Annotated in this window: 60 protein-coding genes and 1 tRNA gene (2 of these 61 running past the window's edge); 25 read left to right on the top strand and 36 right to left on the bottom strand. The window is 67.0% G+C overall.

Annotated features, from left to right (window positions below):
- Window positions 1-381 carry the beginning of an aminotransferase gene (locus tag CAP40_RS13435; protein ID WP_086129995.1) on the bottom strand. Its footprint begins 780 nt before the window's first position, so only the first 381 of its 1,161 coding nucleotides appear in the window; it begins with the start codon at window positions 379-381; its stop codon lies beyond the left edge, outside the window.
- Window positions 382-466: 85 nt separating this feature from the next.
- On the opposite strand from CAP40_RS13435, the gene CAP40_RS13430 reads away from it, so the two are divergent.
- Entirely contained in the window at window positions 467-697 is a 231-nt protein-coding gene (locus tag CAP40_RS13430; RefSeq protein ID WP_086129994.1) for a hypothetical protein, read from the top strand.
- 245 nt (window positions 698-942) lie between these two features.
- On the opposite strand, the gene CAP40_RS13425 is transcribed toward CAP40_RS13430, so the two are convergent.
- From CAP40_RS13425 to CAP40_RS13415, 3 genes are all read right to left on the bottom strand, one after another.
- A complete protein-coding gene (locus tag CAP40_RS13425; RefSeq protein ID WP_086129993.1) occupies window positions 943-1,431 on the bottom strand; it encodes a hypothetical protein in 489 nt (162 codons plus the stop codon).
- Window positions 1,432-1,506: 75 nt separating this feature from the next.
- The gene (locus CAP40_RS13420; protein WP_086129992.1) at window positions 1,507-2,415 is read right to left on the bottom strand and encodes an NPP1 family protein; all 909 of its coding nucleotides are present in this window, start codon (window positions 2,413-2,415) and stop codon (window positions 1,507-1,509) included.
- Between the two features lie 483 nt (window positions 2,416-2,898).
- Window positions 2,899-2,975 (bottom strand) — tRNA-Arg (locus CAP40_RS13415).
- Window positions 2,976-3,034: 59 nt separating this feature from the next.
- Here CAP40_RS13415 and CAP40_RS13410 point away from each other — a divergent pair.
- The 3 genes from CAP40_RS13410 (at window position 3,035) to CAP40_RS13400 (ending at window position 6,140) form a co-directional block, all read left to right on the top strand.
- Window positions 3,035-3,784, top strand: a complete 750-nt coding sequence (locus CAP40_RS13410) for a queuosine precursor transporter (RefSeq protein ID WP_086129991.1) — start codon at window positions 3,035-3,037, stop codon at window positions 3,782-3,784.
- A gap of 36 nt (window positions 3,785-3,820) precedes the next feature.
- The gene (locus tag CAP40_RS13405) at window positions 3,821-4,651 is read left to right on the top strand and encodes an alpha/beta hydrolase (protein ID WP_086129990.1); all 831 of its coding nucleotides are present in this window, start codon (window positions 3,821-3,823) and stop codon (window positions 4,649-4,651) included.
- Between the two features lie 145 nt (window positions 4,652-4,796).
- Entirely contained in the window at window positions 4,797-6,140 is a 1,344-nt protein-coding gene (locus CAP40_RS13400) for a methyl-accepting chemotaxis protein (RefSeq protein ID WP_086129989.1), read from the top strand.
- 18 nt (window positions 6,141-6,158) lie between these two features.
- On the opposite strand, the gene purQ is transcribed toward CAP40_RS13400, so the two are convergent.
- The 5 genes from purQ to CAP40_RS13375 form a co-directional block, all read right to left on the bottom strand.
- The gene (purQ, locus tag CAP40_RS13395) at window positions 6,159-6,824 is read right to left on the bottom strand and encodes a phosphoribosylformylglycinamidine synthase subunit PurQ (RefSeq protein WP_086129988.1); all 666 of its coding nucleotides are present in this window, start codon (window positions 6,822-6,824) and stop codon (window positions 6,159-6,161) included.
- A complete protein-coding gene (gene purS, locus CAP40_RS13390; protein WP_086129987.1) occupies window positions 6,821-7,051 on the bottom strand; it encodes a phosphoribosylformylglycinamidine synthase subunit PurS in 231 nt (76 codons plus the stop codon). Before purS ends, purQ begins: the two co-directional genes overlap by 4 nt.
- A 204-nt stretch (window positions 7,052-7,255) precedes the next feature.
- Window positions 7,256-8,035 carry a phosphoribosylaminoimidazolesuccinocarboxamide synthase gene (gene purC / locus CAP40_RS13385; RefSeq protein WP_086130109.1) on the bottom strand — a complete coding sequence of 260 codons (780 nt, stop codon included), beginning with the start codon at window positions 8,033-8,035 and terminating at the stop codon, window positions 7,256-7,258.
- 172 nt (window positions 8,036-8,207) lie between these two features.
- Window positions 8,208-9,131, bottom strand: a complete 924-nt coding sequence (locus CAP40_RS13380) for a hypothetical protein (protein ID WP_144034354.1) — start codon at window positions 9,129-9,131, stop codon at window positions 8,208-8,210.
- Window positions 9,132-9,303: 172 nt separating this feature from the next.
- Window positions 9,304-9,624 carry a UrcA family protein gene (locus CAP40_RS13375; RefSeq protein WP_179188159.1) on the bottom strand — a complete coding sequence of 107 codons (321 nt, stop codon included), beginning with the start codon at window positions 9,622-9,624 and terminating at the stop codon, window positions 9,304-9,306.
- Window positions 9,625-9,740: 116 nt separating this feature from the next.
- Here CAP40_RS13375 and CAP40_RS13370 point away from each other — a divergent pair, with 116 nt between their 5' ends.
- Window positions 9,741-10,661: a LysR substrate-binding domain-containing protein gene (locus CAP40_RS13370; protein WP_086129984.1), complete on the top strand. Its 921-nt coding sequence runs from the start codon at window positions 9,741-9,743 to the stop codon at window positions 10,659-10,661.
- 6 nt (window positions 10,662-10,667) lie between these two features.
- Here CAP40_RS13370 and CAP40_RS13365 read toward each other — a convergent pair whose 3' ends face one another.
- Window positions 10,668-11,282 carry an outer membrane protein gene (locus CAP40_RS13365; RefSeq protein ID WP_086129983.1) on the bottom strand — a complete coding sequence of 205 codons (615 nt, stop codon included), beginning with the start codon at window positions 11,280-11,282 and terminating at the stop codon, window positions 10,668-10,670.
- Between the two features lie 146 nt (window positions 11,283-11,428).
- The gene (locus CAP40_RS13360) at window positions 11,429-12,055 is read right to left on the bottom strand and encodes a hypothetical protein (RefSeq protein WP_086129982.1); all 627 of its coding nucleotides are present in this window, start codon (window positions 12,053-12,055) and stop codon (window positions 11,429-11,431) included.
- A 185-nt stretch (window positions 12,056-12,240) separates the two neighbouring features.
- Here CAP40_RS13360 and parC point away from each other — a divergent pair, with 185 nt between their 5' ends.
- On the top strand, window positions 12,241-14,481 hold the full coding sequence (gene parC, locus CAP40_RS13355) for a DNA topoisomerase IV subunit A (RefSeq protein WP_086129981.1): 2,241 nt from the start codon (window positions 12,241-12,243) through the stop codon (window positions 14,479-14,481).
- A 159-nt stretch (window positions 14,482-14,640) separates the two neighbouring features.
- Window positions 14,641-16,257, top strand: a complete 1,617-nt coding sequence (locus CAP40_RS13350; protein WP_086130108.1) for a bifunctional diguanylate cyclase/phosphodiesterase — start codon at window positions 14,641-14,643, stop codon at window positions 16,255-16,257.
- On the opposite strand, the gene CAP40_RS13345 is transcribed toward CAP40_RS13350, so the two are convergent.
- The 4 genes from CAP40_RS13345 to CAP40_RS13330 form a co-directional block, all read right to left on the bottom strand.
- Window positions 16,197-17,417, bottom strand: coding sequence for a CCA tRNA nucleotidyltransferase (locus tag CAP40_RS13345; protein ID WP_086129980.1), 1,221 nt, complete (start codon window positions 17,415-17,417; stop codon window positions 16,197-16,199). The two genes, CAP40_RS13350 and CAP40_RS13345, sit on opposite strands and share 61 nt — an antisense overlap.
- Window positions 17,405-17,995, bottom strand: a complete 591-nt coding sequence (locus tag CAP40_RS13340) for a CoA pyrophosphatase (RefSeq protein WP_086129979.1) — start codon at window positions 17,993-17,995, stop codon at window positions 17,405-17,407. The genes CAP40_RS13345 and CAP40_RS13340 overlap by 13 nt, the downstream gene beginning before the upstream one ends.
- Complete coding sequence (locus CAP40_RS13335) at window positions 17,992-18,558, bottom strand: DUF1285 domain-containing protein (RefSeq protein WP_086129978.1); 567 nt, start codon at window positions 18,556-18,558, stop codon at window positions 17,992-17,994. Before CAP40_RS13335 ends, CAP40_RS13340 begins: the two co-directional genes overlap by 4 nt.
- Before the next feature lie 194 nt (window positions 18,559-18,752).
- A complete protein-coding gene (locus tag CAP40_RS13330; protein WP_086129977.1) occupies window positions 18,753-19,283 on the bottom strand; it encodes a GNAT family N-acetyltransferase in 531 nt (176 codons plus the stop codon).
- A 184-nt stretch (window positions 19,284-19,467) separates the two neighbouring features.
- Between CAP40_RS13330 and CAP40_RS13325 the strand changes: the two genes are divergently transcribed.
- Window positions 19,468-19,839: a dihydroneopterin aldolase gene (locus CAP40_RS13325; RefSeq protein ID WP_086129976.1), complete on the top strand. Its 372-nt coding sequence runs from the start codon at window positions 19,468-19,470 to the stop codon at window positions 19,837-19,839.
- A gap of 35 nt (window positions 19,840-19,874) precedes the next feature.
- Here the strand turns inward: CAP40_RS13325 and CAP40_RS13320 are convergent, their stop codons facing one another.
- A complete protein-coding gene (locus CAP40_RS13320) occupies window positions 19,875-20,576 on the bottom strand; it encodes a hypothetical protein (RefSeq protein WP_256924181.1) in 702 nt (233 codons plus the stop codon).
- 366 nt (window positions 20,577-20,942) lie between these two features.
- On the opposite strand from CAP40_RS13320, the gene CAP40_RS13315 reads away from it, so the two are divergent.
- From CAP40_RS13315 to CAP40_RS13295, 5 genes are all read left to right on the top strand, one after another.
- Window positions 20,943-21,620 (top strand): energy transducer TonB, encoded by a 678-nt coding sequence (locus tag CAP40_RS13315; RefSeq protein ID WP_086129975.1) that lies wholly within the window; start codon window positions 20,943-20,945, stop codon window positions 21,618-21,620.
- A gap of 86 nt (window positions 21,621-21,706) precedes the next feature.
- Window positions 21,707-22,468: a MotA/TolQ/ExbB proton channel family protein gene (locus CAP40_RS13310; RefSeq protein ID WP_086129974.1), complete on the top strand. Its 762-nt coding sequence runs from the start codon at window positions 21,707-21,709 to the stop codon at window positions 22,466-22,468.
- Between the two features lie 97 nt (window positions 22,469-22,565).
- Complete coding sequence (locus tag CAP40_RS13305; RefSeq protein WP_086129973.1) at window positions 22,566-23,045, top strand: biopolymer transporter ExbD; 480 nt, start codon at window positions 22,566-22,568, stop codon at window positions 23,043-23,045.
- Between the two features lie 31 nt (window positions 23,046-23,076).
- Complete coding sequence (locus tag CAP40_RS13300) at window positions 23,077-23,499, top strand: biopolymer transporter ExbD (RefSeq protein WP_086129972.1); 423 nt, start codon at window positions 23,077-23,079, stop codon at window positions 23,497-23,499.
- Between the two features lie 185 nt (window positions 23,500-23,684).
- Window positions 23,685-24,050 carry a tetratricopeptide repeat protein gene (locus CAP40_RS13295; protein WP_086129971.1) on the top strand — a complete coding sequence of 122 codons (366 nt, stop codon included), beginning with the start codon at window positions 23,685-23,687 and terminating at the stop codon, window positions 24,048-24,050.
- Between the two features lie 94 nt (window positions 24,051-24,144).
- Here the strand turns inward: CAP40_RS13295 and dcd are convergent, their stop codons facing one another.
- Genes dcd through CAP40_RS13275 form a run of 4 tightly spaced genes read right to left on the bottom strand, consistent with a single transcriptional unit; the run spans window position 24,145 to window position 26,370 of the window.
- Entirely contained in the window at window positions 24,145-24,696 is a 552-nt protein-coding gene (dcd, locus tag CAP40_RS13290; RefSeq protein ID WP_086129970.1) for a dCTP deaminase, read from the bottom strand.
- Between the two features lie 57 nt (window positions 24,697-24,753).
- Window positions 24,754-25,194, bottom strand: a complete 441-nt coding sequence (locus tag CAP40_RS13285; protein WP_086129969.1) for a cytidine deaminase — start codon at window positions 25,192-25,194, stop codon at window positions 24,754-24,756.
- Window positions 25,191-25,883 (bottom strand): GH25 family lysozyme, encoded by a 693-nt coding sequence (locus CAP40_RS13280; protein WP_256924180.1) that lies wholly within the window; start codon window positions 25,881-25,883, stop codon window positions 25,191-25,193. The genes CAP40_RS13285 and CAP40_RS13280 overlap by 4 nt, the downstream gene beginning before the upstream one ends.
- Window positions 25,884-25,887: 4 nt before the next feature.
- On the bottom strand, window positions 25,888-26,370 hold the full coding sequence (locus CAP40_RS13275; RefSeq protein ID WP_086129968.1) for a UPF0262 family protein: 483 nt from the start codon (window positions 26,368-26,370) through the stop codon (window positions 25,888-25,890).
- Between the two features lie 81 nt (window positions 26,371-26,451).
- On the opposite strand from CAP40_RS13275, the gene CAP40_RS13270 reads away from it, so the two are divergent.
- Entirely contained in the window at window positions 26,452-27,945 is a 1,494-nt protein-coding gene (locus CAP40_RS13270) for a replicative DNA helicase (protein ID WP_086129967.1), read from the top strand.
- 97 nt (window positions 27,946-28,042) lie between these two features.
- On the top strand, window positions 28,043-30,514 hold the full coding sequence (locus CAP40_RS13265) for an ATP-binding protein (protein ID WP_086129966.1): 2,472 nt from the start codon (window positions 28,043-28,045) through the stop codon (window positions 30,512-30,514).
- Here the strand turns inward: CAP40_RS13265 and CAP40_RS13260 are convergent.
- The 12 genes from CAP40_RS13260 to CAP40_RS13205 form a co-directional block, all read right to left on the bottom strand.
- Complete coding sequence (locus CAP40_RS13260) at window positions 30,511-31,113, bottom strand: hypothetical protein (RefSeq protein WP_086129965.1); 603 nt, start codon at window positions 31,111-31,113, stop codon at window positions 30,511-30,513. The genes CAP40_RS13265 and CAP40_RS13260 overlap by 4 nt on opposite strands.
- Before the next feature lie 13 nt (window positions 31,114-31,126).
- Window positions 31,127-31,903, bottom strand: coding sequence for a phosphoadenylyl-sulfate reductase (locus CAP40_RS13255; protein ID WP_086129964.1), 777 nt, complete (start codon window positions 31,901-31,903; stop codon window positions 31,127-31,129).
- Window positions 31,896-32,321, bottom strand: coding sequence for a DUF934 domain-containing protein (locus CAP40_RS13250; RefSeq protein ID WP_086129963.1), 426 nt, complete (start codon window positions 32,319-32,321; stop codon window positions 31,896-31,898). Before CAP40_RS13250 ends, CAP40_RS13255 begins: the two co-directional genes overlap by 8 nt.
- Window positions 32,314-33,945, bottom strand: coding sequence for a nitrite/sulfite reductase (locus CAP40_RS13245; RefSeq protein ID WP_086129962.1), 1,632 nt, complete (start codon window positions 33,943-33,945; stop codon window positions 32,314-32,316). Before CAP40_RS13245 ends, CAP40_RS13250 begins: the two co-directional genes overlap by 8 nt.
- Before the next feature lie 232 nt (window positions 33,946-34,177).
- Entirely contained in the window at window positions 34,178-34,474 is a 297-nt protein-coding gene (locus CAP40_RS13240) for a DUF2849 domain-containing protein (RefSeq protein WP_086129961.1), read from the bottom strand.
- A complete protein-coding gene (gene cobA / locus CAP40_RS13235; RefSeq protein WP_086129960.1) occupies window positions 34,471-35,268 on the bottom strand; it encodes a uroporphyrinogen-III C-methyltransferase in 798 nt (265 codons plus the stop codon). Before cobA ends, CAP40_RS13240 begins: the two co-directional genes overlap by 4 nt.
- An 85-nt stretch (window positions 35,269-35,353) precedes the next feature.
- Window positions 35,354-35,773 carry a hypothetical protein gene (locus tag CAP40_RS13230; protein ID WP_144034353.1) on the bottom strand — a complete coding sequence of 140 codons (420 nt, stop codon included), beginning with the start codon at window positions 35,771-35,773 and terminating at the stop codon, window positions 35,354-35,356.
- Window positions 35,774-35,927: 154 nt separating this feature from the next.
- On the bottom strand, window positions 35,928-37,232 hold the full coding sequence (locus tag CAP40_RS13225) for a cellulase family glycosylhydrolase (protein ID WP_086129958.1): 1,305 nt from the start codon (window positions 37,230-37,232) through the stop codon (window positions 35,928-35,930).
- A 152-nt stretch (window positions 37,233-37,384) separates the two neighbouring features.
- Window positions 37,385-37,663 (bottom strand): zf-TFIIB domain-containing protein, encoded by a 279-nt coding sequence (locus CAP40_RS13220; protein ID WP_086129957.1) that lies wholly within the window; start codon window positions 37,661-37,663, stop codon window positions 37,385-37,387.
- Between the two features lie 2 nt (window positions 37,664-37,665).
- The gene (locus CAP40_RS13215) at window positions 37,666-38,376 is read right to left on the bottom strand and encodes a Bax inhibitor-1/YccA family protein (protein ID WP_086129956.1); all 711 of its coding nucleotides are present in this window, start codon (window positions 38,374-38,376) and stop codon (window positions 37,666-37,668) included.
- A gap of 223 nt (window positions 38,377-38,599) precedes the next feature.
- On the bottom strand, window positions 38,600-40,015 hold the full coding sequence (astD, locus tag CAP40_RS13210; protein ID WP_086129955.1) for a succinylglutamate-semialdehyde dehydrogenase: 1,416 nt from the start codon (window positions 40,013-40,015) through the stop codon (window positions 38,600-38,602).
- A 58-nt stretch (window positions 40,016-40,073) separates the two neighbouring features.
- Window positions 40,074-41,423, bottom strand: coding sequence for a protein adenylyltransferase SelO family protein (locus CAP40_RS13205; protein WP_086129954.1), 1,350 nt, complete (start codon window positions 41,421-41,423; stop codon window positions 40,074-40,076).
- 18 nt (window positions 41,424-41,441) lie between these two features.
- Here CAP40_RS13205 and CAP40_RS13200 point away from each other — a divergent pair, with 18 nt between their 5' ends.
- The 3 genes from CAP40_RS13200 to CAP40_RS13190 all read left to right on the top strand — a co-directional run bounded on the left by CAP40_RS13200 (window position 41,442) and on the right by CAP40_RS13190 (window position 45,110).
- Complete coding sequence (locus CAP40_RS13200) at window positions 41,442-42,317, top strand: alpha/beta fold hydrolase (protein WP_086129953.1); 876 nt, start codon at window positions 41,442-41,444, stop codon at window positions 42,315-42,317.
- 188 nt (window positions 42,318-42,505) lie between these two features.
- Window positions 42,506-43,639: a glycosyltransferase family 4 protein gene (locus CAP40_RS13195; protein ID WP_086129952.1), complete on the top strand. Its 1,134-nt coding sequence runs from the start codon at window positions 42,506-42,508 to the stop codon at window positions 43,637-43,639.
- Window positions 43,640-43,706: 67 nt separating this feature from the next.
- Complete coding sequence (locus tag CAP40_RS13190; protein WP_086129951.1) at window positions 43,707-45,110, top strand: nitronate monooxygenase family protein; 1,404 nt, start codon at window positions 43,707-43,709, stop codon at window positions 45,108-45,110.
- A 53-nt stretch (window positions 45,111-45,163) separates the two neighbouring features.
- Here CAP40_RS13190 and CAP40_RS13185 read toward each other — a convergent pair whose 3' ends face one another.
- Both CAP40_RS13185 and CAP40_RS13180 read right to left on the bottom strand, forming a co-directional pair.
- Complete coding sequence (locus CAP40_RS13185) at window positions 45,164-45,604, bottom strand: PilZ domain-containing protein (protein ID WP_256924203.1); 441 nt, start codon at window positions 45,602-45,604, stop codon at window positions 45,164-45,166.
- A gap of 162 nt (window positions 45,605-45,766) precedes the next feature.
- Entirely contained in the window at window positions 45,767-46,765 is a 999-nt protein-coding gene (locus CAP40_RS13180; RefSeq protein ID WP_086129949.1) for a D-glycerate dehydrogenase, read from the bottom strand.
- 97 nt (window positions 46,766-46,862) lie between these two features.
- Between CAP40_RS13180 and CAP40_RS13175 the strand changes: the two genes are divergently transcribed.
- On the top strand, window positions 46,863-47,339 hold the full coding sequence (locus tag CAP40_RS13175; RefSeq protein WP_086129948.1) for an SH3 domain-containing protein: 477 nt from the start codon (window positions 46,863-46,865) through the stop codon (window positions 47,337-47,339).
- A gap of 157 nt (window positions 47,340-47,496) precedes the next feature.
- Window positions 47,497-47,892, top strand: coding sequence for a lysozyme inhibitor LprI family protein (locus CAP40_RS13170; protein WP_179188153.1), 396 nt, complete (start codon window positions 47,497-47,499; stop codon window positions 47,890-47,892).
- A gap of 61 nt (window positions 47,893-47,953) precedes the next feature.
- Here CAP40_RS13170 and CAP40_RS13165 read toward each other — a convergent pair whose 3' ends face one another.
- Both CAP40_RS13165 and CAP40_RS13160 read right to left on the bottom strand, forming a co-directional pair.
- Window positions 47,954-48,238 (bottom strand): hypothetical protein, encoded by a 285-nt coding sequence (locus CAP40_RS13165; protein WP_086130105.1) that lies wholly within the window; start codon window positions 48,236-48,238, stop codon window positions 47,954-47,956.
- Window positions 48,239-48,287: 49 nt separating this feature from the next.
- Entirely contained in the window at window positions 48,288-49,475 is a 1,188-nt protein-coding gene (locus CAP40_RS13160; RefSeq protein ID WP_086129946.1) for an acetyl-CoA C-acyltransferase, read from the bottom strand.
- Between the two features lie 120 nt (window positions 49,476-49,595).
- On the opposite strand from CAP40_RS13160, the gene CAP40_RS13155 reads away from it, so the two are divergent.
- From CAP40_RS13155 to CAP40_RS13135, 5 genes are all read left to right on the top strand, one after another.
- Window positions 49,596-50,363 carry an A24 family peptidase gene (locus CAP40_RS13155; protein WP_086129945.1) on the top strand — a complete coding sequence of 256 codons (768 nt, stop codon included), beginning with the start codon at window positions 49,596-49,598 and terminating at the stop codon, window positions 50,361-50,363.
- Between the two features lie 30 nt (window positions 50,364-50,393).
- Window positions 50,394-51,149: an SIMPL domain-containing protein gene (locus CAP40_RS13150; protein ID WP_086129944.1), complete on the top strand. Its 756-nt coding sequence runs from the start codon at window positions 50,394-50,396 to the stop codon at window positions 51,147-51,149.
- On the top strand, window positions 51,146-52,558 hold the full coding sequence (locus tag CAP40_RS13145; protein ID WP_086129943.1) for a coniferyl aldehyde dehydrogenase: 1,413 nt from the start codon (window positions 51,146-51,148) through the stop codon (window positions 52,556-52,558). Before CAP40_RS13150 ends, CAP40_RS13145 begins: the two co-directional genes overlap by 4 nt.
- A gap of 226 nt (window positions 52,559-52,784) precedes the next feature.
- Entirely contained in the window at window positions 52,785-53,234 is a 450-nt protein-coding gene (locus tag CAP40_RS13140; protein WP_086129942.1) for a MarR family winged helix-turn-helix transcriptional regulator, read from the top strand.
- A gap of 77 nt (window positions 53,235-53,311) precedes the next feature.
- Window positions 53,312-53,430 carry the 5' portion of a malate synthase G gene (locus tag CAP40_RS13135; RefSeq protein ID WP_086129941.1) on the top strand. 1,915 nt of this gene lie beyond the right edge of the window, so 119 of the gene's 2,034 nt are visible here — the first part of the coding sequence; its start codon is at window positions 53,312-53,314; its stop codon lies beyond the right edge, outside the window.

Below are 53,430 nucleotides of genomic sequence, written 5' to 3'. Positions count from 1 at the left end.
GGCCTGGCGGATCAGGGGCACATAGGCGTCGTAGAGCGGCTGGAAGCAGATCACTTCGTCGCCGGGGGAGACGCAGGCGAAGATCGCCGCGGCCAGCGCCTCGGTCGCGCCCGAAGTGACGACCACTTCCTCCGCCGCAAGGTTGAGCCCCTGGTGGCGGGCATAATGGTCGGCCACGGCATGGCGCAGCTCAGGCAGGCCGAGCATCGGCGGATATTGGTTCGATCGCTCTACCACCGCCCTGGCCGCCGCCTCGAGCACGGCCTCGGGCCCGCGCCCGTCGGCGAAGCCCTGGCCCAGGTTGATCGCCCCGGTCTCGCGCGCGCGGGCGGACATGGCTTCGAAGATGGTGGTGCCCATCCGGGCGTAGAGCGGGTTCATGGGGCCGAGCTTGTGACGGCTTGCATCTTTGGGTGCAACCGCCGCATTAGCCTGGCGTTCAGGCTTGCGCCAATAGAGGAAGACCATGAGCAAGAAGCCGCCACTGCCCGAGGATGCCCAGCCGCCCCATCCGGTCGAGGAGGCGCCGCACGATCACCACGCGGGGAGCGAGGCGCTGCAGGCCGTCAAGGACATCGTCGAGGCCAAGAAGCGCTGGAAGCCCGATGCCAAGCAGATCGGCATGGGCGCCGCGATCGGAATCGGTTCGGCGGCGATCGTCGCCGGCCTGCTCTACTGGCGCGGCGGCAAGAAGTAATTTCGGCCGGCGGGCGGCGAACCGGATTCGTCGCTCGATCTTCGTCCTACGTCGCACCTGCCTCGTCATGCCCGGCGCGCCCGGCCACAGGGCCAGCGTGCCGGCGCGACCTGAACCCGACAGTTGCGCCGGCATACATCCCTGTGCCGGTCCGGATCGACGCCCGAGCCGGTGCCTGACGGGCGTCCTGCTTGCCGGGGCGCCCGTTTTGGGGCTTGTGTCCGGCGGTTCCGATGGCGGGGCGTCTATCGCCCTTGCCCCCGTGCCCGTGTCACCGATGCGCGGATATGGAAGACATTGAACGCGACCTCGTCCATCTGGACCGGGCCGAGCATCGTATAGCCATCGGCCACGACCGTCCTGGCAAGGCCGCCGAGCAGCATCTCCTGGCGCTGCTTCAGGAACGCGTCGTCGGTGGGCGGCGGTATCGTGGCGGTCACCGCGCATCCGCCGGCATCGCAGCGAAAGTCGACTTCCGTGAGCAGCGGATAGTCCCGGCGAACATGCGCGATCACCGTGTCGGGCAGGGCAGGGAGGTTCGCCATGGCGGCAGGCGCAGGGACCGGGGAGGCGCTTGCCGCCGCTGCCGGCATGCCCACGCGCACCAGGCCTTCGGCGGCGGGCTTGCTCGCGTCGTTCGGGCTCCGCAGCGCCAGCCACATCCAGCCCGCAGCGATCACGGCCGCGCACCCCGGCGCGAGCACCTGCCATGCGACCTTGCGATTTCTTGCCATGCGCACCTCGTCGGCGGAGCCTCGCCAGGGTTCCGCCCCGCGCCGCGGGGGTTTGGCGGCGCGGGGCGGAGTTGGTCAGCAGATGGTGGAGCCGGCCGGGCAGCCCGGCGAGTTCGGGCCCGAATCCAGGTTGGGGTTGAACCCCGGCGTGATGCTGGTGTTCACCGTGGCGGCGAGCACGCCCGAGAAGCGGGCGTCCTTGTTGTCGAAATTGCCGCTGCCGAAATTATAGTTGGAGATCGCGTTGCGAACGCCGGCGGAGGGATAGCCGTTCCAGCTGATCAGCGGCTGGATCAGCCACTGGCCGGTGCCGTTCTCGGGCGGCTCGTCGCCATTGTCGGTCTTCGAGAAGCGCCACAGGTGCGAGAAGCCCCAGGTCTCGTAGTGATAGACCATCTTGACGTGCTGGCCGGTCGAATCGCTCTGGAAGCGCAGCTGGCCGCCGCTGGTGGCGCGGGTTTCCCAGCCGCCATGATCGCCGCGCGTGACGCCGACCACGGTGCTGCTGGTGCCCTGGTCGGTCGTCCAGACGATGATCGATTCCCAGTCATAGGCGTGCGAGAAGTCCGACTGCCAGAAATAGCTGTAGACGCGGGCGCAATAGCCGTTGTTGCAGCGCGCGCGCACATAGACGTTGCTGGTCGTCCGGTAGCTGGGGTTGCGGCACGACGCCGGCGGCCGGGTGGCATAGGTCGACGCACCCGCGCTGATCGCGCCCGCGGCGTTGACGGCCGGCACGTTGAAGCAGACGTCGGTGTCGAAATCGATCGCCGGCTGGAACCGCTTGTCGAGCGCGGTGGCCAGTTCCGGCAGCGGCGCGACCGGGGCGGGCCAGCCCTGTGCCTGTGCGGGCCTCGGCTGCAGCATCATGAGCGCCCCGAATGCCGCGATGGCCAGGGAGCGAACCGGCAGCGCGCCGAAACCAATGCGCGCACCCTGCTTGTCTTCATGCGATCCGTTCAGCGTCTGAAGTTGGTTTTCCATACAATCTCCCGTTGTATAGTCTGGTTTGTATCGCGCATCGCAATAATTCCTCCGCAATTACAGTATTGCGAAAGTAGTTCTTCTTTATTGATGCGATTCGCATGGAGAATTATTTGATTCTTTTGTGAAAGAAATGTTTCGAACACCCGCGTGTTTCGTTAATTTCGTTCGAGAAATCGAAGGTGTTTATTGAAATTGTCACGTGAATCGGGTGGGTTGCTGGTTAATTTATTTCTTTCTGCGCTGAAGAAGTGGCGGCATGTGCGCAATGTTGGGTATTTTTCCACATCGCTCCGGTGCCGACGCGCGCATGCGGCCTCAAGGGAGAGACGCGGGATCGCGAATATCCGGACAAAGATTTTGCGGGCGCGGCGATCCGGCGTCCGCGAAAGGCGGGCGCGCCCGAAGGGAACGACTTCGAACCCGCCGGGGTTCGCAAGCGCGAACGCGCGTCCGAGCTTATGCGAGGTCCCGAAACAAGATTGGCGCGCCCGGCTGGATTCGAACCAGCGACCACGAGCTTAGAAGGCACGTGCTCTATCCAACTGAGCTACGGGCGCGCGTAGAGCTGCCCCTAGCGTGGATTGCGCGGCAGCGGAACCGGGATCATAGTCCTTGCATGAGCCAGGGGGACGCAAAGCCGGCGCAGGTCGCCGCGAACGCGCTACGGGGCGGGCATTTCCGCTATTACGACTTCGTGATGGCCGCCTTCGTCGCCATCATCCTGCTCTCCAATGTGCTCGGCGCGGGCAAGGTCTCCCAGGTCTGGCTGCCGCTCTACAATGGCTATTGGCCGTTCGGCGCCGGTATCCTGTTCTTCCCGATCTCCTATGTGATCGGCGATGTGCTGACCGAGGTCTATGGCTATGCCCGTGCCCGCCGGGTGATCTGGGCGGGCACCGCCGCGGTATTGTTCATGGCCTTCATGTCCTGGGTCGTCGTGGCGCTGCCGCCGGCGCCGAGCTGGGGCAACCAGGCTGCGTACGAGACGATCTTCGGCCAGGTGCCGCGCATCGTCCTTGCCTCGGTCTGCGCCTTCTGGGCCGGCGAGTTCGTCAATTCCTATGTCCTCGCCCGGATGAAGATCCTGACCGACGGCAAGATGCTGTGGACCCGCACGATCGGCTCGACGATCGCCGGCGAGGGCGTCGACAGCCTGATCTTCTATCCGCTCGCCTTCCTGGGCGCGGAGGGGTGGACCGCCACGCTCGTCATCCAGGTGCTCTTCACGCAATGGGCGCTCAAGGTGGCATGGGAAGTGATATTGACGCCGGTCACCTATCTCGTCGTCGGCTTCCTCAAGCGCCGCGAGGGCGTGGACGTGTTCGACAAGGGGACCGATTTCACGCCGTTCGCGATGCGGGTGTGATCACCTTCACTGCAACGATCTCCGGGGAGACAGGGCATGACTGCGACGACGGAAGAGACTTTCGGCAGCACCGGGCACGTCAACATCTTCTTCCGCTCCTGGCTGCCCGAAGGCGCCGCGCGGGCCGTGGTCGTCCTTTGCCACGGCTTCAATGCGCATAGCGGCCAATATGCCTGGGTCGCCGAGCGGCTGGTTGCGCGCGGTTTCGCCGTCTACGCCCCCGACCTGCGCGGGCGCGGGCGTTCGGGCGGCGAGCGCTTCTATGTCGAGGACATTGCCGACTATGTCCATGACCTGGGCGGCGCGATCGCAATCGCCAAGTCGCGCCACCCCGGGCTCAAGGCGTTTCTGCTCGGCCACAGCGCGGGCGGGGTGACCGGCGCCACCTATGCGCTCGACAACCAGGCGGAGCTCGCCGGCTTCATCTGCGAGAGCTTCGCCTTTCAGGTGCCGGCACCGGGCTTCCTGATCACCGCGATCAAGGGGCTCGCGCACATCGCGCCGCATCTCGGCGTGCTGAAGCTCAAGAACGAGGACTTCTCGCGGGATCCGGCCGCGGTGGCCGCGCTCAATGCCGATCCCTATATCAAGGACGAGATGCAGCCGGCAGCCACCGTCGCCGCGCTGGCCCGTGCCGACGAGCGGCTGCACGACAGCTTTCCCTCGATCACGATCCCGCTGCTCATCCTCCATGGTACCGCCGACCATGCGACCGTCTGCCATGGCAGCGAGTTCTTCCACGAGACCGCCGGATCCAGCGACAAGACGCTGAAGATCTACCAAGGTCATTATCATGACCTGCTCGCCGATCTCGGCAAGGAGAGCGTGATGGCCGATATCCTCGACTGGATCGAGGTGCGGGTATAGGAGTGAGTTTACAGAAGTTACGTATTTGTGGCTAATATTGTAGATTATTGTTACATATATTTGCCGAAACGGCCGGTTCGGCGCGGGAACTCTCTATAGCGAGGAAAGCGGCAACCATATTGTTGCCTCCGCTGAGAGATTTGCCATGCACTGGTTCATCGCCAACGCGCCCATTCGCAAGAAGCTGCTCGTGTCGTTCGGTTCCATGGTGGGGCTTGTCGGGCTCTCGCCACTGATGCTGCTGCTCGTGCCCAGGCTCGCGCTCGCCACCGGCGTGCTCGCGACCCTGGTCGCCGCCGTGCTCGCCGTCTGGTATCGCCACGCGATCGCCACGCCCTATGTGACGACGGTGGTGCGCATGGAGGCGCTGGCGGCCGGCGATCTCGCCAGCCCGATCCAGTTCACCGACTATCGGGACTGTGTCGGCCGGCTGACCAAGGCGATGTTCTCGTTCCGCGACACCGCCGCCGCGCAGATCCGGCAGAATGAGGAAGCCGAGCATCACGGCGAAATCGTGCGGGGCATGACCGTCAATCTCGAGCGGCTGGCCGAGGGCGACCTGACCGCCGACATCGTCGAGGAATATCCCGCCACCTATGCGAAGCTGCGCGACAATTTCAACGCCGCGCTCGCCGCGCTGCGCAACTTGCTCGGCGCCGTGGGCGAGAGCAGTGCCGCGATCCGCACCGGATCGGGCGAGATCGCCCAGGCGTCGGAAGATCTCGCGCGCCGTACCGAGGCGAATGCCGCAAGCCTCGAGCAGACTTCGGCCGCGATCACGCAGATGGATCAGCGCCTGAAGGCGACCGCTGCCGCGGCGAGCCGCACCGTGGCGCGCGCCGACGGCGCTACCACGACCGTTTCGGGCGGCCGCGAAGTGGTCGATCAGGCGGTGCAGGCGATGAACCGGGTCAATGACAGCGCCAAGGGTATCGATTCCGTGATCGAGGGGCTCGACAAGATCGCCTTCCAGACGCGAGTCCTCGCGATGAATGCGGCGGTCGAGGCCGGTCGCGCGGGCGAGGCGGGCAGGGGCTTCGCGGTCGTCGCGGATCTCGTCTCGGCGCTGGCCATGCGGGCCGAGGAAGAGGCGGGCCGCGCGCGCGAACAGCTCACCGCGACTCAGGTGGATATCCTTGCCGCAGTGGAGATGGTCGAGAAGGTCGATGGCGCGCTGGCGAACATCGCCGAGGATGTGGGCGACGTGCATACGCTGCTCAACCAGATGGCCGAGGACAACCAGGCCCAGTCGGTCGCGATCGGCGAGATCAGCACCGCGATCGGCGCGATGGATCAGTCGACCCAGCAGAATGCCGCGATGGTCGAAGAGACTTCGGCGGCGGCGCGGAACCTCACCGTGGAGATCGCCACGCTTGCCGATCAGGCCGGGCGCTTCCGGGTGACGGGCGGCGGCCGTCCGCTCTCCTTCCCGACTCCGGGGCTTGCGGCATCGTCACGCGGCGAGCAGGCGGTTTCCGCGCTGCACTGAGCCGGGGCGGTTTGCGGCCTACGCCACCGCCTCGAGCAGGCCCTCGAACAGGCGGCGGCCATCGGTGCCGCCATGCGCGGCTTCGATGCGGCGCTCGGGATGGGGCATCATGCCGAGCACATTGCCCGCCTTGTTGAGCACGCCGGCGATGTTGCGGGCCGAGCCGTTGATATCGGCGGCGTAGCGGAAGGCGACACGGCCATCGCCTTCGATCCGGTCGAGCGTTTCGGCATCGGCGAAGTAATTGCCGTCATGATGCGCCACGGGGATCGTGATCGCTTCGCCCGAGCGATAGGCCGAGGTGAAGATCGACTGCGAATTGTCGACCGTCAGCGGCACGTCGCGGCACACGAAGTTGAGGCCGGAGTTGCGCATCAGGGCGCCGGGCAGCAGCCCGGTCTCGGTCAGCACCTGGAAGCCGTTGCAGATGCCGATCACCGGCATGCCCTTGTCCGCCGCTTCGACCACGGCCCGCACCACCGGCGATCGCGCCGCGATCGCGCCACAGCGCAGATAATCGCCGTACGAGAAGCCGCCGGGAAGGGCGATCAGGCCCAAGCCCTGGGGCAGTTCGCTGTCGCCGTGCCAGACCATATGGGGCTTCACCCCCGTCACCGCCTCCAGCGCGACTGCGATGTCGCGATCGCAGTTGGAGCCCGGAAAGACGATGACCGCGGTCTTCACAGCTTTTCCACCCGGTAGTTTTCGATGACGGTGTTGGCGAGCAGCTTGCGGCACATCTCGTCGACTGCGGCGTCGCTGGTCGAATCGGCGAGCTCGAGCTCGAAGATCTTGCCGGCGCGGACATCCTCCACGCCCTCGAAACCGAGGCCGCCCAAGGCATGCTGGATGGCCTTGCCCTGGGGATCGAGCACGCCGTTCTTCAAGGTGACGATGATGCGGAGCTTCATGCGCAGGGCCTATGGCCCGGAGTAGGCCCGGCTGCAACCCCATCAAGCCGTCATCCGGCCCAATCGTCATCCCGGCGAAAGCCGGGATCTCAGGCGAAGGCGCGGAACAGGAGTCGCGCAAACATGGGGAAAGAGCCGCCCGAGATCCCGGCTTTCGCCGGGATAACGGGTTGATTGGGGATGACGGTACTGGCCTGGAAGGCCTTACTTGCCGCGACGCTTCCGGTGGCTCTCCAGGTCGAGCACGGCCGAATCCTCGCCCTCCGGGAACAGGCCGAGCCGGCGCGCGACTTCCTGATAGGCCTCGACTTCGCCGCCCAGGTCGCGCCGGAAGCGGTCCTTGTCGAGCTTCTCGCCGGTGGCAATGTCCCACAGGCGGCAACCGTCCGGGCTGATCTCGTCGGCCAGGATGATGCGGCTATAGTCGTTGTCCCAGATCCGGCCGAACTCGAGCTTGAAGTCGACCAGGCGGATGCCGATGCCGGCGAAGAGCCCCGACAGGAAGTCGTTCACGCGGATGGCCATGTCGGCCATGTCGTGCAGCTCTTCCTGGCTCGCCCAGCCGAAGCAGAGGATGTGCTCGTCGGTGACCATCGGGTCGCCCAGCGCGTCGTCCTTGTAGTAATATTCGACGATCGTGCGGGGCAGCGGCGTGCCCTCTTCGATTCCGAGCTTCTTCGAAAGCGAGCCGGCGACGACGTTGCGCACCACCACTTCGATCGGCACGATCTCGACCTGGCGGATCAGCTGCTCGCGCATGTTGAGGCGGCGAATGAAGTGCGTCGGAATGCCGATGCCGGCGAGCAGCGTGAAGACGTGCTCGGAAATCCGGTTGTTGAGCACGCCCTTGCCGTTGATCGTTCCCTTTTTCTGGGCGTTGAAGGCAGTTGCGTCATCCTTGAAATACTGGATCAGCGTGCCGGGTTCGGGACCCTCGTAGAGGATCTTAGCCTTGCCTTCGTAGATCTGCCGGCGGCGTGCCATCGGGTGCTCGTTCCCCTGGAAAGTCATTGCCCCGGCGGCGCGGGGAATCCGCTGGCCTGCCGGGGCGAGAGGTGGCGCTATACCCAAAGGGGGGGAGGGGTGCAATCATGCATCCTCGCGCGCGGATGCCAATCCGGCACTTTGCCACCTGTGGGCGGCGGGCGGCGCGGGATCAGTGCGTATGTTCCTCCGCATCGTCGCGGGAGAACCAGCGCTGGATGAGGTTGCGATTGTCGCCACGGCCGCGATTGTCCCGGCCCTCATGGCCTGCATCCCGGCCATTGTCATAGCCGTCGTCGTGACGCGGCTCGACATCGGGGCCCACGGCGCGGCCATGGATGATCCATCGCAGGACCAGCACCACCGCCAGCATCAGCAGGCACCACGGCCCGACGCTGGCGAGCAACTGGACGAGCTGGGCGACCGAATTCTCGAGCGTCTGGCCCGCAGTGCGGAAATTGGCTTCGGACGATCCCAGGCCACTCAGCGCGCTGCTCGATTCATAGGTGAACAGCATCGGCGTATTGGCCAGCGTCTGGCCCTGGCTTGCCTCCACCTCGGCGATCAGCGCCAGTGCGTTCTGTAGGCGGGCGGCCCGGGCCTGGCCATCCGGCGTCGTGCTGCTGCGCGCATTCTGAAGCTGGTCCTGCAGCCGCTTCACCACGGCGATGCTGCGCGCCGAGGCAGTGGCATCGGTGCCGCTGATCTCGGTATCGGTGAGCACGCCATAGGCCGTCGCCACATTCGCGGTGACGGCGTCCCCGAACCGGCGCGCGATCGACGGGTCGATGCGGATGGTGAGCACTGCGCGCGTGTGACTACCCTCGTCGACGCGATACCGCATCGCCAGGATGCGACACCGCGCCGGCCCCATCCGGTCGCAGGCATCGGCGTTGGACTGGAGGACGCCCTTCACCTTGGCGGCGGGCAGGCGATAGGCATAGCGATAGTCGAAGCCGGTGCCGGTCGATGCGAAGGCCTCGGCATTGGCCGCCGATCCGAATTCGGAACCGCCCTTGCCGTCCGCAGGCGGTCGATTGAGATCGTCGCATCCCGCGAGCAGCGCAAGCGCCGCCAATGCCCAAACGACTCGCATGGGTTCCTCCCTGTTCCTTGCCCAAGGAGTAACCATATTTTGTGACGGGCCCAACCCGAATGGACTACGCCGCGCATCCCTTTTCGGGATCATGGCTCGCGATATCAGCAATGCTTATGGTTGGCGGGCGGCGTTGCAGGCCGCCCGCCGCTTCGCGGTTCCGAGGGATCGGTCAGGGAACGGCGGAGATCCGGACCACGCCGCCGCGCTGCGCCAATGCATGCTGGCGCGCCGCGGCGATCTGTTGGCGGGCATGCGCCTGGCAGCGCAGCGCGTCGGGCGCTGGGGTCAGATAGCCGGGCCGGTCGGCCGGGCAGACCTGGTCGAGCGCCCGGGCGAGGCGCCGGTCGAGCGCCTGGCGGCCCGCGGCGCGCGACAGGTCGAGATCGGCATAGGAGATGCGAATGCTCGCATCGCCCTGTTGGGCCTGGGCGATCACCGGCACGGCGGCCGGGGAGAGGATCAGCAGGAGCGGGATCAGGGTCTTCATCATGGCTTGGTTCCGTTGGATGTCGCACCACGTTCGGTACCCCGTCCATTTGCGCCCGAATGCGCCGCCGGGCCAACAAATCATTGGCAAAATATCATAAGCTGTGCTTGTTTATCGTGATGCGCCGCCTTCCTCCGCTCGCCGCCGTCCGCGTGTTCGAAGCCGCGTCCCGGCACGGCAATTTCACGCGCGCCGCGGAGGAGCTGGGGATGACCCAGGCGGCGGTCAGCTATCAGATGAAGCTGCTCGAGGAGCGGCTGGGCGCCCCGCTGTTCGCGCGCAGCGGGCGGGGCATCGTGCTCACCGATCTCGGGCGGCGGATCGCGCCGCAGGTCACGGGCGCGTTCGACGCGATGGGGGAGGCATTCGCCGCAGTCCATGCCGAGACGGAAAGCGTCATCAGCATCACCGCGCCGCGCACCCTTGCCACCAACTGGCTGGCGAGCCGGCTGGGCTCGTTCCAGCTCGCCCGCCCGGACCTTGCCGTGCGCCTTCATGTCGGCGACGAGATGATCGATCTGCTGGCGGGCGAGGCCGATGTCGCGCTGCGCGGCGCGCCGGGCCCGCTGCCTGGGCATAGCTGCCATTTCCTGATGCGGATGCCGATCACGCCGCTCGCCAATCCTGCCTTCCTCGCCGAGCACCCGCCGATCCGCACGCCGAAGGACCTGCTCGAACTGCCGCGCCTCACCTATCGCGACGATTGGTGGGACTTGTGGTTCGCCGCCGCGCTGGGCGAGGCGCCGGACACCAGCCAGGCGGCGGGCATCCGCTTCGATTCGCAGATACTGGACGGCAATGCGGCGATCGCCGGACACGGCGTCGCGATCCTCAGTCCGCCGATGTGGCAGGCCGCGATCGATGCGGGGCTGCTCGTCCAGCCGCTTCCCCAGGTCGCGCAGTATCGCAATGCGTTCTGGCTGATGTATGCCGAGGGCAAGCGCAATCAGCCCAAGGTCCGCGCCTTTCGCGACTGGCTGCTGGAGGAAGTGAGGACTTCGTTGGGGGACGACCCGCACGGCGCGCTCGTCCCCCTGTGAAGTGGCCTAGAAGCGCACTCCGATGCCGGTCAGCAGCTGGTGGCGGTCCTTCTTTAGATTGCCGATGTCCTCATATCGCGTGTAGCGATACTCGGCCTTGGCGTAAACGTTCGAGGTGAGCTTCTGCTCGAGGCCGGCGCCCAGCCGCACGCCGTTGGACTTCAGGTCGTCATACTTCTTGCCCGTGCTGGAGCGCGTGGCGTAGCTCTGCTCCGCCCAGCCGGCCTTGGCGTAGATCAACGTCCTCGGGCTCAGCGCATAGCCGATGCGCCCGGAGATATCGATGTCGCGCCCAGCGCTGGTCCTGTAGGTTTCGGTGCTGTTGGGCGGGAACGGGCCGAACTTGGTGTTGCCGGCGACCATCCAGCCGATCCCCGCCTCGACGCCGATCGTGACGCGCTTCCCGACGGCGACGTCATAGCCGACCGCGCCGCCGGCGCGCATGCCGGTCAATTCCTTGCCACTGATGGCGTCGTCGCCGCTCTGGTCGAGGCCGATCGTCGCTTCGACGCGCGGCCCGGCGAAGTTGCTGGCGGGAGTGTTGTTGGTTTCCTGCGCAAGGGCAGTATTCGCGCCGACGAGGCAAGTCGTGGCGACGGCGATAAGGATCGCGTTACGCATTATTGTGTACTTTCGTTCGAGTTCCCCTGTGTTTCGGAAACGGAACGAGCTCTGAAATCCCGTAATAGCCTATGAAAAATTTTCGATACCTGGACTGAATTGCAGAACGCGGCAGGTAATTGTTGAAATTAAGGCGGGGATTGTGGCTATATCGTGTCAGAGGCGCATGGTTTCAGCGCCTCGTTCGCCGCGTCCAGCGCCTGTTTGTGCAGCAGCGTGCGAAGCGCGACCGGCAACGGGTGGAAGGTCTGCCCGGCCTGTACTGCGCCAGCCCTTCGCCTTTCGACATTGAAGCGCCCCGGGATATTCAGCTGGCGGGCAAGCCCGGCATCGGGCTCGCGTGGCGAGAGGAAGACAAATTCCGCACCCATGCGCTTTCCATGCCGGCTGGAGCGGAGCCCGGTCGCGCGCGGTTTCACTTCCCAATGCTGGCCGTCCGGCGCGGTGAGCTTCAGCGTTTCGTTCGGCTCGATCGGAAAATCGGCGCTGTAGAAGAGGATCCGCAGCCAGTCCGGTTGCGCGCCGGGTTCGGGATAGCCGATCAGGATCTCGAAGGGGGCATCCTCGTCGCCAAGGCGAACCAGCCCGGCCTGGTGCACCGGCTCCCCGTCCTCGATGCGAACCCTTGCCATCATGTCCACGCCGGGAATGTGGACCTTGGCTTCTCCCTCGGTGCAACTGCCCTCGAACCGCGCTGGCTGACCGATGCCGAGAAGTGCGGCGATGCCGAATAGAAGCATATGACGGAATTCCCCTGGATCGAACTCGAACATGGCAGTTCGGCTGCGCAAAGCCAGCCGGTGATCGCGCCGAGTCTGGCGGGGCTGGCGGAACTGGCGATGTTCTGCTTTAGTTCCGGAATGGCCCCCCGCTCCGCAACGCGTCCCGATCTTTCGACGCTCCATCGCCAGCGCCCGGCTTGGCGCTTTGCTTCCGCTGCTGCTATCCGGGGGTGGCAATGAGCCTCGATACCGAACTCCAAGACCCCGGCGCGCCTTCCGACGTTCCTTTCGACAGCGCGCTTTCCGAGCGCTACCTCGTCTACGCGCTCTCGACGATCACCGCGCGCTCGTTGCCCGATGTCCGGGACGGGTTGAAGCCGGTGCACCGCCGCCTGCTCTGGGCGATGCGGCTGCTGCGGCTGGATCCGGCGAGCGGCTACAAGAAATGCGCCCGCGTCGTCGGCGACGTGATCGGCAAATACCACCCGCATGGCGACCAGTCGGTCTATGACGCGATGGTCCGCCTCGCCCAGACCTTCGCCCTCAGATATCCGCTGGTCGACGGCCAGGGCAATTTCGGCAATATCGACGGCGATAACGCCGCCGCCTATCGCTATACCGAGGCGCGGCTCACCCAGGTCGCCATCGACCTGATGGACGGGCTCGACGAGAATGCCGTCGATTTCCGACCCACCTATAACGGTGAAGACGAGGAGCCCGAGCTCTTCCCGGGCCTGTTCCCCAATCTGCTCGCCAATGGCGCCGCCGGCATCGCGGTGGGCATGGCGACGAGCATCCCGCCGCACAATGCCGCCGAACTGATGCACGCCGCAGTGGCGCTTATCGACAATCCCCAGGCGAACGTGCTCGACTATGTGCAGGGCCCGGACCTGCCGACCGGCGGCATCATCGTCGACAGCCCGGCGGCGATCGCCGAGGCCTATGCCACCGGCCGCGGCGGCTTCCGGGTCCGCGCCAAGATCGAGAAGGTGACCGAGAAGGGCGGGGGCTGGCACCTCGTCGTCTCCGAGATCCCGTACGGCGTCCAGAAGGGCAAGCTGATCGAGGGGATCGCCGAGCTCATCAACGAGAAGAAGCTGCCGATCCTGGCGGACGTGCGCGACGAGAGCGCGGAGGATATCCGCATCGTGCTCGAGCCGCGCAGCCGCACCGTGGTGGCCGAGGACCTGATCAACAGCCTCTATCGCCTCTCCGACCTGGAGACGCGCGTGCCGCTCAACCTGAACGTGCTCGACAAGCACCGCACGCCGCGGGTGATGAGCCTGGGCGAGGCGCTGCTCGCCTGGATCGAGCATCAGTTCGTGGTGCTGCGCCGCAAGTCCGAGCATCGCGTGGCGAAGATCGCCGACCGGCTGGAGCTGGTCGGCGGCTATATCATCGCCTTCCTCAATCTCGACCGGGTGATCGAGATCATCCGGACCGAGGACGAGCCCAAGCCGGTGATGATCGCCGAATTCCAGCTCACCGATCGCCAGGCCGAGGCGATCCTCAACATGCGGCTGCGCTCGCTGCGCAAGCTCGAGGAGATGGAACTCAAGCGCGAGCGGGAGGCGCTGGAGAAGGAGAAGGCCGAGCTGGAGCTGCTGCTCTCGTCCGATGCGCGCCAGCGGACCCGGATGAAGCGCGACCTGGCGAAGATGATCGAGCGCTACGGGGCGGACACGCCGCTCGGCAAGCGCCGCACCCTGGTGGAGGAAGCGGCGCCGGCGCGCGAGATTCCGCTGGAGGCGATGATCGAGCGCGAGCCGATCACCGTGATCCTTTCGGCGCGCGGCTGGATCCGCGCGATGAAGGGGCATGTCGAGGACCTGTCGGGCGAGGCGCTGAAGTTCAAGGAAGGCGACGCCGCCTATCTCGCCTTCCACGCCCAGACGACCGACAAGCTGCTCCTCGCCGCCGACAATGGCCGTTTCTACACGCTGGCGGCGGACAAGCTGCCCGGCGGACGCGGCTTTGGCGAGCCGGTGCGGCTGATGATCGACCTGGAGGGCGAGCGGAACATCGTTGCCCTGCTGCCAGCGAGTTCGGCGGCCAGGCTGCTGGTCGCCGCGGACGACGGGCGCGGCTTCGTGGTGAAGGCCGAGGACGTGGTCGCCGAGACTCGCAAGGGCAAGCAGGTGGTGACGCCGCGGGCGGGCGCGCATCTCAAGCTGGTCCGGCCGGTCGGCCCCGAGGACGATGCGGTGGCCGCGGTGGGCGACAATCGCAAGCTGCTCGTCTTCCCGCTCGCGGAAGTCGCCGAGCTGGCGCGCGGGCAGGGCGTGCAGCTGCAGCGCTACCGTGACGGCGGCTTGAGCGACGTGCGGACGTTCCGGATGGCCGAGGGGTTGAGCTGGGCGATGGGCGGCGAGAGCGGCCGGACGCGCACCGAAACCGACCTCTCGCCCTGGCGGGCGGCGCGGGGCGCGGCGGGACGGATGGCACCCAACGGTTTTCCGCGCGACAATCGTTTCTGATCTCGTTCTAATCGCTGTTGTTTCAGGCGGTTTTAACCAATCGGAGCTAGGGCGGAGGCGATGGTTTTCGCCAGGACGAAGAAAAGCCGTGTCGCGGCTCCGCTGCCCTTGCCGCAGCCGGCGGATTCGTTCGCCTTCGGCCCGGGCGCCTCGGCGATGATGCTCGACATGCTGCCGGTGCCGGCCGCGATCATCGAGTTGCAGGAACATGGCTTCGTCTTCGATGCAGTGAACCGGCCCTTCCGGCTCGCCGGGCTCGGCACCGTCGCCGGCGAATCGCCGCTCATCCGCCTGCTCGGCCCGCGCCTCCGCCGCTTCGTCGAATCGAGCGACATCCAGTGCGAGATCAGCTGGCAGTTCGGCGACGAAGTCGACGCCCGCCACTTCCGGGTGATGCTCGCCAAGCGCGCCGACCGCCGGGCCTTTCCGCGGTGCATGGTCACGCTGGTCGACCATACTTCGGAACTGCGCACCGAATACAGCCTGCGCCGGGAGATGGCGACCGACAGCCTAACCGGCCTGCCCAATCGCGCCGGCTTCTCGGATGCGCTGGAGCATGCGATCACGTCGGAGAATGCGCGGGACTTCGCGGTGCTGGTGGTCAATCTCGACCGGTTCAGCCGCGTCAATGCCTGTATGGGCGGCCTGGCGGGCGACGAGTTGCTGATCACGGTGGCGCGCCGGTTGAAGGGCGCGCTGCGCAGCCGCGACACGCTCGCCCGGATGGGCGGCGACGAGTTCGGCGTGCTGCTCACGCTCGACGAGGGGCCGGGCGACGCGCTGCACGTGGCCAAGCGCATCCAGGCGGCGCTCGCCAACCCGTTCCGGCTCTCGGACTTCGAGATCCGGGTCGACTGCTCGATCGGCATCGCGCTGGGCGCGGACAATGACGGCGATCCCGAGGACCTGGTGCGCAACGCCCAGTTCGCGGTGAAGCGGGCGAAGAAGAGTGGTCGTACCGAGATGTACCAGACCCACACTTTCGACATCGCCCGCGAGCAGTTCGGCATCGAGACCGAATTGCGCCGGGCGATCGAGAACGGGCAGATGACGCTCTGCTACCAGCCGATCTGCGACCTCGCGACCGGCAGGATCACCTCGTTCGAGGCACTGGCGCGCTGGACCACCGAGGATGGCGTGCGCCTGTCGCCCAACGATTTCATTCCGGTCGCCGAGGAATCGGGCCTGATCATTCCGCTGGGCCGCTGGGCCATGGAGGAAGCGGCGCAGACCATCGCGGCCTGGGACCGTGCCTCGGGCGGCGATTGCGACATCAAGGTGGCGGTCAACCTGTCCGCGATCCAGCTGCAGCGCGATCACATCCCGGCCATGGTCAGGGGCGCGCTCGAGCGGCACGGGGTGGACGGCAAACGCCTGACTCTCGAACTCACCGAGAGCGCGATCGTCACCGATCCCGACCGCATCGCCCAGACGATGAACGCCCTAAAGGACATGGGCGCCACGCTGGCGATGGACGATTTCGGCACGGGCTATTCCAATCTCGCCTATCTCCAGAAGCTGCCGATCGACCTGCTCAAGATCGACCGCAGCTTCGTCTCCGGCATGCTGGCCGACCGCGACAAGATCGCGATCGTCCGCGCCATCCTCAGCCTCGCCCAGGCATTGGGCATGCAGACCACCGCCGAGGGCATCGAGACCAACGAGCTCGCTCAGACCCTGGCGGCGCTGGGCTGCACCTATGGCCAGGGCTTCCTCTATTCGCGCGCGCTCGAGCGTGACGAGGCCTGGGCGCTGCTCGGCGAACCCAGGGCCTGAGCCACCGCTTCGTCGGCAAGGGCCGATACGCGGTCCGCTTCCGGGAAACCCTCGGCGATCCAGGCCTGCTCGACCTGCTTCATCAGCCGCGCCACTTCGGGCCCAGCCTTGATCCCGCGCGCGACGATGGCGCCGCCGCCGAGCGGAAAGCGCGGCGGCTGCCAGTCGCGGACGGCAAGCGCGTCCGCCAGCGGGCGGTCCGAGAGAAGCAGCTGGTCGAGCGCGGTCTCGGCACCGGCGCGATAGGCGAGGGCGTGCGGTGTGCCTTGGGGCGCCACCGCGGCGGCGGCGAGGCGCTTGCGCTGGGCATTGGAGAGCTTGAGCCGTGCCGCGACCTGCTCCGCCAGCACGGGATCGGCCGGGATCAGCGCGGCGAGCCGGCGGATCGCATCGGGCGCGATATCGGCTGCGATTTCGCGTGCGGCGAGATGAGCGAAGCGCGCCGCCGACACGATCTCGGGCAGCACGGGCGCGAAAATGCCGCGTGCGATCATCAACTCGACCACCCGCACGGCGTCGCGCGCGACCAGCAGCTTCAGCAACTCGTCGGCGATTCGCTCGCGGCTGAGCGCCATCAGGTCCCTGGAACGGGCCGTGCAGGCCTCCAGCCCAGCCGGGTCCGCCACGTCGCCGAACCGGGCGAGGAAGCGGAAGAAACGGAGGATGCGCAGATGATCCTCCGCGATGCGCTGAAGCGGATCGCCGATGAAGCGGACATGGCGCGCCTCGAGATCGGCCAGGCCGCCGAAATAGTCGAAGATCGCGCCGGTCGCCGGGTCGGCATAGAGCGCATTGATCGTGAAGTCGCGGCGGGCGGCATCCTCGCGCCAGTCGTCGGTGAAGGCGACGGTGGCGCGGCGTCCGTCGGTCGATACGTCGCGGCGCAACGTGGTGACTTCGACCGGGCCGCTCTCCAGCACCGCGGTGATCGTGCCGTGCCCGATGCCGGTGGGAACGGCGCGGATGCCGGCGCCCTTGAGCAGTTCGATCACGCGCTCGGGCGCGAGCGGCGTGGCGACGTCGAGATCCGAGACGGGGATGCCCAGCAGGGTGTCGCGCACCGATCCGCCGACGAACCGCACTTCGCCGAGCGTCTCGACCAGCTGCGCGAGCCCGGCGCGATGGCGCCATTCGGCATCGGGAAGGATCATACCGCCCATTGCAGCCGCCTCGACAGATTGACCAGCATCGCGGCCGTTGCCCCCCAGATCCGGCGATCCTGCCAGAGTATCTCGTAATAATGCCGCTCGCGGCCCTGATATTCGGCCACCTGTTCGCGCTGGTTGGCGGCATCGAGCAGGAAATCGAGCGGCACCTCGAACACGCTGGCGACCTCGGCCTCGGAAGGCGTGAGCCGCAGGTCGGGCGGGACCACGCCGATCACCGGCGTGACGACATAGTTGGTGACGGTGCGGTAGCTGTCGGTGACGCCGACCACGTCGACGATATCGGGCGGCAGCGCGATCTCCTCCTGTGCCTCGCGCAGCGCCGCGCCGACCGGGCCGTCGTCGCCCGGATCGATGCGGCCGCCCGGAAAGGCGACCTGGCCGGCGTGGCGGCGCAGCGTCTCGGTGCGCTGGGTGAGGATCACGCCGGGGACGCGGCGGTCGGTGACCGCGATCAGCACCGCGGCGGGATTGCCCCGCACCGCGGGATCGAAGTCGAAATGGTCGCCCGGCAACAGCAGCGGCGAGTGATCGGCCGCAAGCGCGGCCCGCAGGCGATCGGCCAGGCTCATGCGCCGGGCTCCAGCGCGAAGAAGCTGCCATTGCTCCATATGCCCGGCGGCGCGCTGCCATTGGCGAGCGCGATCTCGGCCAGTTCGTAATAGACGCTGCGCGCGACCAGCGCCTCGAGCCCGCCGCGGACGTGGAGATAGGGGCGAGGGCCGTCCTCGCGCTCCTCGAAGCGCAGGCCGCGACCGGGGCCGGCGGCGACGAGGTCGCCGGTGTTCAGCCGGAAGGCGAGCTTCATGCCCGCACCTTCGCCCTCGCGCTTCATCTCGACCGCGACGAAGGGCGCGTCCTCTACGTCGATATCGAGCTTCTCGACCGGCGTGACGAGGACGAAGCGCCCATCGGCCTCGCGGCGCAGGATCGTCGAGAACAGCCGCACCATCGGCATGCGGCCGATCGGCGAACCCTGGTGGAACCAGGTGCCGTCGCGGGTGATGCGCATGTCGCTGTGCCCGCAATGCGCCGGGTTCCAGCTGTCGACCGGCGGCAGCCGGTTCTCCTGGGCCAGGCGCGCGATCTCGGCGAGCGAGAGGCTGGCAAAGTCGGGGGGAGGCGGGGAAGGCATCGATTCGCTTCAGCCGGCAGCGCGGGCGGGGCCGCGGAAGTTTACGAGAACCACGCTATGGGCTCCCCGTTTTCGGCATGCCCGACGATCGGGGGAGCGAAGGGCGCGAAGGCGGCGTGGCGAGCGATCTGCCATGCCGGGGACCCAAGCAGACAAAGTCCTGTTTTGGAAGCCCCGGAAGCGACGCTCAACGCCTAGGCAGCACGTCGAAGGCGGCCCCCGACCATGCCCGGGCCCGCCGGTACGCCGGCACCGCGCGCGAGCAGGCGGCGGGCCTCGAACGGGCCGGGCAGGCGCCAGCCGCCGGTCCTTTCCGTAGTGAAATCGAAGAAGCGGCCATAATATTCGGGGTCGCCGATCAGCATCAGCGCGTCGGCGCCGGGAAGCGGCGAGCCCTTCGCGGCTTCGAGCATCCGCTCCATCAGCATGCGGCCGACACCGCCCTGCTGGCGATCGGGCTGGACCGCGACGGGTCCGACCATCACCATCGGCACGCTGCCGCCGCCATCGCATTCGAGTTCGACCGGCCAGCACTGGATCGCGCCGATCAGGCTGCCATCGTCCGCCACCGCGGCGAAGCTGAGTTCCGGAATCTCGGAAGTGCCGAGGCGGACCTGGTACGCAGTGCGCGCGCGTCGGCCCGGACCAAAAGCGCGGTCGAGCAGAGTCTCGACGGCCTGAGGATCCACGGTCTCGAGCGGCAGCAATACGATCACTTCATACATTCCTTTCGTAACGCCCCGGGATCGAACTCGGGGCCGCGCGAAATAGCGCCGATCGGCGCTTTCGCAATACTGAATATATCGGCACCACTTGTTGCGCCGCACGCACGCGCGGAGGGGCGGGGTTTCGTGGGCGCGCGCATCTGCTATTGGGCGCGGCCTGTCCTCCCTGAAAGGCCCAGGCCACTTGTCCGATTCCCTCCAGCTCCAGGTGCACGACCTGGAAGTCGAAGTCCTCACCGGCGTCTATTCGGAAGAGACGCACCTGCCGCAGCCGCTGCGCATCTCGGTAACGGTGGACATCGCCATGCCCGAGCGCTTCGAACCCGACACGCCGCTCAAGGCCTCGAAGAACTATATGGACGTGAAGCACGCGGCGACCGACGCTCTGCCCAAGGACGTGCACTTCACGCTGGTGGAAGCCGTGGCCGAGCATATCTGCGACACGCTGTTCGTCGGCGATGCGCGGGTGCGGCGGGTCGAGGTGCGCATCGTCAAGCTCGCCATTGCCGAGCAGGGCGAATCGATCGGCATCACGCTGGTGCGCGCGCGCCGCTAACGGTCATCCGGGTTCCCGCCCGGATGACTATCCAATCAGACGCAAGGCCCCAGCGAGCGCAGGACGAACTGATAGTCCTCGCGCGCCTTCGCGGCGTTCTGGGCATCGTCCGACTCGACGCTTTCGGCCGGCAGGCTGCGCGGCAGGCCACAGGCGAGGCGGTACCAGAGGAAGGTATTCGCGCTCGGCGCGCCCGCCGATTCGTCGACAATGTCCCCCAATGAAACACTCCAGCGCGTCGCTTCGCCCGGACGGCGGAGTATCTGGAGCGATACGGGCGCGCCGCTCGCGGTCTGCAGGAAGACCTGGGTCTCGCCCTCGCCGGGCAGGGAGCCGGGAACATGGAAGGCATTGCCGACGCCGGTGATCGCGGGCGGCGCGTCGGCCGCGAGCGCGTCCTTGGTGATCGCGCGAATCTGGGCATCCAGCTCGGGCAACCAGTTCATCTGGCTCTGCAATCCGGTGAGCTGCACCATGCCGGCCCGGCCGGGGACGGGGCGGGCGAACAGCAGCACGCGCAGCTTGGCCAGCTTGGGCGGCTTGCCCCTGGCATTGAGCGGGACATCGGCCGTGTAGGTGATGCGCGTGGCCATGGCCTGGTTGCCCCGAATCAGGGCGGAAACATCGGCTTCGACCAGGAAACGGGCCGTATCGGCGGCCAGACCGGGCGATTCTTCGGGCTTCAGCCGGTCCGCCTTGCGGATGCGCGCGTCGATGATCAGCGGGGCCGTGGTCACGTGCCGCGCCAAGGTGGCATAGCTGGGTAAAACGGCGGCGGTTTGTGCCTGCGTTTGCTGGGGTTTAGCGGCTGCACCTAAGGGTGCACCTAGCGCAATCGCGCAAGAAAACATGGCGGGAAAGGTGCGGTTCATATCGTTCGCGTTACCGGATTGTGCCACGGCTATACAGAAATAATTCCGCCGTTGGGCGACCGTACGCCCTGATTGTCCGACAAAGGGTTTGCGTCCACCCGGTGCGCGCGATAGAGACTCGCCCGCTGCCGATCATGACGCATATAGCGCACGGCGGGCAGGCTTGTGCACGGGTCGCAGAATCCCGCCGCACGGGGTTGCATGTCAGGATTAGAGGAGTGACGTTGCCGGATGTCTTACGCTGACCGTAATACAAGTGGCAGTCGCGTCATCGCGATCATACTGGTCGCGATCATCGTGGCTGGCATGGGGTACGCCTTCGTCACGGGCCTTGCATATCAATATATCAAGAAGCAGGCGGAGAAGCTGAACACGTTCGACGTGGAAGAGCCGCCGCCCCCGCCCGAGGAAGTGCCGCCGCCGCCGCCGCCGCCGGATACCCCGGTGCCGCCGCCGCCCACCCAGATCGTCGTGCCGCCGGCCGCGGTTCCGGTGCCTACCCAGGCGCCGCCGATCCCGACCACGTCGATCATCCCGCCGCCGCCGCCGATCACGCCGCCGGCTCCGCCCGCGCCGCCGGCTCCGGCTCCGGCGCCGCCGCCTCCGCCGCGGATCGCCAAGAAGCTCACGCCGCGTGGTTCGCCGCAGGGCTGGGTGACGGACGACGACTATCCTGCCGCGGCGCTGCGCGCCGAGCAGGCCGGCACCGTCCGTTTCCGCCTCGACGTGGACGCGACGGGCAAGGTGACCAACTGCACCGTGACGGGTTCGAGCGGCGTGTCCGTTCTCGACAGCACGGCTTGCTCGCTGCTCAAGCGCCGCGCCCGGTTCAATCCGGCCGAGGACGAGAGCGGGAACAAGATCCCTGCACCCTATAACGGCAGCTTCACCTGGAAGATCCCGAGCTAGCCCGTGTGTTTCACCGGCGCGCTCCCCGCGGGGCGCGCCGGGCGATTGGATAAAAAGCGCTATTTAGTTAGAGGAAAGAACCGACAATGCTCACGACCATTCTCGCCGCCGCGGCGCCCAAGGAAAATCCGTACGGCCTGATTCCGGCGCTCCGTGAGGGCGGCCTGATCTCGCAGACGGTGTTCGGCATCCTGGTGCTGATGCTGTTCTTCTCGCTCTACATCCTGTTCACCAAGCTGTTCGAGCAGCAGAAGATCCTCAACCAGGCCAAGCGCGTCCGCGCCGGCTTCTGGAACGCGAACAGCCTGCGCGAAGGCGCGGCGAAGCTCGAGAAGAACTCGGCCTATCGCCAGCTGGTCGACGACGGCCTGGCCGCCCAGGAGCAGCACTCGAAGCTGACCGATCCGGTCGAGGCGCATGACTGGCTGCACGGCTCGCTCGCCCGCTCGGAGGACCTGATCAACTCGCAGCTGAAGAGCGGCCTGTCGTTCCTCGCCACCGTGGGTTCGACCGCGCCGTTCATCGGTCTGTTCGGTACCGTTATCGGCATCATCCGCGCGCTCGTGAAGATCGGTGCTGCCGGCCAGGCGTCGATCGACGCGGTCGCCGGTCCGGTCGGTGAAGCGCTGATCATGACCGCCGTCGGTCTCGCCGTCGCCGTTCCGGCCGTGCTCGCCTTCAACTGGCTGCAGGCGCGCAACAAGAAGATCTCGGAGAGCCTGAACGCGTTCTCGAACGATCTGCTCGGCTATCTCGCTTCGGACGGCCGCGTGCGTCCGGCCGCTGCCAAGGCTGCTCCCGCCAAGGCCGCTCCGGCCGCGACGACCAGCACCGCGCCGCGCGCCTAAGCGATCTGGAATATGCGGGGCCGCGCATTCCCCCGGGATGCGCGGCCCGGCTCCGGCTTCGGCCGGAGCTTGGATTAGAAGGATAGGATAGCGCGCAATGGCGATGAGCGTAGGCGGGGGCGGTGAAGACGCTCCCATGTCGGACATCAATACCACGCCGCTCGTCGACGTGATGCTGGTGCTCCTCATCATCTTCCTGATCACGGTTCCGGTCGTGATCCAGACGGTGAAGCTGGAGCTCCCCAAGGTTCAGTTCGAGCCGACGACCACCAAGCCCGAGAACGTGTCGCTCTCGGTCACGGCCAATGGCGGCAAGTGCGAAGTGTTCTGGGGCATGACCCCGGTGACGAGCAGGGAACTGGTCGACAAGGCGGTGGAGAAGCTGAAGAAGGAAATCGACAAGCAGGGCGGCATCAACGCTGCCGGCCTCGAGCTTCCCGAAGTGCACATCCGCGGCGACGTGAACACGCCCTACCGCTGCATCGGCGGCACGATCTTCGCCATGCAGATGGCGGGCTTCGTCAAGGTCGGCTTCATTTCCGAACCGCCCGCCGGCTCGGCCACGGTCCGTCTCTGACGGCCTGCTCAAAGGAGTTTAGACTATGGGTATGAGCGTGGGCGGCGGCGGTGACGACGGCCCGATGATGGAAATCAACACGACGCCGCTGATCGACGTCATGTTGGTGCTCCTGATCATGATCATCATGACGATCCCGATTCAGACGCATGCGGTGAAAGTCGACCTTCCGCAGTCGAACAGCAAGCCGCAGAACATCGTCGAGCCGGAGAAGAACAAGGTCTATATCGATGCGCAGGGCCAGGTTTACTGGAACAGCGCGCCGATCGACGACGTGACGCTGCGCCAGTATCTGGATCAGACGCTGCAGATGTCGCCGGAGCCGGAGCTGCACTTCCAGCCCGACCCGCAGACGCGTTACGAAGTTGTCGACCGGGTTCTCGCGATCATCAAGCGTGCGAACGTGAACAAGCTCGGCTTCGTCGGCAACGAGCAGTATCGCAACGATTTCTGATCCGCCGCCCCAGCGGGGCCGGATTTGAGACAAGGGAAGGCGGTCCTTCGGGGCCGCCTTTCTTTTTTGCGCCGAAGCCAGGGCGCAGGCGACAAGTGGCTTGTATGCGTGACGCGGAAGTGTAACACTACTGTCTTCAAAGAGTCACAAAATTGTCTTTGTGACGTAACAGAAGGAGTAGGAGTATGCGCATCGCGCTCATTGTCCTTGCCGCCGCCCCGTTCGCGCTCGCTGCGCTTCCGGCGCAGGCCCAGCGTGGCAACGGGGATCCTGTCGCCAGTGCCGCGATCTTCGACGGCAATTTCTCGAAGGCCGAGCAGCAGCTCAACAGCCGGCTCCGCCTCGATCCCGATCAGCCCGAACTGCTGCTCAATCTGGCCGCGGTCTATGCGCAGACCGGACGCACGTCCGAAGCGCGGGCGCTCTATCTGCGCGTGCTCGAACAGCGCGACTTCGAGATGGACCTCTCGGCGGACCGCGTGTCGACTTCGCATGCGATCGCCAACAAGGGGCTTCAATATATCCGCACGCTCCAGCTGAGCGCGCGCTGAGCCCATTTCCTGCCGCCTGGCTGCGTGATGCGCGGCCGGCGGCGAACAAGCGGCGCCGCCCCATCGCGGCGCCGACTTCATTTTCGGGAAAGTCCTAGAGCCGCGGCAGCGTGACGCCGCGCTGGCCCATATATTTGCCCGCGCGATCGGCGTAGCTGGTCTCGCAGGGCTGATCGCCCTTGAGGAACAGGAACTGGCACGCGCCCTCGTTCGCATAGATCTTGGCGGGGAGCGGCGTGGTGTTCGAGAATTCGAGCGTGACGTGCCCCTCCCATTCGGGCTCGAGCGGCGTCACATTCACGATGATCCCGCAGCGCGCATAGGTCGACTTGCCGAGGCAGATGACCAAGGTATCGCGCGGGATGCGGAAATATTCGACGGTGCGGGCCAGCGCGAAGCTGTTGGGCGGGATGATGCAGACGTCGGTCTTGCGATCGACGAAGCTGTTCGCCGCGAAATCCTTGGGATCGACCACCGCCGAATCGACATTGGTGAAGATCTTGAACTCGTCGGCGACGCGCGCGTCATAGCCATAGGAGCTGAGGCCGTAGCTGATGCAGCCCTCGCGGCGCTGTGCCTCGACAAAGGGCTCGATCATCCCGGTGGAGAGGGCCTGTTCGCGAATCCAGCGGTCTGAAAGGATCATGGCGCCGGTTTTGCCGGAAGCGAGCGGCAGGGCAAGTCCCCGCGGCGCCGGGCCGGCTCAGGCCAGCCCCAGGTCACGCGGCCCGAATGCGGCTGGGAGCAGCTGGGAGAGCGTGTACGCGGCGATCTCGTCGCCCGCGGCGCCTCCGCAGAACACCGGCAGGTCGCGGCCGCCGAGCTGTGCGGCTTCGTTGATGATCTGGCGGCAGCGGCCACAGGGGCTCACCGGCGCGGTGTCCGCATGGCCGATCCGGCCGCCGATCACGCCGATCGCGACGACGTCCGCCAGGCGCCCCTCGCTGCTCGTCCTGGCCAGCGCCACCGTCTCGGCGCAAAGCGACAGGCCATAGCTCGCATTCTCGAAATTGGCGCCGGTCACCATGGTCCCGTCCGAGAGCAGCACGGCGGCGCCGACCGCGAAATTGGAATAGGGGGCATAGGCGTGCTTCGAAGCCTTTCGCGCGGCCTCGATCAGCGCCTTGGGGTTCACTTCGCTCATTTCGCCATCACGTCCCAATTGACCGGTGCGCCGATGCCATCGATGCGGCGGTGGCGCGATGCCTGCCATATCGACCATGGCCGCACGAAATACGAGGGGGGGAAGAAGGCCTGGCGGGCCCAGAGCAGGCGCGGAAAGGCATCGCCCAGGCGATATTGGCTCTCGAAGCGGCTCGAGACCATCAGGATCGCGGGCTTGCCGATATGGGTCTCGACATTGTGGAGGAAGCGCCCCAGCTCGCCGAGCACCACCTGGCGCTCGGGCCGGGCCGGGCAATCGGGCTGGAAATCGATTTCCACCGCGGGCGGCAACTGATCGTCCGAGCGCGGCACCGTCGTCATGAAATTGCCCGCCTGGTCGGCGGCGAGCCGGCACAGGGAATAGACGTGAAGCGCCCCGCGGCGGATACCCGCCTCGAACGTCCAGCGCCAGTTCTCCGGGAAGCGCAGATCGCGGGCATCGGCGCCGGTGGTGGCACGGATATAGGCGAAGTCGATACCGGCCTTCTTGGCGGTCCACCATTCGATCGGCCCGGCTTCTTCGGACACGTCGACCCCCTGCACCGGGAAATCGCCGGGCGAGGGGCGCCAACGCGAGGCGAACAGCCATGCGCTCCAGCCGAGCAGGCCCAGAAGGATCAGCCCCGGCACGACGAAGCGCAGCCGGCGCGCGAGAACGCGGAGGTGCAATTGCCTAGCCCTTGATGTGGAGCACGCAGATCAGCGTGAACAGGCGGCGGGCAGTGTCGAAATCCACTTCGATCTTGCCTTCCAGCCGTTCCTTGAGCAGCGACGCCGCGTCGTTGTGGATGCCGCGCCGCGCCATGTCGACGGTCTCGATCTGCGCGGGCGTGGCGTTGCGAATCGCGGCATAATAGCTGTCGCAGATGGCGAAGTAATCGCGGATCGGGCGACGGAATGCGGCGAGTCCGAGAATCAGCGCCTCCTGCAGGGAGCCGTCCTTGCGCTTGATCTCCAGCGCCAGGCGCCCCTCCTGCACGGCGAGGTGGAGCTTGTAGGGGCCGGCATAGCCGTCCGCCTGCGGGCGCTGCGGAGCGAAGCTGTTCTCCTCGAGCAGGTCGAAGATCGCGATCCGGCGCTCCTGCTCGATGTCCGCCGAGCGCCAAAGGATAGTGCGTTCGTCGAGCGTCACGTCTATGATGCGCGGATCGGCCATGACCGGCTCCTATCCGGTCATGCCCGTTATCCACAAGCACGCAACGTTGATGCCGCCGGACGAGCGCGTCACAGGAGAGTCATGGCGCAGCCTATCCCCCTTCCGATTCCCGATTCTCCCGAGGGCCTGAGCCTGCCCGCGAACGTGGAGGCGGAGGCGGCGCTGCTCGGCGCGATGATGATCGACAACCGAGTCGCGGAGGACGTCCTTCAGAAGCTGCGGCCCGAGCATTTCTTCGAGCCGCTGCACGGCCGCATCTACGATGCGATCGCGACGCTGGTGGGCGACAACCGGCTGGCGACGCCGGTGACGCTCAAGCCGCTGTTCACGGCCGACGCGGCGATGAAGGAGCTGGGCGGCCCCGCCTATCTGGCGCAGCTGACCGGCAATCCGGCCAGCCTGATCGGCGCGCGTGCGTTCGCGGACCAGGTCTACGATCTTGCCATGCTGCGCGCGCTGGTGGGCGTGGGCCGTGCGCTTGTCGACAATGCGCTCGACACCAGCCAGGAAATCAATCCCGCCAAGCAGATCGAGCAGGCGGAACTCAAGCTCTACGAAGTGGCGGAGAAGGGCGGCGAGGATACCGGCGCCAAGAGCTTCACCCGCGCCGCGACGGTGGCGGTGCGCCATACCGAGCGGGCGATGAATTCGGGCGGCAGCGTTTCGGGCATCACTTCGGGCCTGACCGACTTCAACGCTATGACCGGCGGCCTCAACCGATCGGATCTGCTGATCCTCGCCGGGCGCCCGGGCATGGGCAAGACCTCGCTCGCCACCAACATGGCGTTCAACGCGGCCAAGCGCTATCTCGACGACATGGAGGCCGGCATCCCCGAGGAGAAGTCGATCGGTGCGCCGGTCGCCTTTTTCAGCCTCGAAATGTCGGCCGATCAGCTGGCGCTGCGTATCCTATCCGAACAGTCGGAAGTCAGTTCGGAGAAGCTGCGCACGGGCAATATCTCGGGCCCCGAGTTCATGAAGTTCGCGCGGGCGGCCGGCGATCTGGAGCGGCTGCCGCTCTATATCGACGACACGCCCGGCCTCACCATCGCCGCGCTGCGGACCCGGGCGCGGCGCCTGAAGCGCCAGCACAAGATCGGCTTCGTAGTGGTCGACTATCTCCAGCTGCTCACCGGCTCGGCCAAGGCATCGGGCGACGGGCGCGTGCAGGAAATCTCGGAGATCAGCCGCGGCCTGAAGACGCTGGCCAAGGAGCTGCACGTGCCGGTGCTCGCGCTCTCCCAGCTCAGCCGCGCGGTGGAGAGCCGCGAGGACAAGCGGCCCCAGCTTTCGGACCTGCGCGAATCGGGCTCGATCGAGCAGGACGCCGATATCGTGCTGTTCGTCTATCGCGACGAATATTATCACGACTTCAAGGCGCCCAAGGCGCCGGACGGCAATTCCACGCCCGACGAGATCGCCAAATACCAGGCCTGGCACGACCATCAGCTCCAGGTGGCGAACAAGGCGAGCGTGATCATCGCCAAGCAGCGTCACGGCGCCACCGGCACGGTCGACCTGCGCTTCGATCGCCAGTTCACCAAGTTCAGCGACCTGGCACCCGGCGGCTATTGACGCTTTCGTTCGCGCGACGAAACAAAATCGGGCAAGATGCGTCTTAGCAACGCGCAGCCGACGGGCGGCGTGGGGATAAGGGCAGCGATCCGGCCTGATGACGGACGAGCGAGAAGATCGCGAGCGGCTGCGGCTGCAAGCGCTGGAGGTATATGAGATCCTCGACACGCCGCGCGAGCCGGCGTTCGACGAGGTCGTGCGGCTCGCGGCCGACATTTGCGAGACGCCGATCGCGCTGGTGAGTTTCGTCGGCAGCGACCGCCTGTTCTTCAAGGCGGCGCACGGCGTGGACCTGCTCGGCATGGATCGCGACATGTCGTTCTGCGAAAGCGCGCTGCTCCAGGACGAGCTGATGCTCGTCCCCGACGCCTCGCAGGATCCGCGCTTCGCCGAAACGCCGCTGGTGGCCGGCGATTCGCACATCCGCTTCTATGCGGGGGCCCAGCTGCGCACTGCCGAGGGGCTGCCGATCGGAACCCTGTGCGTGCTCGATGCCAAACCCCGTGGCCTCACCGACCTCCAGCGCCGCACGCTCGAAGTGCTCGGGCACCAAGTGATGCATCAGCTCAACCTGCGGCGCGAGCTCAAGCTGCGCGACGAGACGGACCTGCGCTATCGCACTCTGTTCGACACCATGGGCGAGGGCTTCTGCATCATCGAGTTCCTCGACGGACCGCACGGGCCGATGAGCGACTATGTCCATGTCGAGGCCAACGCCGCCTATGCCTTGCACGCGGGCATACCCGATGTGGTGGGGCAGCGGCTGCGGGAAATGGTGTCGGACGAGGCGGACGATTGGGTCGCGCGCTATGGCGATGTGCTGCGCACCGGCAATCCGATCCGCTTCGAGCGCGAGCTGGAGGCGACCGGGCGCTATCTTTCGCTATCGGCCTTCCGGATCGAACCGCCCAGCCGCAGGCAGGTCGCGGTGCTGTTCCAGGACGTGACCGGGCGCCGCCGGGCGGAGAAGGACCTGCTCGCGCTCAACCGCACGCTGGAAGCGCGCGTGGCCGAGGCGCTGGCCGAACGCGCGGTGCTTGCCGACATCGTCAACGGCAGCGAAGCCTTTGTCCAGGTGGTCGACATGGAAGGGCGCTGGGTTGCGGTGAACAACGCGGCGATGGTCGAGTTCGAGCGGATCTTCGGGGTGCAGCCACAGATCGGTGCGCGACAGGTCGATCTGCTCGACGGCCATGTGCACCAGGACAAGGTGCGCGGCGTATGGGACCGCGCGCTGGCCGAGGACGGCTATTCGAACATCGTCGAATATGAAGCACCCGACGGTGCGCTCCATTTCTACGAGCAGCGCTTCAGCTCGCTGCGCGATGCCGAGGGGCGCAAGATCGGCGCCTTCTCCTTCGTCTACGACGTGAGCGAGCGGTTGCGGGAACAGGAGCGGCTCCGCCATGCCGAGGAGGCGCTGCGCCAGGCGCAGAAGATGGAGGCGGTGGGCCAGCTCACCGGCGGGATCGCGCACGACTTCAACAATCTGCTCGCCGGCATATCGGGGGCGTTCGAGATGATCGGGACGCGGCTGTCGCAGGGGCGCGGGCGCGAGGTGGAGAAATATCTGGCGGCGGGCCAGGGCGCGACCCGGCGCGCCGCGGCGCTGACGCATCGGCTGCTCGCATTTTCGCGGCGTCAGACGCTTTCGCCCAAGGCGGTGGTGATCAACCGGCTGCTCTCCGATCTGGTCGAGCTGGTGCGGCGCACCGTGGGGCCGGCGATCGAAGTGGAGACCGTCGCGGCGGGAGGGCTCTGGCCCACCCTGGTCGATGCCAACCAGCTCGAGAACGCGATCCTGAACCTCTGCATCAACGCGCGCGACGCGATGCCGGGCGGCGGAAAGATCACCATCGAGACGGGCAACAAATGGCTCGACCACCGCACCGCGCGCGAACGGGGGCTGGAGCCGGGCCAATATGTCGCGGTCTGCGTGAGCGACACCGGCACCGGCATCGCGAAGGAGATACTCGACCGGGTATTCGATCCCTTCTTCACCACCAAGCCGCTGGGCGAGGGGACCGGCCTGGGCCTGTCGATGGTCTATGGCTTCGCGCGGCAGAGCCATGGCCAGGTCCGAATCTATTCCGAGCTGGGCCAGGGGACGATGGTGTGCGTCTACCTGCCGCGCTATCCGGGCGACGAAGACGCGCCGGGGCCGGCGGCGGGCAGCGTCGCGGCGCCGGCCAGCCATGAAGGCGAGATCGTGCTCGTCGTCGACGACGAGCCGACGGTGCGGATGCTGATCGTGGATGCGCTCGGCGAGCTTGGTTATTCCTGCCTGGAAGCGGCGGACGGTCCGGCGGGCCTCAAGCTGCTGGAGGGTACCGAACGGATCGACCTGCTGATCACCGATGTCGGCTTGCCCGGCGGGCTCAACGGGCGGCAGGTGGCGGATGCGGCGCGGGCGGGGCGGCCCGACCTCAAGGTGCTGTTCATCACCGGCTATGCCGAAAATGCCGTGCTCAACCACGGCCATATCGAGCATGGCATGGAAGTGCTGACCAAGCCCTTCGCGGTCGACGACCTCACTGCCCGTGTCGAGCGGATCATGCGCGAGCGCTAATAGCCCAGTCGCTTCAGTTCCTGCTTTACCGCGGCGATAGTCTTGAAGCGATAATGTTTGTCGTCGCCGTCCCGCGCGCTGCATTCGCAGCCGACGCCGCCAAATTTCCCGCTAGCGGCTTCGAGATAGGTCAGCCTGGACTGCCCGGGCACGGGCGCGTCGAACAGCCGGACCTCGTAGAGGGCGCCGCTATAGTCGTAATGCTGTTGCGGCCATCTGAGGATCACGATCAGTTCGCGATCCGTGTCGCGATCGGCGTTGGCGAAGCCGATCGCGGCGACTTCCGCTTCGCCGCCTTCTTCCTCGCCCGTGGTGACGCTGATGCGGCGCCAATTGCCGTCCGGCTGCGGCACCAGCGCGAACAGCTCGCGATGCGTGACGTCATAGTCCTTCTGCCGCTCCGTGCGCTGATAGTCGGCGAAGATCGTGCGGCGGCCATTCCATGCCGTATCGACAATGTTCACTTCACCCTCGGACCGGCCGAGCACGCGGGCGGCGAAATGCGCAGCCGTCTCGCCCGGTTCGAGGCGCCAGCCGGACGCGGGAGCGGCAGCGGTGGCGAGCAGGGCGAGGAGCGGGAACAGCGAGCGAATCGACATCTGCCCGAGCCTATCAGAAGCTCGGCTGGTTGGGGTCGCCATCCTCGATCGGCGTGTGGATGCCGCATTCGGTCTTGTCCCAGCCGCGCCAGCGGCCCGAGCGCGGATCCTCGCCCGGCTTGACCACGCTGGTGCACGGCGCGCAGCCGATCGAGAGATAGCCCTGCGCCTCCAGCGGGTGGCGGGGCAGGTCGTGCCGTTCGAACCAGGCTTCGATATCCGCCTTGGTCCAGGTGGCCAGCGGGTTGAACTTCAGCCGGTCGCCGTCGAGCTCGAAGCGGGGCAGGGCATTGCGGGTCGATGCCTGGAACGCCTTGCGGCCGGTGATGCTGGTGTCGAAGCCCGCCAGCGCCTTTTCGAGCGGGATCACCTTGCGGATCTCGCAGCAGCCGTCCGGATCATAGGACCAGCGCAGGCCGGTGGCGTCGCGCTTCTCGATCGCTTCGGCATCGGGCGCGACGATCCGGAGATTGCTCAGGCCGAGATGGGCCGCGAGCTGATCGCGATACGCCAGCGTCTCGGGGAAATGCTTGCCGGTATCGAGGAAGATCACCGGGGTATTCGCGTCGGCCTGTGCCACCAGATGGAGCAGCGCTGCGCTCTCCGCGCCGAAGGAGGAGACGAGAGCGACATCGCCGAGCATGTGGTTGCCCAGCACCTCGCGCAGCATCTCCGGCGTGTCGGTGCCGCGGAACAGGTTGTTGAGGCGGATCGCGTCCGCCGCGGTCCAGCGCGGGGCGATGTCGAGGCGATCGACCTCCCGGTCCAGCTTGCGCGCCGCCTCAGCCATGCCGGCGTTTCCATACCGGGATCGCGGGATCCGCGGCGGCCTGGTAGTGATATTCGTATCGGGCGAGGCTGGCGGCGAGCACGGCTTCGTCGACCGGCGCCTCGGGCGCGAAGCTGTCGAAGCCACAGCGGCGCATCAGCGGGATCTGGTCGACCAGCACGTCACCCTGCGCGCGCAGCTCGCCCGCATAGCCCGCCTCGCGCAGGATGCGGCCGGTGGAATAGCCGCGGCCGTCGCGGAACTTGGGGAAGCTCACTTCGACCAGGGCGAGGCGATCGAGATGGGGCAGGAGCACGCGCGCATCCTCGCCCGCCTCGATGCGGACGGCGGTAGCGTTGGACTGGCCGAGGAAGCTGTCGAGCGTGACCGCGGGCTCCTCATGCGCCTCGTCGGTGCGGTAACGTAGCAGGTCACCCATAGATCGCCTCCTTGAACGGGGCCATGCCGAGTCGGCGATAGGTGTCGAGGAAGCGCTCGCCTTCGTCCCGCTCGCGCAGATAGACGTCGGTGGCCCTTTCGATCGCGTCGACGATGCCGTCCTCGCTGAAGCCGGGGCCGGTGATCGTGCCGAGCGAGACGTCCTCCGCGCCCGAACCGCCCAGCAGCAGCTGGTAGTTCTCCACGCCCTTACGGTCGACGCCGAGGATGCCGATATGGCCGGCGTGATGGTGGCCGCAGGCGTTGATGCAGCCGCTGATCTTGAGCTTCAGCTCGCCCAGTTCGCGCTGGCGGCCGATATCCGAGAAGCGGGTGGCAATCTTCTGCGCCAGCGGGATCGAGCGGGCATTGGCCAGCGAGCAATAGTCCAGGCCCGGGCAGGCGATGATGTCGCTGATCAGGTCGAGATTGGCCTCGGCCAGCCCGGCATCGCGCAGCTGCTCCCAAATATGGCGAAGGTCGCACACAGCGACGTGCGGAAGGACGATATTCTGTGCGTGCGTTACGCGTAACTCATTGAAACTAAATGATTCTGCCAGATCGGCCATCAGGTCGATCTGGTCGGCGCTGGCATCGCCCGGGATGCCGCCAATCGGCTTCAGGCTGATCGTCACCACCGCATGGCCGGGCTGTTTATGTGCCGAGACATTCTGGTCGAGCCAGACCGCGAAATCGGGGTCGCTGCGGTCGAGTTCGTCCGCGGCGTGCACATCATAGGCCGGCGGGGCGAAATGGGCGGCGATGCGGTCGAACTCGGCCCGGGGCGGATCGATGCCCAGCGCCTTCACGGCCCTGAACTCCTCTTCGACCTCGGCGGCGTATTTCTCCGCGCCCAGCTCATGGATCAGGATCTTGATCCGGGCCTTGTACATGTTGTCGCGCCGGCCATAGCGATTATAGACGCGCAGGCATGCCTCGAGATAGCTGACAAAGTCTTCGAATGGCACGAAATCCTTGATCAGCGGCGCGATCATCGGGGTGCGCCCCATGCCGCCGCCGACATAGACCTCGGCGCCCAGCCGGCCGTCGCGCTCGACGATCCGCAGGCCGATATCGTGCAGGCGCATCGCCGCGCGGTCTTCCTCGGCCGCGATCACCGCGATCTTGAACTTGCGCGGCAAATAGCTGAACTCGGGGTGGAAACTGCTCCACTGACGCAGCAGCTCGGCCCAGGGGCGCGGATCGGTCAGTTCGTCCGCGGCGGCGCCGGCGAACTGGTCCGACGAAATGTTGCGGATGCAGTTGCCGCTCGTCTGGATGGCATGCATCTCGACCGTGGCGAGATCGGCGAGGATATCCGGCGCGTCCTCGAGCTTGATCCAGTTGTACTGCAGGTTCTGGCGCGTGGTGAAATGGCCATAGCCGCGATCATATTTGCGGGCGATGTGCGCCAGCATGTGCATCTGGCGGCTGTCGAGCGTGCCATAGGGCACCGCGACGCGCAGCATATAGGCGTGGAGCTGGAGGTAGAGGCCGTTCATCAGCCGCAGCGGCTTGAACTGATCCTCGGTGATCTGGCCGGCGAGACGGCGCTGCACCTGGTCGCGGAACTCCTCGACGCGGGCGGCTACGATCGCATGGTCATATTCGTCATATTTGTACATCAGCGGATCGCTTCGATTTCGTTCGCGTGGGGACGCGCGGACGCGAGGGTAGAGAGCAATTGGTTCGCGCAGGGGCGCAGAGAGCGCCGAGGTGTCTCGCTCGGCTGCGCCAGCAGCCTTTCAATCTCTGACGAAGGCGAAAAGCGCGCTAACGCGCCTGCCTTTCTCTCTGCGCTCTCTGCGCCTCTGCGCGATAACAATCCCCGCGCCTCCGCGCCTTCGCGTGCGAACATCATATCACCCAGCTCCCCGCATTCGGATCCGCCGGCTTCAGCGTCAGGTCCGGGCGGACGGTGGGGCCGAGCGCGCGGATGCGGTCCTTGATGTGCGCGGGGCGCGGACCCTCGGGCGTGGCGGTGGCGTCGATCACATAGGGGCCGTTGACGCGGCGGGCGCCTTCCTCGGCATGCGCGATCGCCTCGCCCTGGTCGCCGACATCGACGGCATCCTCGACATGGCGGGACCAGCCGGTGCCGGTCCACCAAGTGACGTCCCCGGTGGGGAGATCGTTTCCGGTGAGCAGCTTCATGCCCCAAGCCCTTCCAGATTCTCCGCCGCCTTCGCCCATCTGGCGAGCTTGTCCTCGGCGTCGGCCAGCATGACGACTTCGCCGACGATGATGATCGCGGGACTCTGCACCTTCTCGCGAGCGACCATCGGGCCGAGATCGGCGAGCAGCGTGCGCAGGGCGCGGCTGCCCTCCAGCGTGCCGCGCTCGAGCACGGCAACAGGCATGTCGGGCGAGACGCCGTCGTTCATCAGCTTCTCGGAGATGTCCGGGCAGGTGGCGACGCCCATATAGATCACCAGCGTGCGGCCCTTGCCCGCCAGGCCGGACCAGTCCTGCTCGCTGAGGCCCTTGCACTGGCCGGCGACGAAGCTGACCGCGCTCGACCAGTCGCGATGGGTAAGGGGCAGGTTGACCTCGGCGGCCGCACCGAGGGCCGCGGAGATGCCGGGGATGACTTCGACGGGCAGACCGGCGGCGCGCACCGCTTCGACTTCCTCGCCGCCGCGGCCGAAGATGAACGGATCGCCGCCCTTCAGGCGGACGACGATCGCGCCGGTCTTCACATGGGCGACGATCAGCGCGTTGATCGCGTCCTGGGGCAGGGTGTGCTTCGAGCGCGACTTGGCCACCGAGATGCGGTGTGCCTGGGGCGCGAGGTCGAGCACGCGGGGATCGACCAGTCCGTCATGGACGAGCACATCGGCCTGGCGCAGCGCCTCGACGGCGCGCACGGTGAGCAGGCCCGGATCGCCGGGGCCCGCGCCGACAAGGATCACGCGCCCGCGCGCGGTGGGATCGAGGAGCGTTGCCATTTGCGGCAGATGCGCCTGGCGGGCGCCCGCGACAACCGAGGCTTGGTTGGGGCCGGGCTAGCGAAACTATCCCGGCCCCTGGGGGTCAGCCGACATTGGGTCCCGTCGGGAGATACTGCGCGACGATGTGCGGTACCGTTACCGGCATGCCGAAGTTGAACTTGTTGTAGGTCGCCATATCCGGAACCCACATCTTCCGGGACAGGGTCACGAGGTAGATCGTGCCCCCGTCGTTGATGAGAACGGACCCACTGGTGATCGGTTCGCCGGACGGCGCATTGTCCACCAGATAGTCGTTGACCGAGATCCCGTCCCAGTTGCGGAAGAGCTGGGCGTAAGTCGTGGCGTCCGGAATCCAGCGAAGGATGCCGTTCAGCATCAGGTAGACATTCGGCCCACTGGATCCCCTGACGCGTTGGCCATCATATTTCCTCCAATCGACGACATCCGAAAACTCTTTCGCGATGTCTTTGACGTCGGCTGATTTCTCAAGAACAAGTTCCATAGGAAATCTCCATAAATTTCACGAACAACGCGGAATGTTCATAGTAATGCCGTTCGTTGTCGGCATGCGACTGTGAATCATACTAAGCAGTATTTTCGGTATTGGAGATTTTTCGTATCCGAAATGGCTTTTGATGCGCCGGATAACGCCGGATCTAGTTGCCGTGCATTGCGGCGAGCGCTTGCGCATGCGCCCGGATCACCGCCCGTGTCGTCGCGTCGCCGTCGAACACGCCGTACCAGCCCTGCGGCTCGTGCGGCGGATCGCCCAGCCAGGCGGTATCGCCGGGCCGGAAGCGGTGGTCTCCATGTGCCGGGCGGCCCTCGCCATTCCAGGCCCAGAAATTGGAACCGGCGAGGATGCCCGGATTGGCCTCCACCTCGGCGTAGATCAGTTTGTAGTACAGGTCCCTGAAGCTGGTCGCCGACTCGGGATCATAGCCGCCGCCGTCGCGCGGATAGCCGAATTCCTCGACCACCAGCGGCTTGCCCAGTTCCCTGGCCAGCGCGATGTGGCGGGCGATATACTCGCGCACCCTGGCGAAGCTCGCCTCGTTGGTGCCGGCAATGTTCCTGGCATCGACCCAGCCCCAGTTGAGCGGCCAGATATGCGCCGTCAGATAGTCGATCTCGGGGAAGCCATGGGCCGCTCTGTAGACATCGGCGCGCTCGATCGAGCCCATCAGGCCCTCGCTGCCCGTCGAGACGAGATGCCGCGGCGAAAGCGACTTGATCAGCCTGGCGGTGCCCTGGATCCAGCCATGATAGGCCGAAAGCAGCGGTTCTGCTGCCTTGGCGCTGCCGCCGGGGCGCGGCTCGTTAGCGAGTTGCCAGGCCATGATCGTCGGATCGCCGGCGTGACGCTCCACCATGGCGCGGACATAGTCGTGATACAGGCCCACCGCCTCGGCGCTGGCATAGAATTGCGCGGCCATGTCCGGGAATGCCGGCCAGGGATGCGCGGGATCGTTCGCGTCGAGATACTTCCCGCCATTCGTCCAGCTGAGATAGGTCATCATCCCGCCCGACCATTCCCAGAAATTGGTGAGGTAGAGCACTGCCTTCATATCGCGCCGGCCGAGTTCGGAAAGCGCGAAGGCCAGGCCGTCGACCAGTGCCGGGTTCCAGGCGCTCCCCCGGGTGCGGAAGGCTGGCTTCACCGAATTCTTGAGCGGCGAATCCTCGGCGGAAGCGGCGATGCGCAGGTTGCGAACGCCCATCGCGACCAGGGCATCGAGTTCGCGGCGCAGGCGATCGCGATTGCCCCAGGGAGCATCGGCGCCCAGCCAGGCGGCGTACCACATGTTCGCGCCGACGAAGCGATGGGGCTTGCCGCCGAGGAACAGGCCCATGCCCTGGCGCGTGACGAAGTCGCCGGGCGCGGCGGCGACGGGGAGGTGCAGCGCGGTGCCGGCCAGCGCGGCGGCGCCCGTTCCGAGCAGGGACCTGCGGGTGAACATGGTCTTCCTCCCCTGTTAGCGGTCACATCATAGCCGCAACGGCGCGGGGAGGAAGTGGGTGGACGGGGCGCGACCCTCGCAGGTGAGAGAGGGGGAAGGGCCGCGCCGCCGTCTGCCCGCGTGTAATGCGCCTGCACGCGGGCGGGAACGGATCAGTCGAACAGGTCCTCGAGGAACGACTTGCGGCGCTTCTGCGGATAGTGGCCGCCGCCATGGCCATAGCCATGGCCGCGCTCGTCATGGCGGGGCCGTTCCTCGCGATATTGGGGTGGCGGAGCCGCGGCCGGGGCGGCGCTGCGCTCGATGATCTTGTCGAGCTCGCCGCGATCCAGCCACACGCCGCGGCAGCTGGGGCAATGGTCGATCTCGATCCCCGAGCGCTCGACCGGCACCAGCACGGTGCCGTCGACGGGGCAGGTGAAGCTGGCCATGGTTACTCCTCTCGCTGGCCCATCAGGCCGAGCAGCAGCTGGAACATGTTGATCAGGTTCAGATAGAGCGACAGCGCGCCCATGATCGCGAGCTTGTCGGCAGCCTCGCTGCGGCCGTAATGGGCATATTCGCTCTTCAGGCGCTGCGTGTCCCAGGCGGTGAGGCCGGCGAACACGACGATGCCCACGACCGAGAGCAGCATCTGCAGCATCGACGAGCCGAGGAAGATGTTGACGATGCTCGCCAGCACCACCGCGATCAGGCCGACGAACAGGAAGGTGCCCATGCCGGTCAGGTCGCGCTTGGTCGAATAGCCGAACAGGCTGAGCGCCAGGAACATCGCGGCGGCGGCGAAGAAGGCCATGGCGATGCTTTGGCCGGTGAAGACCAGGAAGATGCTCGCCATCGACACGCCCATCACGCCGGCAAAGGCGAAGAAGGCGGTGCGCGCGCCAGCGACGCTCATCCGCTCGATGCGGAACTGGAAGAAGAAGATGAAGGCGAGCGGCGCGAACATGGCGACCCATTTCAGCGGGGTGCCGAAGATCAGCGCGACCAGCGCCGGCGTGTTCGCCACGGCGAGCGCGACGAGGCCGGTGATCGCCAGACCGATCCCCATGTTGCGGTAGATGCCCAGCATGTGCTGGCGCAGCCCCTCGTCGAAGCGCGCGGCGGCGGCGCCGGTGCGGGGGATCTGGTAGAGAGGGTTCACGTGTGAAAACTCCAATCGAAGCAAGGCATTCGATCGAGCGCCACTCGGTCCGGTCTCGGTGGGGAAGGGGGACTGGCCGTCCGAAACCTGCACCGAGCGCGCTCGATGCGGTCCGACATCACGAGGGCTTGTAGAAGCCCTCGCCAGAGGGGCCCGGTCCGCAAGGAACAATCTAGGCGGCGGTCATGTCCGCTTCAATGACGCTGCTGTAACAAAGTGTTGCTCAGGCGTCGCGCAGGCCCACGCCCATCGAGGCGCGGGCGGAGTCGCTTTCCGACGAGACCACCGGATAGGCGCAATAATCGGCTGCGTAATAGGCGCTGGGCCGGTGGTTGCCCGACCAGCCGACGCCGCCGAAGGGCGCGGCGGAGGAAGCGCCGTTGGTCGGCCGGTTCCAGTTGACGATCCCGGCGCGGATATTCGCCCAGAACTGGTCGTAGAGCTTGGGATTCTGCGCGACCAGGCTGGCTGAGAGGCCGTAGCGCGTGTCGTTCGCCTCGGCGATCGCCTCCTCGAAGCTGTTCACCCGGAAGACCTGGAGGATCGGGCCGAACAGCTCGACGTCCACCTTCTCGTTGGCGCCGGTCATGTCGATCACGCCGGGCGTGAGGAACGGGCGGCCTTCGATCGGACGTTCCATGTGGCGGATCGGGCGGCCGCCCATGGTGAGCAGCGCCAGGAAGCTCTCGGTGAGCATGTCGGCCGCGTCATTGTCGATCACCGGGCCCATGAAGGGCGCGGGGTCGGCGTGCGGCTCGCCGATGATCAGCCGGCCGATCAGCTTGTTCAGCTCGGCCATCAGCGGCTCGTGGAGCTTCTCGTCGACGATCAGGCGGCGGGCGGCGGTGCAGCGCTGGCCGGCGGTGGTGAAGGCCGACTGCACGACGAGGACGGCGGCCGAATAGAGATCGGGCGTATCCCACACCACGATCGGATTGTTGCCGCCCATCTCGAGCGCGAGGATCTTCTCGGGCTTGGTGGCGAACTGGCGGTTTAGGGCGATACCGGTATTGGCCGAGCCGGTGAACAGCAGCCCGTCAATGTCCGGATGCGCGGCCAGCGCCTTGCCTTCGTCCGGGCCGCCGACCAGCAGGCGGATGCAGCCTTCCGGAATGCCGGCGGCGCGGTAGCAATCGACCAGGAAGGCGCCCGAGGCGGGGGTCTTCTCCGAAGGTTTGAACACCACGGCATTGCCGGCGAGCAGCGCGGGGACGATATGGCCGTTCGGCAGGTGGACGGGGAAATTATACGGACCCAGCACCGCCAGCACGCCGTGCGGCTTGTGGCGCAACGCCAGGCGCGTGTTCATCGGCGCGTCGATGCGGCGTTGGCCGGTGCGCTCGGAAAAGGCGGTGATCGAGATGTCGACCTTGGAGATCACCGTCTCGATTTCGCTGCGCGCCTCCCAGAGCGGCTTGCCGGTTTCGCGGGCGAGCAGATCGGTGAAGGCGTCCGCCTTCTGCCGCACGACATTGGCGAAGCGGCGCAGCGCCTCGATGCGATAGGCGAGCGGATGCGCGGCCCAGGCGGCCCAGCTCTGGCGCGCGGACGCGACTTCCCTGTCGGCGTCTCCGCGGGCCTGGCGCCAGAGAACGGCGCCGGTGGCGGGTTCGGTCGAGATGATTTCCGTGCCGGGCATTCGATGTCGGGGATGCACTTTCAGGAAGGATCAGGCGCTCTTGCACGAATTTTGGCGGCTAGGCCAGTGCCTGAGCCATGCGCCGGATGGTGGCGACCTTCGCGTGGAGCGGTCCCCAATCGTCCGTTTCGGCGATCGCCGCCCAGATCGTTTCCACCTCGTCGATCAGCATCGAACAGGGAGCGCCCGACCAATAGCCATGGTCGCGCGCCTTGCGGGGGCGGTAATGCTCGAGCTGGCCGCGCAGATCGTCGAACGCTTCGCCAAAATGGGTAGGAAGCGCGCCGCCGAATGCCTCGAAGAAGAACGCGTCCAGCGGAGTCAGCGTCTCGGCGAGCGCCTTTTCGAGCGTGGCCGTCAGCACGCGATCCGCCTCGGTGCCGCGCGGCACGACGCCGAGGCGCCAGAGCAGCGCGTCGGTCACTTCGCGCCGATAGGCCTCGGGGAAAAGGTCCATCGCCTCGATCAGCGATTCCTCCTCGGCGATCGGGCGGAGCGAGATGGCGAGCTGCATCGCATCCCAGTAGATCGCTTCGGGCTGGCGGCCGAAGGCGTAGAGCCCGGCATGGTCGAAATAGGCGGCGGTGAAGCCCGGGTCCCAGAACGGTGCGAAGCGCCATGGGCCATAATCGAAGCTTTCGCCGGTGACGTTGATGTTGTCGCTGTTGAGCACGCCGTGGACGAAGCCGGCGGCCATGTAGCGCGCCGCCATCCGGGCGGTCCGCCGGACGACATGGGCAAGCAGGCGGGCAGGGCCGTCCTCGCCAACTTCCTCGCCATGATAGTGGCGCAGCACATAGGCGGTGAGCCGGCGGAGCGCGTCCCGGTCGTCGAGATGGGCGAGGCGCTGGAAGGTGCCGATGCGGATATGGCCGTGGCTGAGGCGGACGAGCACCGACGAGCGGGTGGGTGACGGCTCGTCGCCGCGGTGGAGCGCCTCGCCGGTCTCGATGAGGGAGAAGCTGCGCGAAGTCTCGACGCCCAGCGCCTCCAGCATCTCGGTGGCGAGAATTTCCCGCACGCCGCCCTTCAGCGTAAGGCGCCCGTCGCCGAAGCGGCTATGGGGCGTCTGCCCCGATCCCTTGGTGCCCAGATCCATCAGCCGGCCGTGCCGGTCGCGCATTTGCGCGAACAGGAAGCCGCGGCCGTCGCCGATCTCGGGATTGTACACGCGGAACTGGTGGCCGTGATAGCGCAGCGCCAGCGGCGCGGCGAGCGAGCCCTGCAGCGGCTCGAACCGTCCGAAATGCGCGATCCATTCCGCATCCGACAGGCCGTCCAGCCCCACTTCGGCGGCGGCCCGATCGTTGCGGAAGCGCAGGATCGCCTTCGGGAACGGCGCCGCCGCGACCGGATCGTAGAAGCCGTCGCCAAGTTCGAGGATCGCCTGTTGCGGAGTGAAGTCCATGCGGCGATATGGGGAAGGATGGGCGATCGGCGCAACTATTCCGACGGTTTCTGGTGGTCGCGGGACGGCATCCGTCTCCACTATCGCGAATATGCAGGGCCGGCGGACCGCCCGCCCGTGCTCTGCTTCCCCGGGCTGACGCGCAACGCGCGCGACTATGAGGGGCTGGCCGAGCGGCTGGCGGGCCAGTGGCGCGTGCTCTGCATCGAGTTTCGCGGGCGCGGCGAGAGCGGCTATGCCAAGGATCCGATGAGCTATGTGCCGCTCACCTATTTCCAGGATGTCGAGGCGCTGCTCGAGGAGCGGGAGATCGGGAAGTTCGTCGCGGTCGGCACGTCGCTGGGCGGGCTGGTGACGATGCTGCTCGCCGCGACCGAGCGCGACAAGCTGGCCGGCGTGGTGCTCAACGACGTGGGGCCGGAGATCAACCCCGCCGGCCTGGCGCGCATCCGCACCTATGTCGGCAAGGCGGTATGGTATCCCACGTGGATGCATGCGGCACGGGCGCTGGCGAGCGGCAATGCCGATGTCTATCCGGGCTATGAGATCGAGGACTGGCTGCGCATGGCCAAGCGGCTCTACCGGGTGAACAGTTCGGGCCGCATCGTGCTCGACTACGACATGAAGATCGCCGAGCCGTTCCGCGTGCCCGGCAACGAGGCCGGGCCGGACATGTGGCCGACGATCGACGCCATTGCCGGGCGGCCGCTGCTGATCGTGCGCGGCGAACGCTCGGATATCCTGAGCGAGGAGACTGCGGCCGAGATGGTGCGGCGCGTGCAGGGCGCCGAACTGGTGACGGTGCCCGGCGTCGGCCACGCGCCCACGCTGGAGGAGCCGGAAGCGGTGGCGGGGATCGAGCGGCTGCTGGCGCGGGTGGCGGGAGCACAGTAGCCCGCCGTCATGCTGAACTCGTTTCAGCATCCAAGGTGCAGCGGACGATGGCGTTCGAGCTTCGAGTCCGTCCCTCGCGAAGCGTTGGACCCTGAAACGAGTTCAGGGTGACGAAAGCAAGGAACTCTTGTGGCACGAGATCCCCGCTTTCGCCGGGATGACGGATTGGCTATCGAGCCAATCCAACGATGCCGATCCACATCCTCCACCTCCACTCGACCTTCAACCTCGGCGGCAAGGAAGCGCGCGCCGTGCGGCTGATGAATGCCTTCGGCGACAAGGCGCGGCACACCATCGTCTCGGCCATGCCCGACCAGCTCGAGGCGCGGGCGATGATCGCCAAGGGGATCAAGTACGAGATCGCGCAGGATCCGCCGCCGCTCTCGGGCCGGCCTTCCGTGAAGCGCTATGAGGCCATCGCGCGCTACATGCGCCGCTTCGACCTGGTGCTCACCTATAATTGGGGTGCGATCGACGGGGTGATGGCGGCGCGCGTGTTCGGCAAGGGCCTGCCGCCGGTGATTCATCACGAGGACGGCTTCAACCAGGACGAGGCCGAGAAGCTCAACCCGGTGCGCAACATGTATCGCCGCATCGCGCTGCCCGCGGCCAATGCGCTGGTCGTACCCTCCGAAGTGCTCGAGCGGATCGCGCTCAAGCACTGGCGCCAGCCGGTGGACCGCCTGTTCCGCATCGCCAACGGCATCCCGACCAAGCTCTATGCCGGCAAACCCGATATCGACCTGATCCCCCAGCTCAGGAACAAGAAGCCCGGGACATTGGTGGTGGGCTGTGTCGCAGGCCTCAGGCCGGTGAAGGACCTGCCGATGCTGGTCCGCGCGGTGGCCGGGCTCAACACCCGCTTCAAGCTGGTGATCGTAGGCGAGGGGCCGGAGCGGCAGAACATCCTCGATGCCGCCGAGGCAATGGCGATCGAGGACGAAGTGATCCTGCCCGGGTTCCTGCGCGAGCCGCACCGCTACATGGGATTGTTCGACGTGTTTGCGCTCTCCTCGAAGAGCGAGCAGGCGCCGATCTCGGTGCTCGAGGCGATGGCGGCCGGCCTGCCGGTGGTGGCGCCCCCGGTGGGCGACATTCCCAGGATGGTCGGCGAGCGCAACCAGCATTTCCTGCCGCCCGAGCGCACCGAAGTGGTGCTGCGCGACCGGATCGACATGTTCGCCCGGCATCCCGAGGAACGCGCCATGGTGGGGGAGGAGAACCGCGCGCGCGTCCGTGCGTTGTTCGACGAGGGTGAAATGATTGCCGCCTACGCACGGCTCTATGGCGCCGCGATGGGACGGCCTGACGCACTGCAATAACGATTGTTGCTCGCTTGTTGCGTCCGATCCGTCTAGCGTCGCGCGAATTTTTTGATCTGGAGGTTCTGTGTTCAAGGGTCTGTCGCCCATCCTGTACAACGGCCGCGAGGTCTGGCCGATCGTCGAGGGGGGCAAGGGTGTGGCTGCCACCAACCATGCCAGCGCAGGCGCCTGGGCCGCTGCGGGGGGCATCGGCACGGTCTCCGCGGTCAACGCCGACAGCTATGACGCCGAAGGCAAGATCATCCCCCAGATCTATCGCGCGCTCACGCGCCGCGAGCGGCACGAGGAACTGATCCAGTACGCGATCGAGGGCGCGGTCCAGCAGGTCAAGAAGGCCTTCGAGATCGGCGACGGCAAGGGCGCGATCAACATCAACGTGCTGTGGGAGATGGGCGGCGCGCAGCGGGTGCTGCACGGCGTGCTGGAGCGCACCCGCGGCATGGTCGCCGGCGTCACCTGCGGCGCGGGCATGCCCTACAAGCTCAGCGAGATCGCGGCGTCGTACAACGTCAACTATCTGCCGATCGTCAGCTCCGGCCGCGCCTTCCGTGCGCTGTGGAAGCGGGCCTATTCCAAGGCGAGCGAATGGCTGGCGGCGGTGGTCTATGAGGATCCCTGGCTGGCCGGCGGCCATAACGGGCTGTCCAACGCCGAGGATCCGCTGAAGCCGCAGGACCCCTATCCGCGGGTGAAGGAACTGCGCGACGTGATGCGCGAGGGCGGCATTTCGGACGAAGTGCCGATCGTGATGGCCGGCGGCGTCTGGTATCTGCGCGACTGGAACGACTGGATCGACAATCCCGAGCTCGGCCGCATCGCCTTCCAGTTCGGCACGCGCCCGCTGCTCACCCAGGAAAGCCCGATCCCCGATGGCTGGAAGGCCAAGCTGATGGAGATCGAGGAAGGCGAGGTGCTCCTCCACCGTTTCTCGCCGACCGGCTTCTATTCGTCGGCGGTGCGCAACCCGTTCCTGCGCAACCTCGAGGCGCGCTCCGAGCGCCAGATCCCCTATTCGACCGAAGAGGCGGGCGACCATACCTTCCAGCTCGACGTGGGCGTGAAGGGCAAGAATTTCTGGGTGACGCGCAACGACCTGCTGCGAGCCCGCCAATGGTTCGGCAACGGCTTCACCTCGGCGCTCAAGACGCCGGACAACACGCTGGTGTTCGTCAACGAGGAGGAGAAGGGCATCATCCGCAGGGACCAGGCGGACTGCATGGGCTGCCTGAGCCAGTGCGCCTTCTCGTCCTGGGCCGATACCGAGACCAACTCGACCGGCCGGCTGGCGGATCCGCGCAGCTTCTGCATCCAGAAGACGCTGCAGGACATCGCCCATGGCGGCCCGACCGACGAGAACCTGATGTTCGCGGGGCATGCCGCCTACAACTTCAAGCGCGACCCGTTCTATTCGAACGGCTTCGTGCCGACGGTGAAGCAGCTGGTGGACCGGATCCTGACGGGCGACTGAGGGGTTTCCGGCGCGGATCGGGCCGCATCTCGGAGGGCGTCGGGAAGCGTCGGTCAGATGTGCGCGAGCAGGATCGCGGCGCAGGTGCCGGCGAAGAGGATCGCGGTGCCGGCGAGCAGCCAGCCGCGCAGAGGATAGCGTGTTTCATGGGCAGGCAGGGCGGCGGCGACCGGATCGTCCTGCCTGTCGCCGGCCCGGGGCGCGCCATTCTGGCCCGCAGCCCAGCTTTCATTGGCGGCGCGCAGCAACGCGTTGAAGTTCAGCCGCTCGAGCAGCTGGATGCCGAGCGTCTTGCCCTTAACCCACACGACCCGGCCGACCAGCGCCAGCGAGGCCTTGCGGACCTCGACATAGGTTCCCGGCCTGGGCGGGAACGGCGCCAGCAGCATCATCCCGTGCGGCGAGATGTTGCGGATGGTGACGTCGCTCCATCCCCTTTTGCTGCGCATCTGGGCGGGAATGACGACTTCCCGCCGCGATTCTCTCGGTTGCATCTGGTGATCCCCCGGCGCGACTACCCCGATGGACGGCATCGCGCGGGTGGAGTTACGCAGCATCGCGCTTACCGCCGCCTTGCCGGCCATGGTTAACCGTGTGGAAGATGCTCCGGATCGGAGGTATCGTGCCAGAATACGCAAAGTATCGGCAAGACGAGCCTATAGCCAGCCGTCGAGAACCTGGTCGGGCGGCCGATGTCCGTCGGACCAGACCCGAATATTGGCGATCACTTTGACGCCCATGTCCTCCCGCCCTTCGAACGTGGCGGAGCCGAGATGGGGAAGCAGCACGACATTGCCCAGCTGGACGAGGCGCGGATCGACCGCGGGCTCGTCGACATAGACGTCGAGCCCGGCCCCGGCGATGCGTCCCTGGGCCAGCGCGGCGATCATCGCTTCATTGTCGACGATCTCGCCGCGGGCCGTGTTGATCAGCCAGCCCGTCGGGCCGAGCAGGTCGAGCCGGCGCGCGTCGATCAGGCCGCCGGTCGTGGCGGTATGGGGCGTGTGGATGGTGAGGATGTCCGCCGCCGCGAGCATGGAATCCAGTTCCGGGTGCCAGGTGGCGCCCAGCTGCGCCTCGAGCACCTGCGGCAGGCGATGGCGGTTGTGATAATGGATCTGCAGGCCGAAGGCACGCGCCCGCATCGCCACCGCCTGGCCGATCCGGCCCATGCCCAGGATGCCGAGCGTCTTGCCGCCGATCCGGTGGCCGCGCATCGAGGTGGGTGCCCAGCCGGTCCAGCCGCCGGCGCGGACCAGCTCGTCGCCTTCGACCAGGCGGCGCGGCACGGCGAGGATCAGCGCCATCGCCATGTCGGCGGTATCCTCGGTGAGCACGCCCGGGGTGTTGGTGACGGTGATGCCGCGCGCACGGGCCGCGGCAAGGTCGATATGCCCGATGCCGGCGCCGTAATTGGCGATCAGGCGAAGCCGGTCGGGCGCGGCGGCGAGCAGGGCGGCATCGATCCGATCGGTGACGGTGGGCACGAGCACGTCGCAATCCGCCATCGCCGCGCCGAGCGCCTGGGGCGACATCGGAGTGTCGCCGGCATTGGTGACGACATCGAACAGTTCGGCCATGCGCGCCTCGATGCCCTCGGGCAGCGCGCGGGTGACGATCACCCGGGGACGGGAAGGGCGCGGGCCATGTGCCATAAAGGGCGGCTTGGCCGGTGGCGCGGCGCCAGTCAACGGTTGATGGCGACGTGCTGCTCGGGGTAGACGGGCATGGACACAATTTCACGAGGGTCGCATGCGTTTTGGGAAATGGGCCGTGCTCGGCGTCGTCGCGCTGGGGTTGGCCGTTCCCGCATCGGCCCAGCGCAAGACGCCCTATTTCGTTTCGATCAAGGCCGAGAAGGCGCGCATGCGCACCGGCCCGGGGCGCAACTATCCGTCGAACTGGCTCTATCAGCGCCGCGGCCTGCCGCTGAAGGTGGTCGACATCTATGGCGAGTGGCGCAAGGTCGAGGATCCTGACGGCACCCAGGGCTGGATGCTCGCCAACCTGCTCGACGATGTGCGCACCGCGATGGTGATCGGCACGGTGAGCGAGATGCGCGACGCCCCCCGTTTCAATGCGCGGGTGAGCTGGCGCGTGGCGCCGGGCGTGGTCGGGCGGGTGAGCCGCTGCGCGAGCAACTGGTGCTGGTTCGACGTCGCCGGGCGCGGCGGCTATATCGAGCAGAGCCATATCTGGGGCACCGATCCGGGCGAGACCGTGAATTGATTCTTACCGGAATTGGGCGCGGGAGGTTGCGAAGGTCCTGGCGCCTAGGGAGATATCTTGCCCTATCTCCGGCCGGTTCGAGATTGCCCCGATGGAGCGATCGTCATCCCGGCGAACCAGGATGGCGCGCGGGCGTTTCGAGGCGGGAGAAGAACGCATGATCTTTCGATTTGCCCTGACCATGCTCGCCGCATTGCCGATCGCGTCCGGCGCATCGGCGCAGACCGCCGGAGCCTTCCTGCAGAACCCGGCCTTTCAGGATCCCGCGCCGGCCAAGTGCGAGACCAGCTTCGACATGCAGCATTGCGCGGCGCACGAGCTGCGCGTCGCCGATGCGCGGATGAGCGCGCGCTATGCGGCATTGCGGGCGCGATCCGGGCCGGCCGCCCGGCAACGGCTGCTGACCGAGCAGCGCAAATGGCTGGCCGAGCGCGATCGCGGCTGCATCGCCCGGGGCAATGCCTATCGCGGTGGGACGATGGCGCCGGTCGTGATGGCGCAGTGCTGGGTCGAGGTGACCAAGGCCCGGGCGACGGCGCTCGCGAAGCGCTAGGGCGGGAGCGCAAGCGACACCTACCGTCATCCGACGGCATCTTGCCGATGGAGTCGGGACCCTAAGCCAGCCTGTGCGGCGTCGGGTCGCCGCGTTCCTCGATGAGCTGGCGCCGCGCTTCGGTGCGGGCCTGGTCGAACCAGGCGAGAGCGGTTTCGGGGAGCGAGGCGAGGATCGCCTCGTCGGGCTCGACGGCGATGCGGCCGACCAGTTCTCCCGGCGCCACGCCCAGCAGGGGCGCGAGCAGGCGCATCGTGCGGGCGCGCAGGCGGAACTCGAAATCATCGAGGCGCGCCGATTCGACCTCCGCCTTCTTCAGCAGCGCGCCGCGCAAGTCGAAGACCATCTTTCCTTCCTTCATCCTCCCCGCCGCGGCGGGGAGGACAGTCGTGCGGTCAGTCCAGCAGCTCGACCGCCATCGCAGTCGCCTCGCCGCCGCCGATGCACAGCGAGGCCAGGCCGCGCCGCGCACCGCGTGCCTCGAGCGCCGAGAGCAGGGTGGCGAGCACGCGCGCGCCGCTGGCGCCGATCGGATGGCCGAGCGCACAGGCGCCGCCATTGACGTTGAGCGCCCCATGATCGAGCCCGAGTTCCTTCATCGCGATCATCGCGACCGCGGCGAAGGCTTCGTTCACTTCGAACAGGTCGACGTCGCCGATCTCCCAGCCGGCCTTGGCGAGCGCCTTCTTCATCGCGAAGACCGGCGCGGTGGTGAAGCGCGCCGGGGCATGGGCATGGGCGGCATGCGATACGATGCGGGCGACCGGGGTCAGGCCGAGCTTCTCCGCCACGCTCAGCCGCGTCATCACCAGCGCGGCCGCGCCGTCCGAGATCGACGAGGCGTTGGCGGCGGTGATCGTGCCGTCCTTGGCGAAGGCGGGCTTGAGCGTGGGGATCTTGGCGGGATCGCCCTTGGCGGGCTGTTCGTCGAGCGTGACGGAAACGGCGCCCTTGCGGGTCTTCACTTCGACCGGGACGATCTCGCGGTCGAAGGCGCCGCTCGCCTGGGCGGCCTTGGCACGCTCGAGCGAGGCGATGGCGAAATCGTCCTGGGCGGCGCGGGTGAACTGATATTCCTGCGCCACTTCCTCGGCGAAGCTGCCCATCAGCCTGCCGGGCTCATAGGCATCCTCGAGCCCGTCGAGATACATGTGATCGATCAGCCGGTCATGGCCGATGCGCGCGCCCGCGCGGTGGCGCAGCGAGAGATAGGGCGCGTTGGTCATGCTCTCCATGCCGCCCGCGACCAGCAGGTCGACCGAACCGGCGGCGAGCGCTTCGGCCGCCATGATCGCCGCCTGCATGCCCGAGCCGCACATCTTGTTCACCGTGGTCGCCTCGACATGGCTGGGCAGCCCCGCCTTGAGCGCCGCCTGGCGCGCCGGTGCCTGGCCCAGGCCTGCCGGAAGCACGCAGCCCATGTAGATCCGCTCGATCGCATCGCCCTTGAGGCCGGCGCGCTCCACCGCGGCGCCGACGGCGGCGGCGCCGAGATCGGTGGCGCTTGCCTCGCTCAGCACGCCCTGGAAGCTTCCCATCGGCGTGCGGGCATAGGAAGCGATGACGATGTCGTCGGCGGACATATTGGATCCTCTCGTTGGTTGGGGCGCATCTAGTATCGCGCGCGACGGTTTGCAAAAGCCGCGCGTCCCGGCATGACGGGATGGACCATGGACCTGATCGAGATTCCCGGATGCTGACGCATGACCATTGATCCGGTCTGGGGCTGGGCGGTGCTGCTCGGCGTGCTGGGGCTCGTCTTCGGCAGCTTCATCGCGACGCTGGCGATCCGCTGGCCCGAAGGGCGGACGATCAGCCGCGGCCGATCCGAATGCGACAGCTGCGGCAGGGGGCTGCACGCGGGCGAGCTGGTGCCGGTGATCAGCTATGTCCTCCAGCGCGGCCGGTGCCGGGGCTGCGGCGCGCCGATCCGGATGAGCCATGTCCTGACCGAGCTGCTGGGCGGCGCGATCGGCGTGGCGGCGGCGATCGCCTCGCCCGATCCGGCGGGGGCGGCGGGGGCGGCCTTCGGCTGGCTGCTGCTGACGCTGGCGGCGCTCGACGTGGCGGCGCTGTGGCTGCCCAACGCGCTGACCGGGCTGCTGGCGGCGGCGGGGCTGGCGACGGGGCTTGCCGGCCTCGACCCGCCGCTCGATGCGCGCCTGCTCGGCGGGGCGGCCGGCTTCGGCGTGCTCTGGCTGGTCGCCTGGGGCTATAAGCGGCTGCGCGGGCGGCAGGGGCTGGGCGGGGGCGACCCCAAATTGTTCGGCGGCATTGGGCTGTGGCTGGGCTGGCAGGCGCTGCCGCTGGTGCTGCTCGCCGCCTGCCTGATCGGGCTGGCGGGGGTGCTGGGGCTGATGCTGGGCGGGCGGCGCGTGACCGCGACCGATCGGTTGCCCTTCGGGGTAATGCTCGCGGCGGCGGCCTTCGCGGTTTGGCTCGGCTTGGCGATCGGGCCGCTACCGGTCTAGGCTCGGCTCCGGACAGGCAGGGGAATCGGCATGCGGAGCTTGATGCTGGGTGCGGGCGTGGTGCTGGGCGCGATGATCGGACACGGCGCGGCCGCGCAGGACCGCGAGCCCGACACGATCCAGGTGGTCGCGACCGGAACGGTGGAAACGGCGCCCGAGATTGCGACGATCACCTATCACGTGCGCGGAGAAGGCGTGAAGCCCGACGATGCAAGCCGGGCGCTGGTCGCCAGCAAGGCGGGGATCGAGAAGGCGCTGGCCGGCCTCGCGGGCGTGAAGCTCGATATCCGTACCGGCGACCTCGGCATCGCCGAGGTGCGCGGGAAGGAGTGCCGGAACGACGATCGCTATGATGCGCCGCGGCTCTCCGCCGGACCGTGCGCGATCCTGGGTTATGTCGCCGACATGGAAGTCACGGTGACTGCGATGCCGGCGGACAAGGCGGGCACGCTGACCGGGCTGGCGGCGCGGGAAGGCGCGAGCGGCGTGAAACTGGAAAGCTTCGGCATCCTGGATACGCGCACTGCCCAGAAGCGGGCGGTGGCGGCCGCCGTGGCGAATGGCACGGCGGCGGCCGAGGCGATTGCCGCGGCTTCCGGCGTCAGGCTCGGGCGCCTGCTTCGTGTTTCCGACAATGATGCGCGGGTGGTGTCGATGGACGGGATCGGCTTCGAGTACATGTCGGGCGGGCTCAGCCGCCTGCGGGAGCCGGTGACGATCGAAGTCTCGCCCAAGGCAGTGGTGACCAGCGCGCGGCTGGCGCTGAGCTTCGAGGTGCAGCGATGAGCATGCGCGACCTGCTCGACGCCCAGCGCACGGCCTTCATGGCCGAGCTGCCGGTATCGCTCGATGCGCGCCGCGACCGGCTGCAGCGCGCGGTCGCGATGATCGCCGACAATGCCGGGCAGCTGTGCGATGCCCTGAGCGAGGATTTCGGCCATCGCAGCCGGGACCAGTCGATGATCACCGACATCGCCGCCTCGGTAGGGCCGTTGCGGCACGCGCTGAAGCATATGGCGCGCTGGTCGCGGCCCGCGCGCAGGCCGGTGCTGTTCCCGCTGGGGCTGCTGGGCGCGCGCGGGCGCATCGAATATCAGCCCAAGGGCGTGGTGGGGATCATCGCGCCGTGGAATTTCCCGGTGCAGCTGGTGATGAGCCCGCTCGCCGGCGTCTTCGCGGCGGGCAATCGCGCGATGGTGAAGACCAGCGAATATACGCCCATGGTCTCGGCACTGATGGCGGAGCTGGCGGGGCGCTATTTCGATCCCGCCGAGCTGGCCTTCGTCGCCGGCGGGCCGGAGGCGGGCAGGGCGTTCGCCGAAATGCCGTTCGACCATCTGCTGTTCACCGGCGCGACCGGCATCGCGCGGCACATCCTGCATGCCGCCGCCGACAATCTCACGCCGGTGACGCTGGAGCTGGGCGGCAAGTCGCCGGTGGTGGTGGGGCGCTCGGCGGACATCGCGCAGGCGGCCGAGCGCGTGGCGCTGGGCAAGATGCTCAATGCGGGGCAGATCTGCCTTGCGCCCGACTACATGCTGGTGCCCGAGGAGAAGGAAGCCGCGGTGGTGGACGGCCTCGTCGCGGCAGCCTCGCGCATGTATCCCGCCCTGCTGTCGAACCCGGACTATACCGCGGTGATCAACGACCGGCACTATCAGCGCCTCACCGGCTGGATCGACGATGCCCGGGCCAAGGGAGCCGAGGTGATCATGGTGAACCCGGCGAACGAGGACTTCGCCGGCGCCAATGCCCGCAAGCTGCCGCTGCACATCATCCGCAACCCCACCGACGACATGCTGGTGATGCAGGAAGAGATTTTCGGGCCGGTGCTGCCCGTGCGCAGCTATGCGCGCATCGAGGACGCGATCGGCGAAGTGAACCGCCGCGACCGGCCGCTCGCGCTCTATTATTTCGGAAGCGACCGGACCGAGCGACGCCAAATGCTCGACCGGACGATCTCCGGCGGGGTGACGGTGAACGACGTGATCTTCCATGTCAGCCAGGAAGAGCTGCCGTTCGGCGGCATCGGCCCGTCGGGCATGGGCGCCTATCATGGCGAGATCGGCTTCCGGACGTTCAGCCATGCCAAGGCAGTGTACAGCCAGCCGCGAATCGACGTGGCCAAGCTGGCGGGCATGAAGCCACCCTATGGCAAGGCGACACAGGCAACGATCAGGCGGCAGATGAAGTGAGTGTGCTCGATGCCCGCCGCCAGCGTGCGGATCGGCCGGGCAAAAAAAAAGGCCGCCCCGAAGGACGGCCGTGAAAGTCTTAGGAGAGGATGCCTGAAAGGCCCGATCTTTGTGCATCGCAGCGGGAAATATCGCAAGTGCGAAGTGATAACGATATCATTGCAGAAATTGCAACTGTCCAACGTTGTCAGTTGCGTGTGCCGGAATTGCTGCGCAGGGTGACGGAATGACGGCCCTGAAGCTCGACGATTTCCTGCCCTATCGCCTGTCGATCGCCTCGAACGCGGTGTCGGATGCGGTGGCGAGCGCCTATCGCGCGCTGTTCGGCCTGAAGATTCCGGAATGGCGCCTGGTCACCATTCTCGCCGAGGGCGGGGCGATGAGCCAGCAGGCGCTGTGCGGCCGCACGCGCATGGACAAGGTGACGGTCAGCCGCGCCGCGATCGCGCTGTCCGAGCGGGGGCTGATCAGCCGCGCGAGCAATCCGGGCGACCAGCGCTCGCACCTGCTGACGCTCAGCAAGGCGGGCTGGGAATTGTACGAGGAAGTCGCGCCCAAGGCGATCGAGCTGGAGCGCCGGGTCTTCGCCGATTTCACCCGCGAGGAGCGCATGCAGCTCAGGCAGATGCTGGACCGGATCGAAGCCGCGGTGGAAGCGCTCGAGGACAGGCCTTGATCCCGGGCCCGGCTATCGCCTAAGCGGGGCATGCCCTCCCCAGGCGACCGCAGAACCGTGCCGCAGGAGGATTTTTCATGACCGTCATTCGTTCCGGCCTGTCCGTCGCCGAGCCGCTCGCGCGCTTCGTCGAGGAGCGCGTGCTGCCGGGACTCGACATCGAGGCGGCCGGCTGGTGGGCGGGCGTGGCGGAGAT

Source organism: Sphingomonas sp. IBVSS2 (assembly GCF_002127225.1).
Lineage (GTDB): Bacteria > Pseudomonadota > Alphaproteobacteria > Sphingomonadales > Sphingomonadaceae > Sphingomonas.
Note: the sequence above shows the minus strand (reverse complement) of the source record. Positions and strands in the feature narration are given on the sequence as shown.

What these genes read in the sequence shown, in the direction of transcription:
- CAP40_RS13430 (WP_086129994.1), top strand. Translation starts at nt 467, where the DNA reads ATGAGCAAGAAGCCGCCACTGCCCGAGGATGCCCAGCCGCCCCATCCG.
- CAP40_RS13425 (WP_086129993.1), bottom strand. Translation starts at nt 1,431, where the DNA reads ATGGCAAGAAATCGCAAGGTCGCATGGCAGGTGCTCGCGCCGGGGTGC.
- CAP40_RS13420 (WP_086129992.1), bottom strand. Translation starts at nt 2,415, where the DNA reads ATGGAAAACCAACTTCAGACGCTGAACGGATCGCATGAAGACAAGCAG.
- CAP40_RS13410 (WP_086129991.1), top strand. Translation starts at nt 3,035, where the DNA reads ATGAGCCAGGGGGACGCAAAGCCGGCGCAGGTCGCCGCGAACGCGCTA.
- CAP40_RS13405 (WP_086129990.1), top strand. Translation starts at nt 3,821, where the DNA reads ATGACTGCGACGACGGAAGAGACTTTCGGCAGCACCGGGCACGTCAAC.
- CAP40_RS13400 (WP_086129989.1), top strand. Translation starts at nt 4,797, where the DNA reads ATGCACTGGTTCATCGCCAACGCGCCCATTCGCAAGAAGCTGCTCGTG.
- purS (WP_086129987.1), bottom strand. Translation starts at nt 7,051, where the DNA reads ATGAAGCTCCGCATCATCGTCACCTTGAAGAACGGCGTGCTCGATCCC.
- purC (WP_086130109.1), bottom strand. Translation starts at nt 8,035, where the DNA reads ATGGCACGCCGCCGGCAGATCTACGAAGGCAAGGCTAAGATCCTCTAC.
- CAP40_RS13380 (WP_144034354.1), bottom strand. Translation starts at nt 9,131, where the DNA reads ATGCGAGTCGTTTGGGCATTGGCGGCGCTTGCGCTGCTCGCGGGATGC.
- CAP40_RS13375 (WP_179188159.1), bottom strand. Translation starts at nt 9,624, where the DNA reads ATGATGAAGACCCTGATCCCGCTCCTGCTGATCCTCTCCCCGGCCGCC.
- CAP40_RS13370 (WP_086129984.1), top strand. Translation starts at nt 9,741, where the DNA reads ATGCGCCGCCTTCCTCCGCTCGCCGCCGTCCGCGTGTTCGAAGCCGCG.
- CAP40_RS13365 (WP_086129983.1), bottom strand. Translation starts at nt 11,282, where the DNA reads ATGCGTAACGCGATCCTTATCGCCGTCGCCACGACTTGCCTCGTCGGC.
- CAP40_RS13360 (WP_086129982.1), bottom strand. Translation starts at nt 12,055, where the DNA reads ATGTTCGAGTTCGATCCAGGGGAATTCCGTCATATGCTTCTATTCGGC.
- parC (WP_086129981.1), top strand. Translation starts at nt 12,241, where the DNA reads ATGAGCCTCGATACCGAACTCCAAGACCCCGGCGCGCCTTCCGACGTT.
- CAP40_RS13350 (WP_086130108.1), top strand. Translation starts at nt 14,641, where the DNA reads ATGCTCGACATGCTGCCGGTGCCGGCCGCGATCATCGAGTTGCAGGAA.
- CAP40_RS13345 (WP_086129980.1), bottom strand. Translation starts at nt 17,417, where the DNA reads ATGGGCGGTATGATCCTTCCCGATGCCGAATGGCGCCATCGCGCCGGG.
- CAP40_RS13340 (WP_086129979.1), bottom strand. Translation starts at nt 17,995, where the DNA reads ATGAGCCTGGCCGATCGCCTGCGGGCCGCGCTTGCGGCCGATCACTCG.
- CAP40_RS13335 (WP_086129978.1), bottom strand. Translation starts at nt 18,558, where the DNA reads ATGCCTTCCCCGCCTCCCCCCGACTTTGCCAGCCTCTCGCTCGCCGAG.
- CAP40_RS13330 (WP_086129977.1), bottom strand. Translation starts at nt 19,283, where the DNA reads ATGTATGAAGTGATCGTATTGCTGCCGCTCGAGACCGTGGATCCTCAG.
- CAP40_RS13315 (WP_086129975.1), top strand. Translation starts at nt 20,943, where the DNA reads ATGTCTTACGCTGACCGTAATACAAGTGGCAGTCGCGTCATCGCGATC.
- CAP40_RS13310 (WP_086129974.1), top strand. Translation starts at nt 21,707, where the DNA reads ATGCTCACGACCATTCTCGCCGCCGCGGCGCCCAAGGAAAATCCGTAC.
- CAP40_RS13305 (WP_086129973.1), top strand. Translation starts at nt 22,566, where the DNA reads ATGGCGATGAGCGTAGGCGGGGGCGGTGAAGACGCTCCCATGTCGGAC.
- CAP40_RS13300 (WP_086129972.1), top strand. Translation starts at nt 23,077, where the DNA reads ATGAGCGTGGGCGGCGGCGGTGACGACGGCCCGATGATGGAAATCAAC.
- CAP40_RS13295 (WP_086129971.1), top strand. Translation starts at nt 23,685, where the DNA reads ATGCGCATCGCGCTCATTGTCCTTGCCGCCGCCCCGTTCGCGCTCGCT.
- dcd (WP_086129970.1), bottom strand. Translation starts at nt 24,696, where the DNA reads ATGATCCTTTCAGACCGCTGGATTCGCGAACAGGCCCTCTCCACCGGG.
- CAP40_RS13285 (WP_086129969.1), bottom strand. Translation starts at nt 25,194, where the DNA reads ATGAGCGAAGTGAACCCCAAGGCGCTGATCGAGGCCGCGCGAAAGGCT.
- CAP40_RS13275 (WP_086129968.1), bottom strand. Translation starts at nt 26,370, where the DNA reads ATGGCCGATCCGCGCATCATAGACGTGACGCTCGACGAACGCACTATC.
- CAP40_RS13270 (WP_086129967.1), top strand. Translation starts at nt 26,452, where the DNA reads ATGGCGCAGCCTATCCCCCTTCCGATTCCCGATTCTCCCGAGGGCCTG.
- CAP40_RS13265 (WP_086129966.1), top strand. Translation starts at nt 28,043, where the DNA reads ATGACGGACGAGCGAGAAGATCGCGAGCGGCTGCGGCTGCAAGCGCTG.
- CAP40_RS13260 (WP_086129965.1), bottom strand. Translation starts at nt 31,113, where the DNA reads ATGTCGATTCGCTCGCTGTTCCCGCTCCTCGCCCTGCTCGCCACCGCT.
- CAP40_RS13255 (WP_086129964.1), bottom strand. Translation starts at nt 31,903, where the DNA reads ATGGCTGAGGCGGCGCGCAAGCTGGACCGGGAGGTCGATCGCCTCGAC.
- CAP40_RS13250 (WP_086129963.1), bottom strand. Translation starts at nt 32,321, where the DNA reads ATGGGTGACCTGCTACGTTACCGCACCGACGAGGCGCATGAGGAGCCC.
- CAP40_RS13245 (WP_086129962.1), bottom strand. Translation starts at nt 33,945, where the DNA reads ATGTACAAATATGACGAATATGACCATGCGATCGTAGCCGCCCGCGTC.
- CAP40_RS13240 (WP_086129961.1), bottom strand. Translation starts at nt 34,474, where the DNA reads ATGAAGCTGCTCACCGGAAACGATCTCCCCACCGGGGACGTCACTTGG.
- cobA (WP_086129960.1), bottom strand. Translation starts at nt 35,268, where the DNA reads ATGGCAACGCTCCTCGATCCCACCGCGCGCGGGCGCGTGATCCTTGTC.
- CAP40_RS13230 (WP_144034353.1), bottom strand. Translation starts at nt 35,773, where the DNA reads ATGGAACTTGTTCTTGAGAAATCAGCCGACGTCAAAGACATCGCGAAA.
- CAP40_RS13225 (WP_086129958.1), bottom strand. Translation starts at nt 37,232, where the DNA reads ATGTTCACCCGCAGGTCCCTGCTCGGAACGGGCGCCGCCGCGCTGGCC.
- CAP40_RS13220 (WP_086129957.1), bottom strand. Translation starts at nt 37,663, where the DNA reads ATGGCCAGCTTCACCTGCCCCGTCGACGGCACCGTGCTGGTGCCGGTC.
- astD (WP_086129955.1), bottom strand. Translation starts at nt 40,015, where the DNA reads ATGCCCGGCACGGAAATCATCTCGACCGAACCCGCCACCGGCGCCGTT.
- CAP40_RS13205 (WP_086129954.1), bottom strand. Translation starts at nt 41,423, where the DNA reads ATGGACTTCACTCCGCAACAGGCGATCCTCGAACTTGGCGACGGCTTC.
- CAP40_RS13200 (WP_086129953.1), top strand. Translation starts at nt 41,442, where the DNA reads ATGGGCGATCGGCGCAACTATTCCGACGGTTTCTGGTGGTCGCGGGAC.
- CAP40_RS13195 (WP_086129952.1), top strand. Translation starts at nt 42,506, where the DNA reads ATGCCGATCCACATCCTCCACCTCCACTCGACCTTCAACCTCGGCGGC.
- CAP40_RS13185 (WP_256924203.1), bottom strand. Translation starts at nt 45,604, where the DNA reads ATGCAACCGAGAGAATCGCGGCGGGAAGTCGTCATTCCCGCCCAGATG.
- CAP40_RS13180 (WP_086129949.1), bottom strand. Translation starts at nt 46,765, where the DNA reads ATGGCACATGGCCCGCGCCCTTCCCGTCCCCGGGTGATCGTCACCCGC.
- CAP40_RS13175 (WP_086129948.1), top strand. Translation starts at nt 46,863, where the DNA reads ATGCGTTTTGGGAAATGGGCCGTGCTCGGCGTCGTCGCGCTGGGGTTG.
- CAP40_RS13170 (WP_179188153.1), top strand. Translation starts at nt 47,497, where the DNA reads ATGATCTTTCGATTTGCCCTGACCATGCTCGCCGCATTGCCGATCGCG.
- CAP40_RS13165 (WP_086130105.1), bottom strand. Translation starts at nt 48,238, where the DNA reads ATGGTCTTCGACTTGCGCGGCGCGCTGCTGAAGAAGGCGGAGGTCGAA.
- CAP40_RS13160 (WP_086129946.1), bottom strand. Translation starts at nt 49,475, where the DNA reads ATGTCCGCCGACGACATCGTCATCGCTTCCTATGCCCGCACGCCGATG.
- CAP40_RS13155 (WP_086129945.1), top strand. Translation starts at nt 49,596, where the DNA reads ATGACCATTGATCCGGTCTGGGGCTGGGCGGTGCTGCTCGGCGTGCTG.
- CAP40_RS13150 (WP_086129944.1), top strand. Translation starts at nt 50,394, where the DNA reads ATGCGGAGCTTGATGCTGGGTGCGGGCGTGGTGCTGGGCGCGATGATC.
- CAP40_RS13145 (WP_086129943.1), top strand. Translation starts at nt 51,146, where the DNA reads ATGAGCATGCGCGACCTGCTCGACGCCCAGCGCACGGCCTTCATGGCC.
- CAP40_RS13140 (WP_086129942.1), top strand. Translation starts at nt 52,785, where the DNA reads ATGACGGCCCTGAAGCTCGACGATTTCCTGCCCTATCGCCTGTCGATC.